Origin of the sequence: Leucobacter weissii (assembly GCF_017565745.1) — a bacterium.
GTDB classification, from domain to species: Bacteria; Actinomycetota; Actinomycetes; order Actinomycetales; family Microbacteriaceae; genus Leucobacter; species Leucobacter weissii.
The window spans coordinates 57,672-112,404 of the sequence record NZ_JAGDYM010000005.1 but is presented as its reverse complement, the minus strand read 5'-3'; the positions used below and the strand labels follow the sequence as shown (position 1 = coordinate 112,404).

The following is a 54,733-nucleotide window of genomic DNA, read 5'->3' as shown; positions in this document are numbered from 1 at the left end:
GGGTCCTCGCGAGATCGAGCGCTTCGAGCGCCCGATCGAAGGGGAGACGGTCGCTGATGATGACCGCGTACTTCTCCCAGTTCTCGACGATGTCGTCGGTCACCTCGAAGATCTCGGTGGGGTAGCCCATCGACCATACGAGCGTCAGCTCGGAGGTGAGAATGCTGCCGAAATCGAGTTCGACCGGACGCTTGTGGACCGCGACGATGCCCAGCGTCGCCCCCTGCTTGGCGATCGCGGCGGCGGCGGCGGACGGGATGCTGGGGGCACCGGCGGCATCGAGGAAGATGTCGGTGCCGGCCCGCGTGCCGCGGTTGAAGACGGTCGCGCCGTCGCCGTGCAGTTCGACCAGACGCGCGGCGAGGTCCTCCTCGGCCGAGTTGATCACCGCGTCGGCGCCGACCTGAAGCGCCTTCCCCAGGCGCGCCGCGAGGATGTCGACGACGACGATATGCGCGACGCCCCGGCGACGATAGCCGAGACCGATCGGCCCGGCGCCGAAGACCACCACGCGGTCGCCGGGCTTCGGATCGGTGCGGTTGACCGCGTGGAGGGCGACGGCCATCGGCTCGTTCAACGCGACGACATCCCACGGCACGTCCTTGGGGACGACCCTGAGCTGACGGCCGACCTCCGCCTCGTAGATCACGACGTACTCCGAGAGCGCGCCCTGGGCGCCGCCCGAGCCGAGCAGGCCGTCGGTGAGCGCCATCGTGTCGACGACCACGTGATCGCCGACTTCGAGGCCGGAGACCTCGGCACCGACCTCGACCACCTCGGCCGCGGGCTCGTGCCCGAGCGGCGTGGCGCCCACCCGGGGCGGGATCCCGCCGTTGGTGCTGTAGAACGCATCGGACCCGCAGATGCCGCAGGCCTTGATCTTGAGCAGCACGTCGGCGGGACCGGCGGTGGGCGTGTCGATGTCGACCCACTCGTTGGTGTCGGGGGCGGTCACACGGACGGACTTCATAGTTGACTCCTCGGTCTCGGGTCGTGGTCGGGCGCTGGGACGGACGAGGACGTCTGCGGCGGGCCGGTCCGGCCGCCGAGGCGGAGGAGGCCGGCGAGCGAGCGGTCTCGCGCGTCGAGGATTCGGTCGGCGACCGCATCGGCGACCGTGACCACGGGGCAACCCAGACCGTCGGGCGTACGAGCGGACGCGACTTGTGCGAGGAGACGGTCGTCCGTACGATATGGGATATTCGAGACATACGTCTCGTAAATCAGTTTGATGCAAAGGAGCATCATGGCGCAAGCCCCCATCGCCACGCGAATCGAGTCCTACTCGGCCGCCGACCGCTCTGGAACCCTGTTGGTCGCGTTCGGCGACAGCATCACCCACGGGCAGATCAGCGCGCCCTGGGTCGGTCATCTCGCCGACCGCCTCGCCGCGAGCGGCGTCCACGTGGTCAATGCCGGTCTGAACGGGAACCTGGCGTGGAACCTGGTGCAACGTCTCGACGCGGTGACCGCCGCCGACCCCGATTTCGTGCCGATCCTCATCGGCACGAATGACGTGTCGGGCACGCTGAGCCCCCGCCACGAGGCGCTGTATCGGAAGCAGCAGGGGATCCCCCGCACCCCCGCCATCGACTGGTTCACCGAGCAGTACGAGCTGCTGCTCACGCGCCTGCGGCAGGAGACCGCCGCGAACATCGCCGTGATCCACATCCCGCCGATCGGCGAGCAGTTGGACACGGAGGTGAACGAGCGGGTGCGCGCCCACAACGTCCGCATCGACCTGCTCGCCGAGCGCCACGGCGTGCCGGTGCTGCCCCTCTACGACCGACTGGCCGCTCGGCTGACCCCGGAGCGCGAGAAGCCTCCGTACCGGCTCGACACGGCGGCGATGATCCGCGGCATGCTCGCGCATCGCCTCCTCGGTCACAGCTGGGATCGGATCTCCACCCGACGCGGCATGGAGCTCCTCGTCGACGGCGTCCACCTGAACGATCGCGCCGGGGGCGTCGTTCTGGACCTCGTGGCCGAGTGGGTGGAGGCGGCGCGATGAGCAGCGCGGCCTTCGAGATCGACCCGGCCATCCGTCCGGCTCTGGAGAAGCTGCCGCGCAGCAATCCTCGCAATCCGCTGGTGCGCGGGATCTCCGCGCTCGCACTGCGGCTCCTGCCCGCGAGGCCCGCGCCGGGCGTGACCATCACGACTCTGCGCAGCGGCTCGGTGCGCGGGCGGATCCACACCCCCGATCACCGGGGCGAGCAGCCTGGCGCGGCCCTGCTCTGGATCCACGGCGGCGGCTACGTGATCGGGAACTCGAAGATCGACGATGCCCTCTGCGGGGAGACCGCGAGCGAACTGGGCATCGTGGTGGTCTCGGCGGACTACCGCCTGGCGCCGCGACACCCGTTCCCCGCGCCGCTGGACGACGTCTCGGCCGTTTGGGACTGGCTGCTCGAGCACGCGTCGGAGCTCGGAGTGGACCCGGCCCGGGTGGCCGTCGGCGGTCAGAGCGCCGGCGGCGGACTCGCCGCGGCGCTCGCGCAGCGCCTCCACGACCGCGGCGGCATCCGGCCGGCCGCGCAGTGGCTCTTCTGCCCGATGCTCGACGATCGGACCGCCGCGAAGCGAGAACTCGACGAACCCGAGCATCCGGTCTGGACGAACGTCGAGAACCGTTTCGGCTGGCACGCCTACCTCGGTCGCGCGTCGGCCGACCCGGAACCGCCGCCGTACGCCGTTCCCGCTCGGCGCCGGGATCTCGCGGGACTGCCTCCGGCCTGGCTCGACGCGGGGTCCATCGAGTTGTTCCGCGCGGAGATCGAGGACTACGCCGCCAGGCTGGAAGCCGCGGGCGTCCCAGCGCGGCTCGACGTGGTCCCGAATGCGCCGCACGGGTTCGAGACCTGGGCGCTCGCCTCCGCGCCCGCTCAGGAGGTGCGGGCACGGGCGCGCCAGTGGCTCTCCGCACAGCTCGCATGAGTCCCGCCACCGCGCCCCGAGGCCGGCCCAGAAGCGCCGAGCGCCGCGTCGCCGTACTCCGAGCGGCGAGCTCTCTCTTCCAGGAGGTCGGTGCCGCCCAAACGAGCATCGACGCGATCGCGGCGCGCGCCCGCGTCGCGAAGCAGACCGTCTATCGCTGGTGGCCGTCGAAGGCGGCGGTGCTCGCCGAGTGCGCGGTCGAGGGCTACCTCACGCTGCCGAGCTTTCACGCGCCGGCCACCGGTGATCCACGCGCGGACCTCACCGCTTGGCTCGAGGAATCGTACGACGCTCTGGAGACACCGCGGTTCCTCGAGTTGTTCCGGGCCTTGAACGAGGCGAGCGGAAGCGATCCCGTGATCGCAGCACAACTCGACCGGGTCTTCGCACGTCAATTGCGCCAGGCCATCCGGGGCATGCTCGACGCGGCTTTCGACGCCGGCGCCCTCCGACCCGGCATCGATCTCGACGTCGTCACGCAGCTGCTGATCGCCCACGTCTCCGCCGCGGTGACCCAGCGCGCCGACCGCGGCGACATCCCCGCCCTCGTCGCCGTGCTGCTGCACGGCATCGGCGCAGGACCCCGCAGCCGCGGGGCTCCCATGGACACGGAGGAGCCGCGCTGACCGGACCCGCGGACGCCGCCTGACCGCCGCTCGCCGCCCGGGGAACGGCGGCATTCGGGCAGCATCGTCAGAACGCCGCGATCCCCTTGCCGATCACCGAGACCCCCATGACGAGCAGCAGGATCGTCATGATGGTCGTGTTGTTCCTGACGAGCCAGGCCCGGAGCGATTCGAGCACTCCCGTCATCCGGCTCGACGCCGCGAGATAGGCGACGACGGGAGCCGCGACGGTGGAGGCTGCGATGACGACGAAGACGGCGATCGCCGCGACGGCGGCCCCGGCGCTCGCCGCCTGCCCGAGCAGGATCCCGGCGGAGGCGGCGAGCAGCAGATTCTTCGGGTTGATCGCCGCGAGGGCGAACGCCAGCAGGGCCGCCCTGCCGGCGGTCATGGTGTCGATCGCCGACATCCACTTCGGCAGCTTCGGCTCCGCGCCGCCGCGCGGACGGCCCCGCCACTGCCTCACCGCGAGGAGCAGGAGCAGCGCGCCGAGCACGAGCTTCACGAGAGCGTTGGCGATCCTGGTCGCGTCGGACTGCTCGGCGGGCAGGATCGAGCTGAGCAGCGTGAAGACGACGACCGCGACGATGATGCCCGCGGTCCATCCGAGCAGGAAGCCGATGCTCGTGCGCCTCGCCTCGGGGGAGAGCAGCATGAGGATCGTCGCGATGACGGGGATCGGACTGATCGCGATGCCCAGCGCCAGCGGGAGGGCATCGCCGATGAGCTGGTTCACGGCTCAGCCCTCGCGGCGCGCGGCTCGAGGCGACCATCGACGACGACATTCAGTCGCGACGAGCAGCATTCCATGCGACGAACCCCAACCTTCTTCTCCGCCGGGTGACGAGACACACCCTAACAGGCGGATCGGGGGCGCCGCCGTTCGCCTCGCGCCCCCGAGAGTCGGCATGGCGGCCGATCGAGCACCCGCTCCCGGCTCAGGGAGCCACTCCGGCGGCGACCGGTTTGAACCCCGCCCGCACGTTCTCGCAGCAGCCGGGCCGGCACACGTCGAACCAGGGTCCGAGCGCGGTGCCCGCCGGGCGTTCGGAGGGCGTCACCGCCGCGATGCGCTCCTCGATCAGATCGACGATGCCAGCGACGAACACCGGATCCGCCCCTGGGGTGTCCGTCCTCACGGCTCGGATGCCCGCAGCGTCCGCGGCCTCGATCGCCTCGGTGTCGAGATCCCACATCACCTCCATGTGATCGCTCACGAATCCGATCGGGGAGATGGCGATCGCCGACACGTGCTCCGCGGGCAGCTGCTCGATCCGGTCGCAGATGTCGGGTTCGAGCCACGGCTGGGACGGCGGGCCGGATCGCGACTGGTAGACCAGCTCCCAGGCGATGTCCGCCAAGCGTGGGTCGAAGGATCCGACCTTCTCCATGATCGCGGCGGCGACCGCGAGATGCTGCGCCGCATAGGCGCCACCGGAGCCGAAGTCCCGATCCCTGGGCCCCGACCTCCGAGCGTCCTCGGTCGGGATCGAGTGCGTGGCGAAGAGCACCCGGGTCGCGCCGGGGCCCACGCCCTCGTCGAGGAAGCGGCCGAGGGCATGGGCGATGCTCGGCACGAACGAGTCGATGAACGCGGGATGATCGAAGAACTGACGGATCTTGTCTATCGAGACGGTGCCGTCGAGCCCGGTCTCGTCGAGCACCCTCGCGAAGTCCTCGCGATACTGGCGGCAGCTCGAGAAGGAGCTGTAGGCGCTCGTCGCGAAGGCGAGCAGGAGCGTATCGCCGGCGTCGGCCGCCTGCTGCACCGCTTCCGACAGGTAGGGCGCCCAGTTGCGGTTCCCCCAGTACACCGGCAGGTCGATGCCGCGCGCCGCGAGCTCCGCTTCGATCGCGCGCTTGAGTTCCCGGTTCTGGGCGTTGATCGGGCTGATGCCGCCGAAGTGCCGGTAGTGATGGGCCACCTCCTCGAGCCGCTCATCGGGGATGCCGCGCCCGCGCGTGACGTTCCGCAGGAACGGGATGACGTCATCCTGCCCTTCTGGCCCCCCGAATCCCGCGAGCAGGATCCCGTCGTACTCCTGAGGCGCCGTCGCATACGGTTCGCCCGTTGCAGAGGCCGGGGAGGCGTGGGCAACGGGAGTTGAGGAATCTGCGTCTGTCATGGTCACGTCCCTGAGAAAAGTTATTTACTTTGGTTTATTATATCCATAAGTATATCAATTTTCAGCTGCGCGGTTCCATCCGACCCGTCGCGCCGGGCGACGACCATCGGTTCTCGTCTCCGTGCGCACGGATCTCGTCGGTGTCGGACCGGGCCGCCGCGACTCAGTCTGTGACGAGAATCATCGTCCCCGGGTTCGCGGCCTCGGGGACCACCGTGAAGCCCATCCGCTCGTACAGGCGGCATGCCGGGTTGCCGTCTTCGACGCTCAGCGCGATGGCCGCAAGCCGTCGGCGGCGTGCGCCGTCGAGGATGCGGCTCAGTAGACGACTCCCGTGGCCTCGGCCCCGGCGAGACGGCTTGGTGCAGATGCTCAGTTCGGGGACGCCGTCGCGGATGTACCCGTAGCCGGGATCGCGCCGGTCGAGAAAGAGCACCCAGGCCACGGCCACCCATCCCGCATCGTCTTCCAGAAGATACCCGAAGTCGCCCCGCGCCGGCACGAGTTCGGTGTAGTGCCGAAAGTGCGGGTTCACACGCACCTCGCCTGCTGAGAAGCGCGTCCCGCCCCAGTTCAAGTTCAGCGACGTCGCTTCGCTCAGAATCGAGGAGTCTGCTGCGGTAAGCGCGCGCAGCCTCATTCTCAGCCCCTCGGTACGGATGCGACACGTCCAGGCCGACGGCCGGGAGCTGGAGGTGCGCCACGAGAAGAGAGGAGCCGGAACCCCCCTGAAAGAGGCCCGGCCGCCCGGTTCGAATCGTATCCCTGTGCGCGAGGGGGGACTTGAACCCCCACGCCCTTGCGGGCACTGGCACCTGAAGCCAGCGCGTCTGCCAATTCCGCCACTCGCGCGCACTGCTGCTCGGTGCTGAAACACCGCACAACCCGACCAGCTTAGCAACTCAACCGCTCGACTCCAAAAGCCCCGGCTTCGCGCGCCCGCGACGGTGCCGCACGTACGGTTGCCGTCCGGCCGTGCCGGAGACCGTTCTCACGACATCTCGCCGGGTGAGGACACGCGCGGAACCGGCATGCGCGGAGGCGGGGCGGGGGAGCCGCAGTCCGCTATTCCCCGGGCTCGACCGCGGAGATCACCGCCGCGGCGACCGCTTCGGCGACGCCGGGGGTGAAGGGGTTGGGCACGATCAGCTCCGCTTCGGGCTCGGGCACCAGGTCGGCGATGGCCCGCGCCGCCGCCAGCTTCATCTCCGTGGTGATCCGGCGCGCGCCCGCGTCGAGCGCCCCGCGGAACACCCCGGGGAACGCGAGCACGTTGTTGATCTGGTTCGGGAAGTCGCTGCGGCCGGTCGCCACGACCGCGGCGTGGCGCCGGGCCGCTTCGGGCGCGATCTCGGGGTCCGGGTTGGAGAGGGCGAACACGATCGCGCCCTCCGCCATCTCCGCCACGTGCGCCTCGGGCACCTGCGACGACGAGACGCCGATGAACACGTCGGCCCCCTGCAGCGCGGCCTCGGTCCCGCCGGAGACGCCCCTCGGGTTGCTGCGCTGCGCCATGTCGAACTTCATGTGCCGGATGTCGTCGCGCTCGGTGTGCAGCGCACCCTTCGAGTCGATGACGATCAGATCGTGCACCCCCGAGGCGAGCAGGATCTCCGCGACGGCGATGCCCGCGGAGCCGGCGCCAGAGATCACGACCCTCACGTCCTCGAGCTCCTTGCCCACCACCTTGAGCGCGTTCGTGAGGGCCGCGAGCACGACGATGGCCGTGCCGTGCTGGTCGTCGTGCATGACGGGAATGTCGAGCGCCTCGATGAGACGGCGCTCGACCTCGAAGCAGCGGGGCGCGGAGATGTCCTCGAGATTGACGGCCCCGAAGCTCGGCGCGATGCGGACGAGCGTCTCGACGATCTCGTCGGGGTCGGTCGTGTCGAGGACGATCGGGATCGAGTCGAGCCCGGCGAAGCGCTTGAACAGCGCGCTCTTGCCCTCCATCACGGGAAGCGAGGCGCTGGCGCCGATGTCGCCCAGGCCGAGCACGGCCGTGCCGTCCGAGACGACCGCGACGAGGCGCGCCGCCCAGGTGTGGGTCTTCGCCAGGGCGGGATCCTTCGCGATGGCGCGGCTCACCTGCGCGACGCCCGGCGTGTACGCGATCGACAGGTCCCGCCGGTCCTCGAGCGGGTCGGTGAGCTCGACGCGGAGCTTGCCGCCCTCGTGCGCCGCGAAGATCTGCTCCTCGGTCACCGTCTGCGCCTGAGCGAGTCCGTCGTGAGTCGTGTCGGTGGAAACGGTCATGGGAGTACCTCACTCATAGGGGTCGATGCGCTCGCAGACGGCGCGCATGATCGTAGACTGCCCGAAGGGTCATCGCGCATGGTTCGACCGCACGACCCCGCCCGCCGGGGCGCGGGATCCGCCGCAGCCCGGGAGTCGGAATCATCAGACTACCGAATGCGCACCGGCGATCCGGCCATATCGGAGAATATATTCGGCGGCCCGGGCTGGGCGGGCTCAGTCCAGCAGCAGCGCGGGCTCCTCGAGGACCGACGCGACGTCGGCGACGAACCTCGAGACGACGTCGCCGTCGACGATGCGGTGGTCGAAGGATCCGCCCACCGTCGTCACCATCCGGGGACGCACCTCGCCGTCGACCACCCACGGCTTCTCCCGGATGGTGCCCATCGCCATGATGGCGCACTCGCCCGGATTGAGGATCGGCGTGCCGAAATCCATCCCGAACACGCCGATGTTGGTGATCGTGATCGTGCCGTCCTGCATCTCGACGGGCTGCGTCCGCCCGTCGCGCGCGGTGATGGTCAGCTGCTCGATCGCCCGTGCGAGCTCGAGCAGGCTGAGGCTCTGCGCCTCCTTGATGTTCGGCACGACGAGGCCGCGCGGCGTGGCCGCCGCGATCCCGAGGTTGACGAAGTTGTGGCGGATGATCTCGCTCTCCGTGAAGGTCGAGTTGACCTCGGGGCTCCTCCTGATCGCCCAGAGCATCGCCTTCGCGAAGATCAGCAGCGGCGACACCTTGGTGCCGGCGAACTCGGTCGAGCCCTTCAGCCGTCTCACGAACTCCATGGTGCGGGTCGCATCGACCTCGGTGAACACGCTGACGTGCGGCGCCTCGAACGCGCTCGTCACCATCGCCTTCGCGATCTGCTTGCGCATGCCCTTCAGCGGGATCCGCTCCTCGCGGGCGCTCGGCGCCTCCGGCGTCTCGATATTGCGGAACAGGCTGGCCTGCGACGCCGCGCGCACCACGTCGTCGCGGAGGATCTCGCCCGCGATCCCCGAACCGGCCACCTGGGCGAGATCGACGCCCAGGTCCTTCGCGAGCTTGCGGATGGGCGGCTTCGCGATGACGGGCGCGGCGTCGGCCACCGGTATCACCGCGTGAGCGCGGGCTCCGCCGCCCGCGGATTCCGCTCCGTCGAGCAGCGGCTCGCCCCCGCGGCGTCGCCGCGAGCGCACCGCGCCTCCCGTGCCGTATCCGACGAGCACCGCCCCGTCGCGCTCCTCGGGGCGCTCCACGCTGTCGGCGGTGTCCTGCACCGCCTCCCGGGTCTCGTCCGACTCCGCGGCGCCCCCGGACGCGTCATCGCCAGGCGCGTCGGGCCCCGCACCGTCGCCCGCCACTTCGATGCGGAGGATCGGCGCGCCGACCGGCACCGTCTGCCCGGGCTCGACGAGCAGTTCGCGCACCCGCCCGGTGAACGGGGACGGCAGCTCGACCAGCGACTTGGCGGTCTCGATCTCGCAGATCACCTGGTTGAGTTCGACCGTGTCGCCGGGTCCGACGAACCAGGTCACGACCTCGGCTTCGGTGAGCCCCTCACCGACGTCGGGAAGGGGGAAGACCTGTTCGCTCATCGTGGCTCCTCGGATTGCTCGGATACTTCCGCGGCTCGGATACTCCGAGCCTATGTCACGGCGCGTGCCGCGCGTCGGCCATCTCGGCCGGCGTCGTCAATAGCGCATGCTGCGGTCGACGGCCTCGAGCACGCGGTCGGCGTCCGGCAGATACAGCCCCTCGAGCTTGGCCGGGGGGAACGGCACGTCGTAGCCGCTGACGCGCAGCACGGGGGCCTGCAGCGAGTAGAAGGCGTGCTCGGCCACGTGCGCGGCGATCTCGCTCCCGACGCTCGCGTTGCCCTGCGCCTCCTGCGCGACGACGAGGCGCCCGGTCTTGCGCACCGACGCCAGCACCGGCTCGTAGTCGACGGGGGAGAGGCTGCGCAGATCCACGACCTCGAGGCCGGTGCCCTCGCTCTCCGCGATCTCCGCGGCCTGGAGCAGCACGGTGACCATGGCCCCGTGCCCCACGAGGGTGCAGTCGGCGCCCTCCCTCGCGACACGGGTGCGGTGCAGCTCGGCGGCGGGGGCGCTCGGATCGACCTCGCCCTTCTGCCAGTACTTCGCCTTCGGCTCGAAGAAGAGCACCGGGTCGTCGGAGGCGATGGCCTGCTGGATCATCCAGTAGGCGTCGTGCGCGTTCGACGGAGCGACCACCCGGAGCCCGGGCGTGTGGGAGAAGTACGCCTCCGGACTCTCCTGGTGATGCTCCACCGCGCCGATGTGCCCGCCGTAGGGCACGCGGATCACGATCGGCATCGAGACGCGCCCGTCGTGGCGGCTCGTGATCTTGGCGAGCTGCGACACGATCTGGTTCATGGCGGGGAAGATGAAGCCCTCGAACTGGATCTCAAGGACGGGCCGGTAGCCGCGCATGGCGAGGCCGATGGCGCTCCCGACGATCCCGGCCTCGGCGAGCGGGGTGTCGAGCACGCGCGCGGATCCGAAATCGCGCTGCAGCCCGTCGGTCACCCGGAACACGCCGCCGAGGGGGCCGATGTCCTCGCCCATCAGCAGCACGCGCTCGTCGGCGGCCATGGCGGCGCGCAGACCCTCGTTGATGGCCTTGGCGATCGGCAGCGACGACCGCTCGCTCAGCGCGGCGACGCTGCTCGCCTCGGTCCCTCCGGTGCTCATTCCGCCCCCTCGAACGACGCCTCGTAGCGCTCGAGCCACTCCCGCTGCTCCTCGATGCGGGGATGCGGCTCGCTGTAGACGTTGGCGAACATGCTGTCGGCCTCCGGCTCGGGCAGGCTGAGGATCGCGTCGCGCACCTGCTTGGCCTCCGCGTCCGCCTCCCGCCGCGCCGTCTCGAAGAAGTCGTCGGGCACGCCGAGCGACCGCAGATGGGCCTCCAGGCGCAGGATCGGATCCTTGCGCTGCCACTCCTCGAGCTCGCCCTCCGCGCGGTACCGGGTGGGGTCGTCGCTGGTGGTGTGCGCGCCGATGCGGTAGGTGAGCGCCTCGATGTACCCGGGGCCGCCTCCGGCGCGGGCCTCGCGGAGGAAGCGACGGCCGACCGCGTAGGCGGCGAGCGGGTCGTTGCCGTCGATCTGCGCGCTGCGGATCCCGAAGCCGAGCCCGCGGCGGTACAGCGGCGTGCGGGACTGCCGGGCGACCGGCACGGAGATGGCCCAGCGGTTGTTCTGCACGACGAACACCTCGGGGGTCTGATAGCTCGCGGCGAAGACGAGCGCCTCGCTGGCCTCGCCCTGGCTGGTGGTGCCGTCGCCGAAGAACACCATGGTCGCCTCGCCGGTGGGCGTGCCCGCCTCGCCGGCGTCGAGCGCTCCGTCGCCCTCGCGTCGCTTGGCGTCGAGCAGTTGGCCGAGCGCGTATCCGGTGGCGTGCTGCGTCTGCGCTCCGAGCACGAGGGTGTAGAGGTGGAAGTTGCCGTTGGCGGGATCGGTCACGTCCCAGCCCCCGTGGGTGAGCCCGCGGAACTGGGCCGCCACCTGCAGGAACCCGACGCCGCGCGCTCTCGCGACCAGATGCTCGCGGTAGGCGGGGAAGACGTGGTCCCGGGGCTCGAGCGCGCCCGCGAGGCCGACCTGGCAGCCCTCCTGCCCGACGCTCGGCACCCAGAGCGCCAGCTGGCCCTGCCGCTGGAGATGGGTGCACTCCGTGTCGAAGGCGCGGGTCGCGACCATCTGCCGGTACCACTCGCGGAAGTCGGATTCGCCGACGGACTCGAGTTCGCTCGCGTACTCGGCCGCCGTCGCGGAGGGGGCGTACGCGCCCTCCGCGTCGATGAAGCGGATCGGCTCGGGGTCGATCATGTCGAACGCGAGCGGTGCAGTCTGACTCACCCGAACAAGTGTAACGAGCACCTATCGCGGACGCGGGATATACCCTGGCGCCCTCCCGGGCACACCTGGCAGACTGGAGGCATGCGATCGATCGTCCGCGTGCTCGTCAGCGCCTTCGCGCTGTGGCTGACGACGCTCCTCGTGGGCGGCAGCGGCGATCACGGCTTCTGGCTCGATCCGCTCGCCGACGACAACTACGGCCGGATCCTCACCCTCGTCATCGTCGCGCTCGTCTTCGGCCTCGTCAATGCGACCCTCGGCAAGATCGTCCGCTTCGTCTCGATCCCGCTCTACATCATCACCCTCGGGCTCTTCGGGCTGATCGTCAACGGCCTGCTCATCTGGGTGGTCGCCTGGCTCTCCGATCTCGCGGGCTTCGGCCTCCGGGTCGACGGCTTCTGGTGGGGCGTGCTCGGCGCGCTCGTCCTCTCCGTCCTCTCCGGGCTCATGAACGGCCTGCTCGGCACCGGCAAGAAGCGGGATCGCTGACGGCTCCGAGGATCCGCGGCCGTCGGTGCGCGCCGAGGCCCGGAGCGGACTCGATGGACCCGAGCCCGATGGGGGAGAATGGTGAGGGCGTCGCGCGCGCCCCCACCCGCACCAACGCACGGAGAACCGCACATGACGCACCTGCCCCCGCAGCCCATCAGCCCGCTCGACGGCCGCTACCGGTCGGCGGTGGAGGGCATCGGAGACCATCTCTCGGAGGCGGGGCTCAATCGTGCCCGTGTCCACGTCGAGGTCGAGTGGCTCGCCCATCTGACCGAGCGCTCGCTGCTCGGCGGCACCCCGCTCGCCGCCGAGGAGCTGGCGGGTCTGCGCGGGTGGGCCGCCGGCTTCGGGCAGCCGGAGATCGACCGGCTCGCGGAGATCGAGGCCACCACCCAGCACGACGTGAAGGCCGTCGAGTATCTGGTGCGCGAGCAGTTGTCGCGCCAGGGCCTCGATCGCATCGCCGAGCTGACCCACGTCTGCTGCACCAGCGAGGACATCAACAACCTCTCCTACGCGCTCACGGTGAAGGACGCGATCTCCGAGGTGTGGCGTCCGCGGCTGGACGCGGTGGTCGCCGAGCTCGCCGCCCAGGCCGAGCGCTACCGGGAGCTGCCGATGCTCAGCCGGACGCACGGGCAGCCGGCCACACCCACCACGCTGGGCAAGGAGCTCGCCGTCTTCGTCCATCGGCTGCGCCGGCAGACGGCCCAGCTCGAGCGGATCGAGTACCTGGGCAAGTTCTCGGGCGCGACGGGCACCTTCGCGGCGCATCTCGCGGCCGACCCCTCCGTCGACTGGCAGGCCGTGTCGCGCGACTTCGTCGAGGGCCTCGGCCTCGCCTGGAACCCGCTGACCACCCAGATCGAATCGCACGACTGGCAGGCGGAGCTCTACGCGAGAGTCGCGCACGTGAACCGCATCCTGCACAACCTCGCCACCGACATCTGGAGCTACATCTCGATCGGCTACTTCCGCCAGATCCCGGTCGCGGGCGCCACCGGCTCCTCGACGATGCCGCACAAGGTCAACCCGATCCGCTTCGAGAACGCGGAGGCGAACCTCGAGCTCTCGAACGCGATCCTCGACTCGCTGGCCGCGACCCTGGTGACGAGCCGCTGGCAGCGCGACCTCACCGACTCCTCCGCGCAGCGGAACATCGGCGTCGGCCTCGGGCACTCGGTGCTGGCGCTCGACAACATCCTCAAGGGGCTCGGGCGGATCGACGCGGCGCCCGAGGTGCTCGCCGAGGATCTCGACGAGAACTGGGAGGTGCTGGCCGAAGCGATCCAGACGGTGATCCGAGCGGAGGTCGCGGCGGGGCGCTCGTCGATCAGCGACCCCTACGCGGCGCTCAAGGAGCTCACCCGCGGCCGGAGGATCGGGCGGGGCGAGCTGGCGGCATTCGTCGCGGATCTCGACATCGGGGACGAGGCGAAGCAGCGCCTCCTGGCGCTCACCCCGCCCCGCTACATCGGGATCGCCCCGGAGCTCCTCGCCCATCTCGGCCGCTGACCCCGCGCGGGTTCGGGCGGCCCACGGCCCGTGCCGCTACCATGTTCCCGAGGGAAGGTGAAGGCATGGGCATACTCGACAGCGTCGAGCGCGGTCTCGAACGCGCCGTCAACGGCGCATTCGCGCGCACCTTCCGCTCGGGCGTGCAGCCGGTGGAGATCGCCGCGGGCCTGAAGCGCGAGCTCGAGATCGGCTCGGTGATCGTCGACCGGGACCGCGTGCTCGCCCCGAACCGCTTCATCGTGCGGGTGTCCTCGGCGGACGGGAAGCGCCTGGCCGGCCTGGGCGGCAACCTCGAACGGGAGCTCACCGAGGTCGTGCTCAAGCACGCCGGCCGCCAGGGCTACCAGCTGCTCGGGCAGCCCGACGTGGAGCTGCGCGTCGACGACTCGCTGACCACCGGCGTCCTCGAGATCGACGCCTCCCAGGTCGAGGGCGCGGTCGCCTGGAAGGCCGTGATCGAGGTGGGCGGCGTGCAGCACCCGCTGCGGACGGGGACGACGGTCATCGGTCGGGGCAGCGACGCGGATATCCGGATCGGCGACAACGCCGCCTCGCGCCAGCACCTGCAGATCCTCTGGGACGGCAGGGCCGGCGTCGCCCGGGATCTCGGCTCGACCAACGGCTCGAAGATCGAGGGGCAGCGCTTCCGCGAGGCCGCGCTGAGCCCGGGCACCGTGATCACCGTCGGGCAGACCGCGCTGCGCTTCCAGCTCGTGCCGGCTCGGGCGCCGGGCTCCCCGGCCCCCACGACGGTCATGGACCGGTCGGCCGGAGCGGATCAGAACCTCTGGAGGGGCCTGTGAGCGAAGCGAGCGAACTGACCCTCCTCATCCTGCGCATCGGCTTCCTGCTGCTGCTGTGGCTCTTCATCTTCGCCGTCCTCTACGCGCTCCGCAGCGACCTGTTCGGCTCGCCGGTGCGAAAGCTCCCCGCCGACCGGTCGGCGAGCGCAGCCCCCCAGGCGGCGGCCCCGGTGGTCGCCGGCGCCCCCGCCGCGCCGGCACCGTCCGCCCCGACCGCCCCCACCGCTCCCGCAGCGGCGAGCCCCGCCCCGCAGGGGGGACCCGCGCGACAACTGGTCATCACCTCGGGCGTCGCCTCCGGCACCGCGGTCCCGCTCGACGACGACACCCTCACCATCGGCCGCAGCAGCGGATCGAGCCTGGTCATCGTCGACGAATACACCTCGACCTACCACGCCAAGCTCACGCGCAGCGGCGACACCTGGCTGCTCACCGACCTCGACTCCACCAACGGCACCAAGCTGAACGGCAGCAGGGTCACCGGCACGGTGCTGGTGCCCCCCTTCACTCCGGTCACCATCGGCACGACGACCTTCGAGCTGAGGCCCTGACGGCATGGTCGGCTACGCGAGCGCCATCGGCTCCCATGTCGGGATGGTGCGGTCGAACAACCAGGACTCGGGCTACGCGGGGCGGCGCCTGTTCCTCGTGGCCGACGGCATGGGCGGCCACGCGGGCGGCGACGTGGCCTCGGCGCTGGCGGCGCAGGCGATCGCGGGGATCGAGTCGCCGTCGGCCGACCGCTCGGCCGCCGACGCGTCCGCAACCGCCAGGACCCTGCGCGACCAGCTGCTGCAGACCAACCGCATGCTGCGCGCCACGGTCGGGGACCGGCCCGAGCTGGCCGGCATGGGGACCACGTTCACCGGCTTCATCACCGTCGAGGACCGGCTGGCCCTCGCGCACATCGGCGATTCCCGCCTCTACCTGCTGAGGGACGACCGGCTGACGCAGATCACGAAGGATCACACCTTCGTGCAGCGCCTCGTCGACAGCGGCAGGATCACCGAGGAGGAGGCGAAGACGCATCCCCGCCGCTCGGTGCTCATGCGGGTGCTCGGCGATGTCGATTCCTCCCCCGAGATCGACACCGAGGTGCTCGAGACGAGGCCGGGCGATGTCTGGCTGCTCTGCTCGGACGGCCTGTGCGGCTACGTCGAAGAGGTCGACATCGAGAAGATCCTGCGCCGCCGCACGACGCTGCAATCCGCCGTCGACGCGCTGATCGACAAGAGCCTGGCCCACGGCGCGCCCGACAACGTCACCGTCGTGCTCGTCGAGACGCTGCCGGAGGCGCTCCCCGCGGAGGAGACGCCGGAGCCGCGGTTCGCCGGCTCGGCGGCGACGGAGGTGCCCGGCGGCGAGCGCATCAGCACGGGACGGACGCGCCTGCTGAACCGTCGGCGGATCGTGCGTCGGGGGCAACCCGTCGCGGAGAGCCACTTCGAGCCGCGGGTCGACGAGTACCTGAGCGAGCTCATCGCCGAGACCAAGCGCCGCAATCGCCGCCGCCGGGTGCTGGGGGTGCTCGGCCTGCTCGCGATCGTCGGCGCCATCGCCGGTGCGCTGGCCCTCGGCTATCAGTGGACGCAGACCCGCTACTACGTGGGCACCGACGGCGCCACGGTGATCATCTACCGGGGGATCCAGCAGAATCTCGGTTCGATCTCGCTGAGCTCGATCGCCGAGAACACCGAGATCCCGCTCGACACGCTCGACGGCAACGAGCAGCGCGCGGTCGAGCGCACGCTGAGCGCCGGATCCCTCGAAGAGGCCCGCGAGATCGTGCTGCGGCTGGGGGAGGACTGATGAGCGCCCCCCGCAGTTTCGAGCGCACCCGCACCAGCGAGACGGTGCTGCAGCGGATCACGGCGATCCGCGCCCCCCGTCTGCTGCGCGGGCTCGAGCTCGCCCTGACCCTCTTCGCCCTCGCCATCGGCGTCGGGGCGGTGCTCATCATCGACCTGACGGTTGAGGGACGCTTCACCGTCGAGCTGCTGCCCTACGGCGCGCTCTTCGTCGCCGCGGTGCTCGGCCTGCACGTCACCGTCCGCTTCGTCGCGCCCGACGCCGACCCGCTGATCCTCCCGCTCGCGACGCTGCTCAACTCGATCGGCATCGCGATGATCTACCGGATCGACCTCGCCAAGGCGAGGGTCGGCTGGGAGGCGTTCTCCGTCCGGCAGCTGGTGTGGTCGGCGATCGCCATCGCCATCGCGATCGCCGTGCTCGCGGTGATCCGCAACCACAACGTGCTCTACCGCTACACCTACCTCTTCGGGCTCGGCGCGCTGCTGCTCCTGCTGCTGCCGATGCTTCCGGGCATCGGGCACGCCGAGGGCGGAGCCCGGGTGTGGATCAGGATCCAGGGCTTCTCCTTCCAGCCGGGCGAGATCGCGAAGATCATGCTCGCCGTCTTCTTCGCGGGCTATCTGGTGCGCAACCGCGACGCGCTCTCGATGGTGGGCAAGAAGTTCGCGGGCATCCGCTTCCCCCGCGGCCGGGATCTCGGCCCGCTCATCACCTTCTGGCTGATCGCGATGGCCGTGCTCGTGTTCCAGCGCGATCTCGGCACCTCGCTGCTCTACTTCGGGCTCTTCCTCTCGATGCTCTACCTGGCCACCGGCCGCGTCGGCTGGATCGTGCTGGGGCTCGGGCTGTTCGTCGCGGGCGGCCTGCTCGCCAGCCAGCTCTTCGACTACGTCGGCCGACGCTTCCAGAACTGGCTCGACCCGTTCGCCGATCCCTACGGCAGCGGCAATCAGATGGTGCAGGGCCTCTTCGGCATGGCCAACGGCGGGATGACCGGCACGGGCCTGGGGCAGGGCTTCCCGCAGGACACCCCGGTTCCCGAGAGCGACTACATCATCCCGAGTCTCGGCGAGGAGATCGGGCTCATCGGCCTGTTCGTCGTGCTCGCGGCCTACCTCATCCTGGTCGGCCGAGCGCTGCGGATCGGCTTCGCCGGCCAGGACGACTTCGGCAAGCTGCTCGCCGCCGGCCTCGGCTTCGCCATCGCGCTGCAGGTCTTCATCGTCGTGGGGGGCGTGACCCGGGTGATCCCGCTGACCGGCCTGACCGCGCCGTTCCTCGCGGCGGGCGGATCCTCCCTCATCTCGAACTGGATCATCGTCGCCCTGCTGCTGCGGATCTCGAACTCGGTGCGCAACCGCCCGAAGCTGGTGATCCGCTCATGAACAAGCAGCTGCGCATCCTCTCCCGCACCGTGTTCGGCATGTTCCTCGTGCTGTTCGCGGCGATCACCATGATCCAGTTCGTCTACGCCGACGAGCTGCGGGCGAACGAATACAATCAGCGCACCGCGAAGAACGGCTACAAGGTCGAGCGCGGATCCATCCTCGTCGACGGCGACCCCGTCGCCTATTCGACGCCGACGGACGACGAGAATCGTTTCATGCGGCAGTACTCCGATGGCGAGCTCTACGCGCCCGTGACCGGCTACTACTCGCGGCGCCAGGGCATGACGGGCCTCGAGGCGGCGATGAACGACGACCTCTCCGGCCTCGGCAACGCGCAGTTCTTCACCCGCCTCATGCGCACCGTGACGGGCGTGGAGCCGCAGGGCAACTCGGTCGAGACGACCATCGACCCCGAGGTGCAGGAGGTCGCCGCGAAGGCGATGGACGAGTACACCGGCGCCCTCGTCGTGCTCGAGCCGAAGACCGGGCGCATCCTCGCGCTCGTCTCGACCCCGGGCTTCGACCCGAGCCTGCTCTCGTCGAACGACGACGCCGAGATCATCGCGAACTACGCCGAGCTGAACGCCGATCCCGATCAGCCGCTGGCCAACCGCGCCATCGCGGGCGACCTCTACCATCCCGGATCCACCTACAAGCTCCTCGTGGCCGCGGCCGCGCTCGAGAACGGCACCGCGACGCCGAGCAGCACCTTCTCGAACCCGGCGTCGCTCACGCTGCCCGGCTCGACCGCGGTCATGCAGAACGCCTCCCGCACGGCCTGCGGCGGCGGCTCGTCGGTCTCACTGCAGCAGGCGCTCGTGTACTCCTGCAACATCCCCTTCGCGGAGCTGGCGATGAGCATGGACGTCGACGCCGTCCCCGAGATGGCTCGCGCGTTCGGCTTCGAGCAGGAGCTCGACATTCCGCTGCCGGTGACGCCGAGCCAGTCCCCGACGCCCGCCGACGAGGCCCAGGCGGCGCTGTCGTCGATCGGCCAGTTGGACGTGCGCGCGACGCCGCTGCAGATGGCGATGGTCTCGGCCGGCATCGCGAACGACGGCGTGGTCATGAAGCCGCAGCTCGTGGACCGGGTGATCGCGCCGGACCTCCGGGTGGAGAGCCGCGCGGAGCCCGAGGAGTTCAGCACCCCGATCTCCGAGGAGACCGCCGAGGCGCTGAGCGGGATGATGGAGAAGGTCGTCTCCGACTCCGACGGCACGGGGCACCGGGCCGCGATCGACGGGGTGCGGGTCGCCGGCAAGACGGGCACGGCCGAGAACGGGGTGGACGAGAACGGCAACGATCTGCCGTTCACCCTCTGGTTCACCGGCTTCGCCCCGGTCGAGGATCCCGAGCTCGCGATCGCGGTCGTGATCGCCGACGGCGGCGGGTCGGCCCACAACAACGTGGGGAGTTCGTACGATCTCCCGACAGCAGTAGGAAAACGAGTGATGGAAGCGGTGTTGAACCAATGAGACCAGTGGCGGGAATCACGTTCGGCGGGCGCTACGAGCTGAGCTCGAGGATCGCGGTCGGCGGCATGGGCGAGGTCTGGCGCGCCTCGGACAGCATCATCGGGCGGACCGTGGCCATCAAGATCCTCAAGGACGAGTACATGGGCGACCCGGGCTTCCTGGAGCGCTTCCGCGCCGAGGCCCGCCACGCCGCGCTCGTCAACCACGAGGGCATCGCCAACGTGTTCGACTACGGCGAGGAGCAGGGGTCCGCCTACATCGTCATGGAGCTGGTGCCGGGCGAGCCCCTCTCGACCATCATCGAGCGGGAGGGCCGGCTGCCCGCCGACCGCGTGCTGGGCATCGTCGCCCAGACCGCGACGGCGCTGCAGGCCGCCCACGACGCCGGCCTCGTGCACCGGGATGTCAAGCCCGGCAACCTGCTGATCACGCCCGAGGGCCGCGTGAAGATCACCGACTTCGGGATCGCGCGCATCGCGGATCAGGTGCCGCTCACCGCGACCGGTCAGGTGATGGGCACGGTGCAGTACCTCGCGCCGGAGCAGGCGAGCGGTCACACCGCCACGCCGGCGACCGACGTCTACTCGCTCGGCGTCGTGGCCTACGAGTGCCTGGCGGGCAAGCGGCCCTTCACCGGCGAGTCGCAGGTCGCCATCGCGATGGCGCAGATCAACGACACCCCTCCCGCGCTGCCCGCAGACATCCCCGGTCCGGTGCAGCGCCTGGTGCTCGCCTGCCTGGAGAAGGATCCCCAGGATCGACCGGCGAGCGCGGCGAAGCTCGCGCAGGCCGCAGCCGCGCTGCACCGCGGCGACGTGCGGCTCGCCACGAGCTACGTCCCCCAGATCGGCGCCGGCGAAGACACCACGCGGGTCATGCCGGCCACGACCGCGGGCACCGCCGCGACCACGGCGCTGCCCCGCACGACCGCCCTGCCGGAGCCGGTCGTCGAACCCGAGGAGGAGGTCGAAGAGGAGGGGAAGAAGCGCAGCCGCTGGACCTGGCCGCTGGTCACCCTGATCGCGCTGCTGCTCGTGATCGGCGTCGGCACGGCCATCGCCCTGCTCGGCGGTGGCGGCGGCGACGAGACGCCGACGACGTCGCCCTCGAACACGAGGACCTCGACCACGCCGCCGACCACGTCGCAGCCCACGAGCGGGGCCGTGAACCTCTCCGATCTCGAGGGACTCGACTGGGAGGTCGCCCAGCAGAAGCTGCGGGACGACGGGTTCACCAACGTCGTGGGCCAGGAGGGTTCGCCCGCTGACGACGATCAGGTGGGCAAGGTGTACGAGGTCGACCCGACCGGCTCCAACGTCCCCTTCGACCGGATGATCACGCTCACCTACTACACGGCCTACGGTGAGGTGTCGCGACCGAACAAGCCGCGATCCACCTCCACGTCGGTCGAGTCCGGCGGGCAGCTCAACGTCAGCTGGGACGTGGCGAGCTGCCCCGCGCCGCTCACGGTCCAGGCGTACGACCTGATCTACGACAGCGGCGTCGCGGATGGGCCCGGCTCGACGCAGAGCACCAACGTGAACATCACCGCGGACACGATCGAGCCGGGCGGGTCGAACGGTCAGATCGCCGTGCGCTACACCGTGACCTGCGGCAACGGCACCATCACGCGCACCTCGGAACCGTCGTGGACGCTCAAGGTCAGGATCCTCGCCCCGGCCGCGGATCCCGACCCCGCGGACCCGGGCACCGAAGAGGAAGACTGATCGGCGACGACGCCCGCAACGCCCGCCACCCGGGTTTCCGGGCTCGCACACCGTAGAATTGTTCCCATCATCCGTCCCCGAGTGAGGTATCCATGACCGAGACCGTCGGCAGCGCACGCCTGCTCGCCGATCGATACTCGATCGGCGAATACATCGGCCAGGGCGGAATGAGCACGGTGTACCGCGGCGTCGACACCAAGCTCGGCCGGCAGGTGGCCGTCAAGGTGATGCGCGCCCATCTCGCCGGCGACGATCAGTTCCGCAGCCGGTTCCGCCAGGAGGCGCAGTCGGCCTCGCGCCTCGCGCATCCGAGCATCGTGCGCGTCTTCGACGCGGGCGACGATCTGATCCAGACGGGAGAGGGGCCGCAGCAGCTGCCCTTCATCGTGATGGAGTACGTCGACGGGCAGAATCTGCGGGAGATCATCGAGCAGGACCGGCTCTCCACCGCGGAGGCGTGCCGCGTGGTCGAGGCGGTGCTGACCGCGCTCGAGTACTCGCACCGGGCCGGGATCGTCCATCGAGACATCAAGCCCGCCAACATCATGATCACCACGTCCGGCCAGGTGAAGGTGATGGACTTCGGCATCGCGCGAGCGGTCTCCGAGACCTCCTCGACGGTGCAGCAGACGACGGCGATCCTGGGCACCGCGGCGTACTTCTCGCCCGAGCAGGCCAAGGGCGAGGCCATCGACGCGCGGACCGATCTGTATTCGACCGGCGTGCTCCTCTACGAGCTGCTCACCGGCGACGTGCCCTTCCGCGGCGATACGGCTGTCGCGGTCGCCTACCAGCACGTGAGCGAGCGGCCCGAGCCCCCCAGCCAGCGGGATCCGGCGGTCTCGGCTCCGCTCGAGCGGGTGGTGCTGCACGCTCTCGCGAAGGATCGCGCCCGCCGGTTCCAGAGCGCCCGGGAATACCGCGAGGCGCTCCGGCTCGCGGCATCGGGCACGATGCCGAAGCTCAGCGGAGACGGCGAGCAGGCCGGGGTGCTCTTCTCCTCCGGCGAGGAGGTCTCGGAGTCGGATCTCGCCCTGCGCCGTCTCTCCGAGTCCGGGGGAGGAGCGCGATCCCACAGCCGTCCCCCGGTGATGTGGGTCTGGGCGGCGATCCTGACCGTCGTCGCCGTCGTCGCCGCGGTGCTGTTCTGGCTCCTCATGCTCTCCCCCTCCTCGCTCGCCCCGACGAGTTCTCGCGAGATCCCGCCGCTCACCGGCGTGTCGGCCGAGGAGGCGATGCGAACGCTCGAGCAACTGGATCTGCTGGGAGTCTCCGAGGAGGAGGCGAACGACGAGGTCGCCGCGGGTCATGTCATCCGCACCGATCCCGAACCCGGCGCGAGCGTGAACATCGAGACCACCGTGCGGGTGTACGTGTCGACCGGTCCGGACTCGGCAGAGGTGCCCGACTTCGACCGCATGACGCTCGAGGACTACACCGCCGAGCTCGAGGATCTGGGGCTGGGGGTGGGCGCGGTCTCGCGGGAGGACGACTCCGCGGAGTCCAAGGACACGGTGCTCGAGGTCGATCCGAGGGTCGGGACGCGCCTGGAGCGAGGCGAGACCGTCGAGCTGACCGTGTCGAGCGGCAAGGTCAGGGTGCCCGACGTCAAGGGGCAGTCCGTGGCGGCGGCGAAGGACATCCTCGAGTCGCTGCGCCTCGCTCTGACGATCACCCCGGATCCGAACTGCAGCGCCGAGGGCGCCGCGATCATCACCCGGCAGTCCGTCGAGGGCAAGCAGGATCAGGGCAGCCCGGTCGAGATCTTCTACTGCTCGGGCTGAGCCGCCGAGAGCAGCGGGGAGAGGGCGCTCGCGATCCGGGCCGCGTTGGGGGATCCGACGATGGCGAGCCAGTTGCCGAGCTGCTGGTAGCCGCCCTCGGTCAGCACCGACTCGGGATGATACTGCACGCCGTAGATCGGATGCTCGCGGTGGCGCAGCGCCATCACGACGCCCTCCGCGGTCTCCGCGGTGATGGAGAGCTCCTCGGGAACGGAGTCGCGCACCACGGCGAGGGAGTGGTAGCGGGTCGCCGAGAATTCGGGCGCCACGCCGTCGAAGAACGGGTCGCCCGCGTGACGCACCCGCGAGACCTTGCCGTGCATGAGCTCCTCGGCGTGGGTCACGGTCGCTCCGAAGGCCTCTGCGATCGCCTGGTGCCCGAGGCACACGCCCAGCAGCGGCACCCCCGTCCGCACCGCGATCCCCACCATGGGGATGGAGACGCCCGCGTCGCCGGGGGTGCCGGGACCGGGCGAGATCAGCACCCCGTCGAACTCGCCGACCAGCTGCTCGAGTTCGCCGACGCTCACCACGTCGTTCCGGATGACCCTCGTCTCGGCCCCCAGCTGCTGCAGATAGCCGCCCAGCGTATAGACGAAGCTGTCGTAGTTATCGATCACGAGGATGCGGCTCATGTGTTCACCGTCGATTCTTCAACCATCAATTGGACTGCCACATAGGGATAGACGTAGGCGATGAGCACCCAGACGAGCGCGACGGCGACCGCCAGCAGGACGATGACCCGCAGCCAGGCGGGGCCGGGGAAGAAGCGCCAGAGCAGGGAGAACATCAGATCGACGGCCTCCGCAGATCCGGATCCGCCTCGGTGAGCGCCTCCGGCGGCCCCTCGCCCTGCGGCTGGAAGTCCTCGAACACGGCGTAGGCGATGGCGCGCTCGTCGCTCCCCGCCTCCTTCGGATGGCAGGTCGTGAGCGTCATGATCTGATCCTTCGCGGGATCGCCCTCGAGACGCGGGAACGGGTTGAGCACGTCGACCTCCGTGGGCAGCACGTATTCGATGGACCGGAAGCGGTAGGTGTACCAGCCGTCCTTCGTCTCGACGAACATCGGATCGCCGACCCGCAGGTTCATCACCTCGCGGAAGGAGTTGATGAGGGGGCCCGAGCGGTGACCGGCGATCGCGAAGTTGCCCGGCTCGCCCGGCATCTGCGAGTTCTCGTAGTGCCCGATGCCCTTCTCGTCCAGGTTGAGCACCGTCCACCAGTCGGTGGTCTCGGCCATACGGTTGGCGTACCCCTCGCCGAAGGCCGGCACGTACAGCACCCCGAACACCTCGGCGGGGTCCACCGGATCCGTGACCGGCACCTCGCCGTCCCACTTCGCGTCGACGGCTTCGCGGGCCCAGCGCTCGGAGTCGAGCGCGCTCAGCTCCGCCTGCTTCTCGGTCACGAAGACCTCGGTGTGCAGGTACTGCCACCCGAGATAGCCGACCACCGCCAGTCCGCCGACGATCAGGAGCTCGCCGACGACCGTGAGCGGGCTCAGGCGCGCACGCCGTCCGCCTCGCTCGCGGGCCGCCGGGGGCGGCGCGGTGTGATCCACTGCCATGCGCTCATTGTAGAGAACCTCGCTGATAGCCCGGACCGCCGGTCCGCTCCCCGAGCCCGTCGCGCCCCGGGCCCGCCGACGGGCGCGCCGACGCGCCCCACCCGCTCAGGAACCGGGGTGTTCGCACCTCCGACGATCCGGGTAGAATCGTTGCCATGGCTGAAGCGGGAAACGAACTGAGCAAGCGCGAGGCGAAAGCCCTCGAGAAGCAGCAGCGCCTCGAGGCGTCCGAGCTGCGCAAGGAGGCGCCGAATCCGGTGTGGTTCAAGCCGGTCATGTTCGGCTTCATGCTGCTCGGCCTTCTCTGGATCATCCTCTACTACGTCACCAGCGCGATGCCGACCCCGCTTCCGGTTCCCGCGCTGGGGCAGGCCAACATCTTCGTCGGTTTCGGCCTCGTGCTGGTCGGCTTCCTGATGACCCCCTGGTGGAAGTGACCGTCGTCACCGGAAATCACAACCGTGTAATTTTCCCCAGCTGTGCAGAACACTGTGGATAATCAGCCCCCGGGGAACGGGGGCAGCGCGACGAAGTAGAGCCACCCCAGCGCGATCAGCAGCACGCCGAGGCCGATCATCCCCAGCGCGCGCGTGCCCCGGTGCCGCGGCCCTCTCGTCGCGAGCAGGATCCCCATGGAGGCGGCTCCCACGATCATGCCGCCGAGATGCGCCTGCCACGAGATCGCGGCTCCGGGCAGGAACCCGATGCCGAAGTTGATCGCGATGAGCACCGCGAGCGAGGTCACGTTCACGTTCGAGGCGCGATAGGCGACGAGGGTGGCGGCGAGCACCCCGAAGATCGCTCCCGACGCCCCGACCGTGGGGACGAGCAGGGACATCGGCTCGAAGTACACCCAGATCATCACCATGAGCGACCCGCCGAGACCGGCGAAGACGTAGAGGACCAGGAACCACACCCGGCCGAGCAGCTGCTCGAGATTGCGGCCGAACAGCCAGAGCGCGTAGAGGTTGAACAGGATGTGCAGCACGAAGCCGGTCGAGTGCGTGAACATCACGGTGAGCATGCGCCACGGTTCGAACGACACATCCGAGAAGATCGAGCTCGCCACCGCGTCGGGGAGCGAGTACGCCGGCGCGTACCAGAGCCCCTCCGTCACCGAGTTGTCTCCGAACGTCGCGCTCAGCCACTGGGCCGCGAAGACCAGCACGCAGGCGATCATCAGCCCGTAGGTGACGACCGGGGCATCGGACAGACGGCGGGAGGCCACCCGAGCCGACCGGCCCATCCGCTGCGCCGCCCCCTGCTGCGCCTCGCGCATGCAGTCGGGGCACAGGACGCCGACCGACGAGACCACCTGGCAGTCGGGGCAGACCGTGCGGCCGCAGCGCTGGCAGAGAGTGAAGCTGTTGCGCCCCGGGTGGCGGTAGCAGACGTCATCCGGACCGTACTGGGCCCGTTCGCCGAACTGCGGAGTCGATCCCCCCGCGGACACCTCGGTTAGACCTCGGTGACGTCGACGCCGGAGATCACGACGTCCTCGACCGGACGATCAGCCGCACCGACGGCGACGGCGGCGATCGCGTCGACCACCGACTTCGAGCCCTCGTCGGCGACCTCGCCGAAGATCGTGTGCTTGCCGTTCAGCCACGCGGGATCCGTCGTGGTGATGAAGAACTGCGATCCGTTCGTGCCGGCGAGCCGACCGGTCAGGTCGGGTCGCTTGCCCGCGTTCGCCATCGCCAGCAGATAGGGGCGGTCGAAGACGAGCTCGGGATGGATCTCGTCGTCGAAGGTGTAGCCGGGGCCGCCGGTCCCGGTTCCGGTGGGGTCGCCGCCCTGGATCATGAAGTCCTGGATGATGCGGTGGAAGATGACCCCGTCGTAGAAGCCCTTCCCCGCGAGATCGATGAAGTTCTTCACCGTCTTCGGCGCGTGGTCGCCGAAGAGGTTCAGCACGACATCGCCGTGATTCGTGTGGATGGTCGCAACGGCCGTATGAAGAGTCATGACGACAGTCTATGAGGTCGCGCTGTGAATAGCGTCGCTCGCTTACGCACGACGCGGGTCATCGGTGTAGCGTGGAGGTAAGCGAGTCAGCACCGACAACGGAGGTTGCCATGTCACTCTCACGCAAGCGTCGCCGCCAACTGAAGCGGCTTCGTGGCCAGGCCGAGGATCTGCTGGAGCAGCAGCGCGTCGTGCTGAGCCACGCCGGCGGGGTGGCGCAGGAGGCCGGGCGCCAGGCGAAGGAGTTGAACGCCGAGTTCGTCGCGCCCCGCGTCAACAGCGCGATCGAGAGCGCACGACCCGTGATCGACCGCGGCATCTCCAAGGCGCGGCGCACGGCCGATCAGGTCCGGCTCGTCACCGCTCCCCTCGTCGCGAGCGCGCTCGTGGGCGCCGTGAACAGTCTCGATCGCCTCGAGAATCGCGAGGCGGCCCGCCACCTGCAGAGCTTCGGCGAGAAGAGCGGCATCCTGAAGCCCGCCAAGAAGCGGCGCGCCGGCAGCATCGTCGCCATCGGGCTGGGCGTCGCCGCGGCCGCGGCGGTCGGCTACACGCTCTGGCAGGCGTTCCGCAGCGACGACGAGCTGTGGGTCGCCCCCGAAGACGACGCCTGACCCGCCGGAGCCCCCGGCCCGGACCGGGCCCGCTCGGAACCCGGGTCGGCGTGTCAGCGCTTGGCGCCGCGGGAGCGCGAGCGCTGATCGATGCCCGCCATGCGGATCCCGGTCTGCACGAGGGAGAGCGTGCGCAGCGAGCGCAACTCGCGGAAGGGCACCCAGCGCGCCTCATCCGACGAGCCGTCCACCTCGTTCCGGAGCGGCCCGTCCTTCACCGACACGCGGTAGACGATCCGGATCGTGTGCAGTTCCGGCTCCCGTCCCTCGGGCACCTCCTCCCGCACCATCACCCGCGAGTCGACGCCCAGCAGGCGACCGACCCTGGCTTCGAGGCCGGTCTCCTCGAGCACTTCGCGCACGACCGCGTCCCGAGGATCCTCGCCGTCCTCCAGACCGCCGCCGGGAAGCGTCCAACCGTGCAGATGACCCCGTCTCCAGTGGGTGAGCAAGAGCTTGCCGCGGCGCTCCACTACTCCGTATGCGGCAACCCTTAGATCCATGGTGCACGCCCGGCCTTCCACGCGCTCCCCGCGTCCAGAGACGGCCGAACCACCCGCCGCCGTGCGCGGCGATGACGCGGCCACGCAGAAACGCGATGCGGTTCCGCCGGTGCCCACCCATACGGCGCACCAGGGCCCACCGGGCCTTCGCCCCCAGCGCCTCGGCGCATACGCGCCACTCTCAGATCCATAGTTCAGGTCCGGCCTTCCAAACGCTCCCCGCGACGGCGAGCCGTCGCGGCACGCACGGCGCGCGAGGGCCCACCGGGCCTTCGCCCCAAGCGCCGTGGTGCATGCCTAGAGCCTACCGGCATCCTCCGGCGGTCCGCCCCGTCCGCCTCAGCCCAGCGTCGCCAGCCAGCCGCGCGTCCAGCGCTCCAGCCGCGCATAGGCATCGTCACGCGCCGACGAGGCGGAGAGGAAGACGTCGTGCAGCGCGCCGTCGATGCGCTCGATCGTCACGGTGGATCCGAGCCGCAGCGCCGTTCTCGCCGTCTCGTCGACGTCGAGCACGCTGTCGGCGCTCGTCAGCTCCCCGCTCCAGCGCAGCGGCAGGGCGGAGCGCGACGAGAGGAGGACTCCGATCGGCGCGTCGATGTCGAGCCCCGCGCTCACGCGCGCATGCCCCGCGAGCACGGCCCGCAGCCAGCCCGCCAGCACCGCGTGCGCCCGGTCGGGCCGCCACCCCGGGTCGATGCCCGCGAGATCCTCCGACGGGCCGACCTCCCGCTGGGCCCGGGAGTAGAAGCCGTAATCGAGTTGGGGAGGAACATCCCTGGGATACAGCTTCGCCCCCAGATTGACGAGCGGCGTGATCAATTGCCGCCCCGCGGCCGCGAGCTGGAATTCCAACCACGGACTGTTGAGGACGAGCGCCTCCGCGACGCCGGGATGCCGATCGGCCCACAGGCTGAGCACCAGGCCCCCGGTCGAGTGCCCCAGCAGCAGGAGGCGCCGGGGGCGGTCCCGCTCCCCCCTCATCGTGGCGAGCGCGAGGTCGATCTCGGCGTCGTACTCCGCGAGATCCTCGATGTAGCCGGGGGTCTGCCCCGGGCGCAGGCTCCTCCCGTACTTGCGCAGGTCGAGCGCGTAGAACCGCGCTCCCCGCTCCGTCCAGAAGCGCGCCAGCCCGCGCTGGAAGAAGTAGTCCGACCAGCCGTGCACGTAGAGCACCTCGACGTCCGCGAAGAGGCGCTCGCGGCCGAGAAGCCGCTCCCAGAAGACGGGCCGGTCGGGCAGGGAGCGCACGAGCGTCGCCCCGAGGGGGCCCTCGACGTCCGCGCCGAGCGGCAGGTCGAGGCGCTCGAACCCCGCCCCGAGCACGTCCCGACCCCACCCGCTCATGCCGCAAGTCTACGAGGTCGCCGGCGGCCGCATCCGTGCAGACCCGGGCGGGTAGGCTCCGGATCAGCCCTGCCGACGCAGCAGACCGGCGGAGGTCACCGCCGCGTTGCTCAGCACGATCAGCCCGATGCCGAGCCATTCCCGAGGCGTCAGCACCTGCTGCAGGATGACGAGCCCGGCGACGGCGGCCCAGACCGGGTGCATACTCTGCAGGGTGCTGAAGAGGCCGGTGGGCAGGCTGCGGAGCGCGATCATGTCGACGGCGAAGGGGAGGGCCGAGGCGAGCAGCCCGCACGCCGCCGCGAGCGCGAGCGCCCACAGGGGCGGGGGGTGGGCGATGAACCACGCCGCGCCGAACGGGATCCAGATGACCGCGCTGACCACGCTGGCCCCCGCCGCGCCGCGCACGCCGGGCAGTCTCCGGCCGAGACTTCGGTTGAGCAGCACGTACGAGGCCCAGGAGGCGGCGGCGACGAGGCCGAGGGCGATGCCGAGAAGGTCGGTGCTGGGCCCGGGGGCGACGAGCACCACCACGCCGACGGCGGCCAGCAGGCCGCAAAGCAGGTCGAGGAGCCGACGGGACGCGACGACCGCGAGGACGAGCGGGCCGAGGAACTCCAGGGTGATCGCCAGGCCGAGACCGATGCGCTCGATCGCGAGATAGAGGGTGGCGTTCATCACGCTGAAGATCAGCCCGAGCGCGAGGATGAGCCTGCGGTCGGCCCAGGAGATCCCGCGGAGACGGGGCCTCCCCAGCGGGGTCAGCACGGCCACCGCGACGAGCTGCCTGACGGCGACCACGCCGAGCGGCCCGATCGCTGGGAAGGCGAGGGCGCCGAGACCGGCGCCGATCTGATTGCTCGCGGACGCGCCGAGCGCGAGCGCGGTCCCGCGCGCGAGCCCCGTCCGGCGCACGGCCGAGCGCCGGACGGGGGCCGGGCCGTGGTGCTCCGGGGTCGCGGCGGTCTCCGCCGATGGAGGTGCGGTCACAGCCTCACTCTAGGCCGATCCGTCTATTCGTATTGTGCATCTTTCGACACATCCATACGCTGATCGTATGGACTGGTCGCTGCGCGAACTGCGCTGCTTCGTCACCGCCGCGGAGGCTGGCTCGCTCACCGCCGCGGCCGCGGAGCTGCACGTCTCGCAAGCGGCCGTGTCGCGCAGGATCGCCGCGCTCGAGGGCTCTCTGGGGCGCCAGCTGCTGCGCCGCGGCCGGCACGGCTGCGAGGCCACGGCCGCCGGCGAGCAGCTCCTGCCGCAGGCGCGTCGCGTGCTGGCGGAGGCGTCGCGCCTCGAGACGCTGGCGCGCGAACAGCAGAGCCAGATCCGCGTCGGCTACGCCTGGGCCGCGCTGGGCGGGCACACGACCGAGCTCATCAGGGGCTGGCCGGAGAGCCACCCCGACGTCGAGTTGCGTCTCCTCCGCCACAACTCGCCCACCTCCGGCCTGGCGGAGGGCCGCTGCGACGCGGCGATCCTGCGCGTCGCTCCCGACGCGAGCCGTTTCGACAGCGTCGTGGTCGGGCTCGAACGGCGGCTCGCCGCCTTCCCCGCGGACGACCCCGATTGGGGACGGCGACGCACGCTGCGCCTGCGGGAGTTCGCGGGGCGCACCGTGCTCACCGACCCGCGCACGGGCACCACGTCCCAGATCCTCTGGCACGGCGAGCACGCCCCGGCGCGCTTCGTCGACAGTTCGGACGTCGAGGAATGGCTCACCGCGATCGCCGCCGGGCTCGGGGTCGGAACGACCTCGGAGGCCACCGCCGTGCATCACCCGCGTCCGGGCGTCGTGTTCCGGCCCATCGTCGATGCTCCGAGGATCCCGGTGCGGATCGCCTGGTGGCGCGACGATCCTCCGGGCGCCGTCGGCGAGCTCATCGCCTTCGTCGCCCGGCTCTACGGCGCGCGATGAGCACGCGCCGGCGCCCGGCGTCGGAGCGCCCGGCTCGGCTCCTCGTCCCGCGCCCGACCGGAGCGTAGTGTGGGAGGCATGAACGGAACGCCGCGGCCTCCCGCTCTCGACGAGTTCGACCCCGCCGGGCTGAGCCGGATCCTGGTGGTGGTGGCGCATCCCGACGACGCCGAGTACGGCACGTCGGCCGCCGTCGCGCACTGGACGGATCTCGGGGTCCGCGTGGGCTACCTGCTGCTGACCGCCGGCGAGGCCGGCATGCGGCGGCCGCCCGAGGAGGCCGGTCCGCTGCGGCGCCGCGAGCAGCGCCTGGCCTGCGACGCCGTGGGGGCCGAGGAGCTGACGATCCTCGGTCTGCCCGACGGCGCCGTCGAGTACGGCCTGGAGCTGCGGCGCGCGATCGCGCGCGAGATCCGGCGGTTCCGCCCCGACGCGGTCGTGAGCGGATCGGGCGAGCTGCGCACCCCGTGGGGGCTCGACCACGCCGATCACCGCGCGGCGGGGCTCGCCACGATCGACGCGGTGCGCGACGCCGACAACCGCTGGGTGTTCCCGGAGCTGCTGGAGGAGGGCCTCGAACCCTGGGGGACGAGCCGGTTGCTCCTGACCGGCACGGCGCCGACCCATTACGTGGCGGTCGACGAGGCGGCGGAGCGTCGCGCCGTGGCCTCGCTCTCCGCCCACGAGGCCTACCTCGCGGACCTGCCGTGGCACCCCGCTCCGGAGGCGTTCATCCCGGGTCTGCTGGCCGATCAGGGCCGCTCAGCCGGGGTGGCGCGGGCCGTCGCCTTCGCCGAGCACCGGTTGCGCGGCGGGGCCTGAGCCCGGCCGGCTCCTACGTGAGCCGGCTACGGGGCGAGCCGGCGGCACGAGACCGTTCGCGGCTCGTGATCCTCGGCTACGAGTCAGGGCTCGTCACCCCCGGCGAGAGCGGAATCGAGCCTCGCGAGCGGCGCCGGTGAGCCGGCCCGGAAGTCATTCGGATCGGGAGACCCGGGCTGCGAGTGCGCTCGGATGCGGTTCGGACGTCTGCGTCGCTTGACCTTGCCGCTGCGTCAACCCCTACCGTTGAGCGTGTCGGGTCGAAGCGCCGCGACGTCCGGACCGCGAGAGGAGGGCACGATGGAGTACTCGATCCAGGAGGTGGCCAGGGCCGCGGGAACGACCTCGCGCACGCTGAGGCACTACGACAGCATCGGGCTGCTCCGGCCGAGTCGCGTGGGTCCGAACGGGTACCGCTACTACGACAACGCCTCGATCCTGCGGTTGCAGCGCGTGCTGCTGCTGCGGCAGCTCGGACCGGACTGGACCGCCGCCGCGCAGCGAGGCGAGGATCCCGCCTCACCGGCCGCACGGGAACTGGCCGGGCGCCAGGTCGACTGGCTGCGCGCGATGCCGGGCACCCCGGCGCACGACACGGACGGGGATCTCGTCGGCTACCTGCTCGGGCTCGGAGAGCTGTACGTCTCGGACGGGCGCTTCGCCGCGAACTACGGCGGGCCGGAGGGCGCGACCTTCGTGCGCGATGCCCTGCGACACTACGTCGAGAGCGAGCTGAGTTGACGGATCCCCGATCGGCCGACCCGCGTCGGTCCGGCTGGGGCTCGAGCCCGGTCGGAACGGGTCAGGCCCGGCCGGGGCGCGCGGGCCGGTATCGCAGGACGACGGCCCCCGAGCGGAGCTCCCGGCGATCCAGGAGCTCGAGCCGGATGCGCTCGCGCAGGCCGGAGAGCAGCGTCGGCCCGCGTCCTGCGAGGACGGGCTGCACGAGGAACTCGTACTCGTCGATCAACCCCAGATCGGCCAGCGCCAGGGGAAGCGTCACCCCGCCCACCCAGAGACGTCGGCCCGATTCCTGTTTGAGCCGCCGAACAGCCTGCTCCAGGTCTCCGCGCACCAACTCGGCATTCCAGTCGACCGAGGTCAGCGTGCTCGACACGACGTGCTTCTTCGCACGATCGATGGCCTCGGCGAACGGGACCTCCCACTCCTCCATCCAGTCGGGCCAGTTGCCGTCGGCCGGCTTCCGCCACGCCGACTCCATCATCTCGTAGGTCGTCCTCCCGAACAGCAGGGCATCGGCTTGCGCCATCTCCTCGGTCCAGTGGCGCATCGACTCATCGTCCGGCGGGAGACCGGCCTCATGGTGGCAGCAGCCGTCGAGCGTGACGTTGATCGAGTATCGAAGCCGACTCATCTCGCTGCTCTCCTCTGACGCGCACGGCGGGCACCGGACTCCCTCAGGCTACCGCCGCACCGGGATCGACGACAGACCCAGCCGGTCGGCGACTGCTCAGGCGATCCCGCCGGCGTCACCGCCCCAGTCGAGATCTCCGAGGATGTAGCGGTCGATGCTCGGCCCGATGGTCCGCGCGACCTGCTCGATCGACAGCCCGGCGAGCGGCGGGATCCTGAGCACGTAACGGGCGACCACGAGACCCAGCAGCTGCGACCCGGCGAGCGCCACGCGCTCCTCCGCACGATCGGAGTCGAGCTGCGGCGCCACCCGCCCGAGGAGTTCTTCGCCGACGAAGCGGAGGAAGATGCGCCGGGACTCCTCGTGGGTGCCCAGTCCGCGGACGAGCCCGATGAAGCCGGGTCCGATCCCGGGATCCTCCAGCGCCGCGAGGATCGCGAGGAGGTAGCGCGTGCCGGGAGACCCCTCCTCGTCGGGGGCGCGCGGCACCAGGAGGTCCGGGAAGCCGCGGCGCACGCCTCGCTGACGGTCACGACCGAGCAGTGGCAGGAGGCCTTTGCGCTGCTCCGCGACGCGGGAATCCCCGCGCTGCTCGACGGCCGCACCCTGCGGGTCCCGGGCGCGGACCGCGGCGAGCTGAGCTCCGCGCTCGCACCGCTGACACGCGCTCCGGCGATCACCGAGGACGTCGCGACGCTCGAGGAGACGATGCTGCTCGCGGCCCGGGCCCGGTCCGCGAGGTGAGCACCGCCCCGGCGACGGCAGGGATGCGAAGCCTCGGTCCGGCCTGGGTCGTCGATCGTGGAGTCCCTCGACCGCTACGGGAGCAGGCCCGAAATACCGTGCCGCGTCGTCGTTTCGTCCCTCGTCTTCGGTGTCGACGGTCGCACAGCAGTTCCTCGGTCAACGGTCGGGTCATTGCGTTGCCTGCTCGGTGCTGCGGCAGGTCAACGGCGCACCTGCCCGACCGCCCCATCGGAACCGGACGGAGGACGTTCCTCGTCGCGTCGGGCGATGCGGTCCGCTGAGTCCGCACCAGACCCCGCCAACCTCCTCGACTTCGACGCACCGGATACTCTGGTCCAAGGGCCCCCCTCAGCACCGCCGGCACATCGGCCTTCCGTGAACCATGGAGAAGGATGACCATGACGAGAAGCTCTCTCGACGAGGTGCGGGATCTCACGCGCGACGATCTCATCCGTCGGCTCGGCCGCGGCGCCGTGCGCCCCGGCGCCGCGGAGGTTGACCTCGCCGTCGCAGAGTCGCTTCTCGGCGTGACACTCCCCGCGGGCCTCGTGCGGCTGCTGCGGCTGTCGAACGGGCTGCGCGTCGGCGTGACGGAGGTGCACGATGTCGACCGCATCATCGCGCGGTCCCAGGAGCCCGACGTCCAGTTCCGGCTCCCGAGCCATCTCGTGATCGGCGTCGCAGGTGCCGGGCGATCGGTCGTCATGCATACGAACCGCGATGCGGTGTCCGAGGTTCCTGACGATCCCTGGGACGGCGGCGACATGCACCAGTCAGCAGCCGAACCGCTCGACCTCTTCCTGCGCTACGGCGGCGTGCCGCTGGGGGAACGCGAGCCGTATGCGTCGATTCCCGGGGCGGTCGCGGCGCGGGATCGGGCGTTGTCTGCCGGGCGCGAAGCCGCCACCGACCTCGCTCGAATCGACGTGACGCGTAACGCCGGAACGCTTGCCGGCGACGCGATCGTCAGCGGCGTGGCCGTGACCGGACTTGCCGACCGAGATGAGGCGCGGGCTCGGTACGAGCGATCCGAAGGTCTCTTCCTCAATCTCAGCCCTCGGTGTCCCATCCCCGGCGGCGACGACGACTACGGCACGCTGCGCAACGAGATCGCCGCCCGGCTGCGACCCGCCTTCGTGGACGTGGCCACCGGTACGAGTCTTCCCGGTTTCATCGATACCGACGGTCGGAGCATCGCCGTCGACACGGTGACGGCAGTGCTCTTCGGATACGCCGCGGAAGTGTTCGCCGCCTGCCTCGCCCCCGGCGTTCCCACACCGGCGGCGGCGATGCTCGCCGTGCTCGGCGCAGGCCATATCCCTCTCGGCCTCGACGATGCCGGCCATGTAGTCGTCCACTGACGCCTGAAGGGCCGAGCGGCTCGCCGCCCCCATGCCCGAAGCCGCATGCGCCGATGTCAGCGGTTCCAGTACGCCCGAAACTGTGGATCCTGGGAGAATCGAACTCCCGACATCCTGCTTGCAAAGCAGGCGCTCTACCAACTGAGCTAAGGACCCGCGGAACCCGCAGGGGTGCCGGAGCTGCGCGAGAACCGGGAGCGGAAGCGGGCTTCCACTCCCCTCGACTCTCTTCGCAGTGGGGCTACCAGGACTTGAACCTGGGACCTCTTCATTATCAGTGAAGCGCTCTAACCGCCTGAGCTATAGCCCCGTGACCGAAAATCGAGCCTACCCGATGTACGGCCTGTTTGTGAAATCGTCTCGCCCGGAGCGGCGACGATCCGCCCTCGGGCGCTTCAGCTGCTGGTGAAGCCCAACTGGAACCCGCCGAGCACGCGCACCAGCAGATTGTAGATCAACGCGCTGATCGCGCCCAGCGCGGTCCCCACGATGATCGTGAGGATCCCGATCACGATCGAGAATCCGAGTACCTGGGGGAAGCCGATCAGCGCCATCAGGCTCTGCTCCGCGCTGACGATGTCCATGAAGAGCTCGTCGAGCTGGGCCAGCACCTGGGTCGAGAGCAGGACGACGTAGAGCAGGACCGTGGCGACCACGCCGACGATGGCCAGGCACAGCGAGACGAAGAAGGAGAACTTCACGGCAGACCAGAAGTCGACGAACACCAGCTTCAGGCGCACCTGCTTCGCCGGCGCCTTCTTTCTCGACTTCTTGGCCAGCCTATCGGCGACAGTGTTACTCATTCAGGTCTTCCTCGTTGTCGGCGGGCCTCGGGCCCTCGGTGGGCTCGACCTCGGTCGAAGGCGCTTCGGACTCGTCGTCATCGAGGCCGCGCTCCGAATTGCGTGCGATCCCAATGATACGGTCACCCTCTGGGAAACGCGCAAACACGACCCCCATGGTGTTGCGTCCCTTGGCCGGCACCTCGTCGACGCTCGAACGCACCACCTTGCCGCTGGCGAGCACCACGAGGACCTCGTCGCCGTCTCCGACGATGAACCCGCCGACGAGATCGCCGCGCGTCTCGTCGAGCTTCGCCACCTTGATGCCGTAGCCGCCGCGCTGCTGCACGCGGTACTCCCCCACGGCGGTCCGCTTGGCGTAGCCGCCCTCCGTCACCACGAAGACGTAGCCGTCCTCGCTGTTGCCGATGGTCGACGCCGCGAGCAGCGCGTCGCCCTCGCGGAAGTTCATGCCCCGCACACCGCTCGTGGACCGGCCCATCGGCCGGAGCGCCTGATCGGAGGCGGTGAACCGGACCGACATGCCCTGCCGCGAGATCAGCAGCACGTCGTCGTCGGCCTCGGCGATGAGCGCCTGCACGAGCTCGTCGCCCTCCCGCAGCTTGATCGCGATGATGCCGCCGGTGCGGTTGCTGTCGTACTCGGCGAGCAGCGTCTTCTTCACCAGGCCGTCCCGTGTGGCGAGGAGCAGATAGCCCTCGCCCGAGTAGTCCCGCAGATCGAGCACCTGCGTGACCGACTCGTCCGGCGCGAGCGCCAGCAGGTTGGCGAGGTGCTGCCCCTTGGAGTCGCGGCCGCCCTCGGGCACCTCGTAGGTCTTGGCCCGGTAGACCCGCCCCGTGTTGGTGAAGAACAGCAGCCAGTGGTGCGTCGTGGTGACGAAGAAATGCTCGACGATGTCGTCCGCGCGCAGCTGCGCGCCCTTCACGCCCTTGCCCCCGCGATGCTGCGAGCGGTAGTTGTCGATCCGGGTCCGCTTGACGTAGCCGCCGCGGGTGATGGTGACGACCATCTCCTCCTCGGGGATCAGATCCTCGACCGACATGTCGCCGTCGAAGCCGTGCAGGATCTCGCTGCGCCGCTCGTCGCCGAACTTGTCGACGATGCCGCGGAGCTCCTCCACCACGATCGACCGCTGCTGCTCCGGAGCCGCGAGCACGCCCTCGTACTCGGCGATCAGCGCCTCGAGCTTCGCCGCGTACTCGAGGATCTTCTGACGCTCGAGCGCGGCGAGGCGGCGCAGCTGCAGTCCGAGGATCGCATCGGCCTGGATCTGATCGATGCTGAGCAGCTCCATCAGGCCCTCGCGGGCCTCCTCCACCGTGGGCGAGCGACGGATCAGCGCGATGACCGCGTCCAGCGCGTCGAGCGCCTTGAGGTACCCGCGCTGGATGTGGGCCTCCGCCTCGGCCTTCCGCAGCCGGAACGCGGTGCGGCGCACGATGACCTCGACCTGGTGCCTGGCCCAGGCGGTGATGAAGCCGTCGAGCGCGAGCGTGCGCGGCACGCCGTCGACGATGGCGAGCATGTTCGCGCCGAAGTTCTCCTGCAGCTGCGTGTGCTTGTAGAGGTTGTTGAGCACCACCTTCGGGATGGCGTCGCGCTTCAGCACGATGACGAGTCGCTGACCGGTCCGGCCGCTGGTCTCGTCGCGGATGTCCGCGATGCCCTGCAGGCGTCCCTCCTTGACGAGCTCGGCGACCTTCATCGCCAGGTTGTCGGGGTTGACCTGATAGGGCAGCTCGGTGACGACGAGGCAGGTCCGGCCCTGGATCTCCTCGATCGTCACCACGGCGCGCATCGTGATGGAGCCGCGCCCGGTGCGGTAGGCGTCGCGGATGCCCTTGGTGCCGAGGATCTGCGCCCCCGTGGGGAAATCGGGGCCCTTCACCCGCTCCATCAGCGCTTCGAGCAGCTCCTCGCGGCCCGCCTCCGGATGCTCGAGATGCCAGATGGCCGCGTCGGCGACCTCTCGGAGGTTGTGAGGCGGGATGTTGGTCGCCATGCCGACCGCGATGCCCACCGACCCGTTCACCAGCAGATTGGGATACCGCGAGGTGAGGACGGTCGGCTCCTGGGTGCGGCCGTCGTAGTTGTCCTGGAAGTCGACGGTGTCCTCGTCGATGTCGCGGACCATCTCCATGGCCAGGGGCGCCATCTTGGTCTCCGTGTACCGGTGCGCGGCCGCGCCGTCATTGCCGGGCGAGCCGAAGTTGCCCTGACCCAGAGCGAGCGGATAGCGCATCGCCCAGGGCTGCACCAGGCGCACGAGCGAGTCGTAGACGGCGCTGTCGCCGTGCGGATGGAACTGCCCCATGACGTCGCCGATGATGCGCGTGCACTTCGAGAACGCCTTGTCCGGCCGGTAGCCGCCGTCGTACATCGTGTAGATCACCCGGCGGTGCACGGGTTTCAGTCCATCGCGCACGTCGGGGAGGGCCCGGCCGACGATGACGCTCATCGCGTAGTCGAGGTAGGAGCGCTGCATCTCGAGCTGCAGGTCCACCTGATCGATCCGTCCGTGCACGGGCTCCCCCTGGGGCTGCTCCCCCGTCGCGTCCGGCTCGGTGCGTTCTTGTTCGGTCATCTCGTATCTTTCGGGTTCATGCGCGGCTGGCCTCTTCCCTCGCGTTCCGGCTCGGACGCTCGTCCGGTCGCCGTACGCGGGTTCGATCAGATGTCGAGGAAGCGCACATCCTTCGCGTTCTGCTGGATGAAGCCGCGGCGCGCATCGACGTCCTCGCCCATGAGCGTGGAGAAGATCTCGTCGGCGGCGGCCGCGTCATCCATGGTGACCTGCAGCAGGGTGCGGGTCACCGGATTCATCGTGGTATCCCAGAGCTCCTCGTAGTTCATCTCGCCCAGACCCTTGTAGCGCTGCACCCCGTTCTCCTTCTGCAGTCGCCTCCCCCCCTGGGCGCCGGCCTCGAGGCGCTCGTCGCGCTCGGCGTCGCTGAACACGTACTCGTCGTCGGCGTTGGTCCACTTGATGCGGTAGAGCGGCGGCTGAGCCAGATAGACGTAGCCGAGATCGATGAGGGGGCGCATGTAGCGGAACAGGAGCGTGAGGAGCAGCGTGGTGATGTGCTGTCCGTCGACGTCGGCATCGGCCATGAGCACGATCTTGTGGTATCGGGTCTTCCCGGGATCGAAGTCCTCCCCGATCCCCGCTCCGAAGGCGGTGATCATCGCCTGCACCTCGGCGTTGCCGAGCGCCCGGTCGAGACGGGCCTTTTCCACGTTCAGGATCTTGCCCCGCAGCGGGAGGATCGCCTGCGTCTCCGGGTTGCGCCCGGTCTTCGCGGAACCGCCGGCCGAGTCTCCCTCGACGATGAAGATCTCGGAGACGCTCGGATCCTTGCTCGTGCAGTCCGAGAGCTTGCCGGGCATCCCGCCGGACTCGAGCAGCCCCTTGCGGCGCGCCGTCTCCCGTGCCTTGCGGGCCGCGAGGCGGGCGGTGGCGGCCTGGATCGCCTTGCGGATGATGTCCTTCGCCGCGGAGGGATTGCGCTCGAACCAGTCGCCGAGCCGATCTCCCACGACCTTCTGCACGAAGGCCTTCGCCTCGGTGTTGCCGAGCTTGGTCTTGGTCTGCCCCTCGAACTGCGGCTCGCCCAGCTTCACCGACACGACCGCGGTGAGACCCTCGCGCACGTCGTCTCCCGAGAGGTTGTCGTCCTTCTCGCGCAGCAGGTTCTTCTCCCGCGCGTACCGATTGATCAACGTGGTCAGCGCGGCGCGGAAGCCCTCCTCATGGGTTCCGCCCTCGTGCGTGTTGATCGTGTTCGCATAGGTATGGACGCTCTCGGTGTACGCGGTGGTCCACTGCATCGAGATCTCGGCCGCGATCTTGCGCTCGGCGTCCTCCGCCTCGAAGGAGATGATCTCCTCGTGCACGATCTCGGCGCGCTTGGCGGTGTTCAGGTAGCGGACGTAGTCCTCGATCCCCTTCTCGTAGTGGAATTCGTCGCGGGGCGCGGGGGGCGCCACCAGTTCGCCGTCCGGCGTCTCGACCGCCTCCTGCGGACGGAGATCGGTGAGCGAGATCCGCAGCCCGCGGTTGAGGAACGCCATCTGCTGGAACCGGGTGCGCAGTGTGCCGTAGTCGAAGTCGATCGTCTCGAAGATGTCGGCGCTGGGCCAGAAGGTGATCGTCGTGCCGGTCGCCTCGCTGGGCCCGCCCTTGGCGAGCGGCGCGTCCGGAACGCTCCCGGTGAACGACATGTTCCACGTGAAACCCTGTCGGTGGACTTCGACCTCGAACCGACTCGAGAGCGCGTTCACCACGGAGGATCCGACTCCGTGCAGGCCTCCCGAGACCGCATAGCCGCCGCCGCCGAACTTGCCGCCGGCATGGAGCACGGTCAGCACGACCTCGACGGTGGATCGACCCTCGGTGGGGTGCGGATCCACCGGGATCCCGCGCCCGTTGTCGACGACGCGGATGCCTCCGTCCTCGAGAATCGTGATGGCGATCGTGTCGCAGTAGCCGGCGAGCGCCTCGTCCACCGAGTTGTCCACGATCTCGTAGACGAGATGGTGGAGGCCCCGGGGACCCGTCGAGCCGATGTACATGCCGGGCCGCTTGCGGACCGCCTCGAGCCCCTCGAGCACCTGGATGTCGTCGGCACCGTACTCCACGGTCTCTGCTGCTTCTGAACTCGGGTTCGCGCTGCTCGATTCGTCTGCGGCCGAAGCCTGTTCTGAAGTCATTGATGAATGAGTTCCCTCTGCCGCTCCCCGTATTCCGCGTCGGGGGTCCGCTCCGCATATCCGGGCATCCTGCGGATCTCTCGCTGCGTCGTCGTCGGAGCCCTCACCATCGGTGAGGTCCCCTCCGTCTTCGGAGACACCCGCAGAGCACCGGTCCCTGCACAGTAACCCCCGGCACGGGACACGAGAGCGTCGTTTTCCCAACCGGATGATTCTGCACCCTAGCCTACCAATTTTCGCGCACGGACGCGCCTGTTCCGCGCCGTTGCGAGGCGTTTGCGGTGGAGGATCGCCCCCCTCCCCTCGCACGGCCCGGCGCGAACCGGCCTCTCGGAGGAGCGGCGCACCGGGTCTTCAAGGGTCGATCCTCCCCTCCCCCGATCACCCGTAGGTATCGCGCGGTCCCCGTCCCGGCACCGAGCGCGGACCGTGCTTCCAACTGGGCGCGCCCGGCGCGAGGAATCGCAGTTCTCGCAGCTCCACCTCGGGGTAGGCGTCCAGAATGCGCGTCAGGATCTCTCCACGGAGGCGCCGGAGTTCCGTAGCCCAGGTCGTCGAATCGCACTGGACCACCAGAGCGCCGTCCCGGATCTCGATCACCTCGGTGTGGGCGGCCATGGCATCGCCGACGAAGCGATGCCAGTCCGAGATGAGTCTCGCCTGGTCGAGCTCCACGGTCCATCCCATGTCGCGCGCGGCCAGGTCGAGCAGCTCTCCGAGACTCCGCGGATCCCTCCCCTTGCCGAAGGGCACGCTCCGCTCGGTGCCGGCGACGACCCGGCGAGTCCTGCTCGGCGGGATCCGTCCCTTCCACAGGGCCTTGGCCCTCTGATAGGCCTCGGACGCGAAGACGACCTCCTCAGTGCGCATCGAGCACCTCGCCGCCCGCGATCCTGATGCGGTGCCAGGAATGATCGCTCGGCACATCCTCTTCGACCGCGGCCGTGACGATCACCTGCTCGTAGCCGCTCACCGCGCTCATGAGCCTGGATCGTCGGTCGGCGTCGAGCTCGGCGAACACATCGTCGAGGATGATCACCGGATCCCCGGCGATCGATTCGACTCGAAGCGTCTCCGCGATCGCCAGACGCAACGACAGGATGAACGACCAGGATTCCCCGTGGCTGGCGTATCCCTTCACCGGAAGCCCGTTGAGCTCGAAGAGCGCATCGTCCCGGTGCGGTCCAGCGAGCGTCACCGCTCGATCGTACTCCTGATGGCGCAGACGGGAGAGGGTGTCGCGCAACCGCAGGGCCAACGTTTCACGTGAAACACCATCGTCCGCACCTCTGCCGTCGCTCCGGAGTCCCGAATCGTCTCCAGCAGGATCCGCCCGCTCTGTTTCACGTGAAACATCAGCGCCCGACGGCGAAGGAGTCGACCGCGCCGCGCTCGGCTCCGGCTCGCCGGACTCGAGCAACCGCAGCTTCGGGGCGTGATCCGCGCCGACCAGCGCGGCATAGGCCTCCTGAACCGGCCTCGTCAGCAGCGAGACGAGCGAGCGCCGCTCGAACTGGATCCGACTCCCGAGTTCCACGAGCTGATCGTCCCAGACGCCGAGCGTGGCGTCCGCCGCGGTGCGCACCCCGCTCGCCCGCGCGGACTTGAGCAGAGAGTTCCGTTGGCGAACCACCCGGTCGTAGTCCGCGAGGATTCCGGCCAGCGAGGGATTGCGCATCACCAGCACCTCGTCGAGCAGCCGACGTCGCAGCGCCGGCTCCCCCCGGACGATCGTGAGATCCTCGGGCGCGAAGGCGACCGAGGAGAACCAGCGTGTGAGCTCTCTGGGCTTGACCGCGTTGCGATTGACCTGGGCGCGGTTGCCGGCGCCCCGATTGATCTGAGACTCGAGGAGCCCCGTTCGACCGTTCGCCACGACGCGCATCCGCAGGACCGCGGACTCCTGGCCCATGCGGATCAGCGCGGACTCCTGGCTCACGCGATGAGAACGCAGTGAGGAGAAATACGCGATCGCCTCGACGAGGTTCGTCTTGCCCTGCCCGTTGCGGCCGATGATCAGATTGTGTCCTGCGACCAGCTCGACATCCGCCCGGCCGTAGTTACGGAAGTCGGTGAGGGAGAGGTGCTCGACCCGCATGGGCGGGCTCCGCTACCGCAGGAGCAGATTCGGCTGCAGCAGGTAGCGGAAGCTCTCCTCGCCGGCATCGTCCTTGCTCCGCTGACTCGTGATGAGCACCGGTCCCGGCTTGCTCGCATTCTCGGTGCGGGTGAAGCCGATCCGCGCGAACTCCGCGTGCGTCGACCGCAGTCCGTCCAGCAGGAACTGGGGCTTCAGCGACACGACCATCTCATCGCCGACGAGATGCGCATCGAGCGTCTCGACGGCCTGCGCCGCCTCGGTGCCCGCGGCCTCCAGCGTCACCCGTCCCTCCACGAAGGAGAATCGCAGCGCCGCCTCGCGCTCCAGCACCAGACCCACGCGTCCGACCGCCTCGACGAGATCAGCGGTGCTCACCACCGCGTAGTTCTCGATGCCCTCGGGGAAGAGCCGGCCGACCGGAGGGTAGTTGCCCTTGATCAGCAGGGATGTGACGGTCTTGTTTCCCGCGCTGAACGCGATCAGCTCGCGCTCTCCGTCCTTGACGATGGAGACGCTCACCGTACCGGACCCGGAGAAGGACTTCCCCACCTCCACGATGACCTTGGAGGGCACCAGTGCGGAGAGGTGCGCATCGGCGCCCTGCTGCTCCCAGTCGATGCGCCGGGTCGCGACCCGGTACCGATCGGTGGCGGTGAGCGTCAGGGAGTTCTCGGAGATCTCCAGCTGGACCCCGGTGATGACCGGAGTGACATCGTCCTTCGACGCGGCGAGGGAGACCTGTGCGACCGCGTCGGCGAACAGTTCGGCGGGAACCGCGCCCGAGACCGTGTCGATCCTCGGCACCTGAGGATACTCCTCCACGGGCATCGCCGGCAGTCCGAAGGAGGCGGATCCGCAGCGCAACTGCACGCGCGCATCGTCGAGGGAGACCTCCACATCGGAGTGCGGCAGACGCTGGGCGATCTCGCCGAGGAGCCGACCGGAGACCAGCGAACGGCCGCCTTCCAGCACTTCCGCAGCGACGGAGGTGCGAGCCGAGGTCTCATAGTCGAACGACGAGAGGGTCAACTCGCCGTCGGCCGCTTCGATGAGCACACCGCTGAGGAGCGGTTGCGTCGGCCGCTGCGGAAGGAGCTTCGCGGCGAACGACACCGCCTCACTGAAGATGTCGCGGTTGACGATGAAACGCATGGAGGCTCCTCGAGCAAACGGGTGCGCGACCCGGGCCGGCGCAGGGTGGTGATGCCCCACAATCTTTGCACACTCCCGGATCGAGAGCATCTGATCCTGCCGCGGAGGATCGTTCGTCCGGATCGTCCGCTCGGAGGAGTTCGCCGATCCTGTGATCGAATATCGATTCGTTGTGATGGGTAACTGTAATAGTAATAACCCCTGTGGAAAATGTGGATAACTCACGGCTTCCCAGAAAGCACGGGGAAACTACACCCGTGTGAGTTGTGATGAGGTGACGAATAATCCTGGATCCGCAGGATGATGCGGAAGTTTGGGAAACAGCAGGTATCCACAAGGTTACGGGCCTTGTGCACAACTACCGGCGACTTGCTCCGAGTTATACACAGAAGAGACGTATCCTGTGGACAACGGCGTCGACGGCTACCGCGTGCTCTGCTTGATCTTCGTGGTCAGCTCGGTCACCTGATTGAAGATCGAGCGCCGCTCCGCGATGAGCTGGGCGATCTTCTTGTGGGCGTACATCACGGTCGTGTGATCGCGGCCGCCGAAGAGGTTGCCGATCTTCGGAAGGGAGAGCGGCGTGAGCTCGCGGCAGAGGTACATCGCGATCTGCCGGGCCGTGGCGATCTGCTGCGCCCGGGAGGGCCCGTACAGGTCGTCGAGGGCGATGTTGAAGTACTCGGCGGTGTGGCTGGCGATGTCGTTCGGCTGGATCTCGTTGTCCTCGTCGAAGGTGATCAGGTCCTTCAGCACCGTGTGGACGAGGGGCATCTCGATCTGCTGGCCGTTCAGGCTGGCGAAAGCGGTGATCCGGATGAGCGTGCCCTCGAGTTCCCGGATGTTCGACGTGAACTTGGAGGCGATGAACTCCAGGATGTCGTGACCGATATCGATGCCTTCGCTCTGGGCCTTCTTCCGCAGGATCGCGATCCGGGTCTCGAGGTCGGGCGCCTGGATGTCGGTGAGCAGACCCCACTCGAATCTCGACAGCATGCGGTCCTCGAAGCCGCGCAACTGCTTCGGCTGGACATCGCTGGTGATGACCACCTGCTTGTTGTGATCGTGAAGCGTGTTGAAGGTGTGGAAGAAGGCCTCCTGCGTCTCCGCCTTGCCCTCCAGGAACTGGATGTCGTCCACGAGCAGCAGGTCCACGCTGCGGTAGCGGGTGTGGAAGGCCGCTCCCTCGTTGTTCGCGATCGAGTTGATGAAATCGTTGGTGAAGTCCTCCGAGCTCACATAGCGGACGCGGATCCCGTCGTAGAGCTCGCGGGCGTAGTGACCGATCGCATGCAGGAGATGGGTCTTCCCGAGTCCGGAGTCGCCGTAGATGAACAGCGGGTTGTAGGCGCGCCCCGGGGCCTCGGCGACGGCGACCGCCGCCGCGTGCGCGAGCCGGTTGGACTGTCCGATCACGAAGGTGTCGAAACGGTACTTGTCGTTGAGATGGCTCTCGCCCGGATCGCCCGTCCCGCTGCGGCTCATGAACTCCTCGACCGGGCGGACCGGCGCGCTGCTCGGGACCGAGTCCTCCCTCCGCTCGAGTTCCGGATCCTGGTCGAGATCCGGCTCGACCTCTGCATCGACGAGCACGATGTAGTTCTTGATCTCGGCCGCCTCGGGGAGGCCGGCCACGGCGCTCATGATCGCCGGCCGCAGCCGGTTCTCGAGCAGCTTCAGAGTGAACTCGTGCTGCACCGCCAGGTAGAGCGTGCCCGCGCCGACCCCGCGCGGCACCGCAAGAGCCAACTGGGCGCCGACCGTCGGACCGACCTCGGGATCAGCCATCACTGAGCGGGTGACCTGCGCCCATACGCGCTGCACATCGTCTTCAGTCACTCATCCACCACGGTCGCTTCGGCTATTGCTGATCTCGGCTACCGACGACGTGCGACGACCCCGGTAGCTGTGCTCCGGGCATTCGACGGAGCGAACAGTTTCGGGGCGATACGGTCGCTTCCAGGGAGTGATATCGCCGAGCCAGGAACAATAGCGACAACGGTACTCACAGAATTCTCCACAGGCAAGTCGGATTTGGGCGACACGCCGACCGGACAAGGGTGCGGCAGACCTCGATGGTGTCTACTGAGTATTTTGCTCTCCGTTCCGCTTTGACTCAGCGGGACGAGGCACGTAGAATAATCCTCTTGTAGTGGGCCTCATGCAGATGAGTCGTCCGCATGACCTCTGCTCCGGGATCCCTGTTCCGATCGCGGCAGCGCCCAACAGTCCGAGTTCTGCAGTCACGGAGTCTCAACGATCATGAGCAAGCGTACGTTCCAGCCCAACAACCGACGTCGTGCCAAGGTGCACGGATTCCGTGCGCGCATGCGCACCCGCGCCGGACGCGCCATCGTCTCGGCCCGGCGCGGCAAGGGTCGCAGCAAGCTCACCGCCTGATCGCGTCCCAGTGCCCGCGCGGCAGCATCGGATCACCCGGGGCGACGACTACCGTCGGGTCGTTCGCGGGGGGGCCCGCTCGGGCGGAGCCTACTGCGTGATGCATGTGAACGCCCGTGAGGATCCCTCGGCCCCCGCCCGCTTCGGATTCATCGTCTCGAAGGCGGTCGGCAACGCGGTCACGCGCAACCTCGTCAGACGCAGGATGAAGGCGGTGGCCGATCACGCGCTCCAACAGGGCTGCGCGGGAGCGGACGTGGTGATCCGTGCGCTCCCGGCCAGCGCCGCCGCCGACTTCGGCGAGCTCCAGCACGAGATCCTCAGGCTCCTCGCCAAACTGCACCGGCAACAGGATCGCCGAGTGCGATCGTGAGGATCCTGTACGAGCTGTGGCTGCTGCCGCGCAACGCGGCGATTGCCGTGATGCTCGTCTACCGAGCGGTGATCTCCCCCCTCTACGGGCAGGTCTGCAGGTATTATCCCAGTTGTTCCCGCTACGCTTGTGACGCGTTTCAACGTCAGGGTTTCGTTGCCGGAGTCGTACTCACCGTCTGGCGCCTCATCCGCTGCAATCCTCTGACGCGCGGAGGCGTCGACGACGCGCCCGAGCGCAAACATCCCAAGTTCTCTGTCAATTCACGCGGATTCGTTCGCCCGGCTCAGCGAAAGGCCTGATCACAGGTGGATTTCATCGAGACGTTACTCTGGCCGCTGCGCTGGCTGGTCGAGTTGGTGCTGATGCTCTGGCACCAGCTCTTCACCTGGATCGGGATGGACCCCGCCTCCGGGCTCACCTGGGTGCTCTCGATCCTCGGCCTGGTGATCGTGGTGCGCTCGGCGCTGATCCCCGTGACCGTGCGCCAGATCAAGGCGCAGCGCCGCATGATGGATCTCGCCCCGGAGATGAAGAAGATCCAGGAGAAGTACAAGGGCAAGAGCGACCAGTTCTCGCGCGAGGCCATGAGTCGCGAGACGATGGCCCTCTACAAGAAGCACGGCACGAACCCGTTCTCCTCCTGCCTGCCGATCCTCGTGCAGATGCCCATCTTCTTCTCCCTGTTCTACGTGCTGCGCGGCGCCTCGGAGGGCAAGCAGGGCGTCGCGTTCATGGATCAGCAGCTCACCGAGAGCTTCAACGCCGCCACGGTCTTCGGCGCGCCGCTCAAGATGACCTTCACCCAGGGCTGGGAGCAGGGGCAGTGGACGGTGGTCATCCTGCTCGGCGTCATCGTGGTCCTGATGATCGCGTCGCAGTTCTTCACGCAGCTGCAGATCATGTCGAAGAACGTCTCCGACGAGACCAAGAACTCGCCGATGTACCGGCAGCAGAAGATCCTGCTCTACATCATCCCCTTCGCCTTCCTGTTCTCCGGCGTCGCCTTCCCCCTGGCGCTCAACATCTACTGGTTCACCTCGAACCTCTGGACGATGGGACAGCAGTACATCGTGATCCAGAGCATGCCGACTCCCGGCAGCGAGGCGTGGCGGGCGCGCCAGGCCAGGCTCAAGGCGAAGGGCAAGCTGCCGGAGGAGGACGCCGGCCGCGAGCAGAAGCCTGCGGCGCAGCAGGGCCAGCGGCAGCAGCCGAAGAGCGCGAAGCGCGCCAAGAAGAAAAAATGAGTACCGCGAGGGAATAGGCACCGCGGAGAGGCGCGCAGGGCGAGAACATGAGCACGGCGAAGAAGTAGGCTGGAACGATGAGCGAACAAGCTGGTGCGGCGCAGCCGCAGGACGAGGTCGGGGTTGAACAACCCGGCGAGCAGACGGTCGAGCAACTCGAGGCCGAGGGCGATTTCGCGGCGGACTACATCGAGGGCCTGCTCGACATCGCGGATCTCGACGGGGATCTCGACCTCTCGGTCGGCAACGGACGGGCGTATCTCTCGGTCGCCGGCGGGGGCGAGGATCTCGATCTGCTCTCGACCCCCGACGCCGTCCAGGCGCTGCAGGAGCTCACGAGGCTCGCGGTGCAGAGCGAGACCGGTCGGTTCTCGCGACTGATCCTCGACATCGGCGGATCGCGCGAGGCGCGGGCCGGAGAGCTCCGTGGTCTGGTCGATGCCGCGATCGCGCAGCTCGCGGCGGGCCGGAGCGAAGTGGAGCTCGAGCCGATGTCGTCCTACGAGCGCAAGCTCGTGCACGATCTCGTCGCCGAGCGCGGGTATCACTCGGAGTCCCGCGGCGAAGGGCGTGCGCGGCGTCTCGTCGTCAGCGAGCGGTAGCGCGGGTTGTCGGAGACCGCGCTCGTGTTTCACGTGAAACCATGATCGAGGCAGAGCCCGCGGCGGCGGCGGCGATCGCCGGCCCGCGTATCGATGTCCTGCGCGCCTTCGCCGCCGAGCTGGGCGCGCGCGGAGAGCCCCTGGGCCTGATCGGACCGAAGGAGCCGGAACGACTCTGGACCAGGCATCTGCTCAACAGCGCCGTGCTCGCGCCGTTGATCGAACCGGACGCCACGGTCGCCGACATCGGCACCGGCGGAGGCATGCCCGGCCTGGTGCTCGCCATCGTCCGCCCCGATGCCCGCTTCCGGCTGATCGAGCCCATGGAGCGCCGCTGCGCCTGGCTCGGCGAGCAGGCCGACCGGCTGGGACTGGCGAACGTCACGGTTCAGCGCGGTCGTGCGGAGGAGTTCCACGGAGCGTTCGAGGCCGACCAGGTCACCGCGCGTGCGGTGACCGCCCTGCGCAAGCTGGTGCCCATCTCCGCACCGCTGCTCCGGGACGGCGGGGAGCTGCTGCTGCTCAAAGGAGCGGCGGTCGACGCGGAGATCGAGGCCGCGCAGAAGCAGCTGCGTCGTTTCGGCGTCGATGAGGCGCGGGTCGAGGAGCTGGGGGCCGGGGTGCTCGCCGAGACCACGAGGGTGTTCCGGGCCCGCGTGCGCCGATGATCCGCGGACCAAGGCGCTCGGAGCAGAGCATCGCTTTGCGCGCCGTACTGGCGCAGTGGCGCCACCACGATTCGAGAGAGAACACGCCGTGTTCTCTTCCGAGCGAATCGTGCGATCCCGGTCACGGGATCGGTTGACGAGTTACAGAATCCCTTCGGGGTGGATCCTGCGATTCGCTTCGCACACGCAGGATGACGACTTCGAAAGACCCCGGGCGGGAGCGCGATCCCACCGGCGCCTGGGTAGACTTGGCTCGTCCATTCCCGAAACCCCGAAACCCCGACTCCCCACGAGGAACGATGAGCAAAGCCGATGATGCGCCGGTAGGCGACCAGCTCGCCGACCGGGTGCGGCGCCGGCGTCTGCTGGACGAGGCCCCGTCGCCGTTGCCCGAGCTCACGCGCGTGATCACGGTGTCGAACCAGAAGGGCGGCGTCGGCAAGACCACGACGACGGTCAACCTCGCATCGGCGCTCGCGCGGCGCGGCGCGAACGTGCTCGTGATCGACCTCGATCCCCAGGGCAACGCATCGACCGCGCTCGGAGTGCCCCACCGGCCCGAGGTCACGAGCGTCTACGACGTGCTGCTCGGCGAGAGCGGCATCTCCGACGCGCTCCAGCGCAGCACCGATCACCAGCGCCTGTTCTGCGTGCCGAGCACGATCAACCTGGCCGGCGCGGAGATCGAGCTGGTCTCGCTCGTCGCGCGGGAGCAGCGGCTCCGCACCGCGCTGCAGAGCTTCCTCTCGAGCAGCGACCGGTTCTTCCACTACGTCTTCATCGACTGCCCCCCCTCGCTCGGCCTGCTCACCGTCAACGCGTTCGTCGCGGCGGACGAGGTGCTCATCCCCATCCAGTGCGAGTACTACGCCCTCGAGGGGTTGAGCCAGCTGCTCGGCAACATCGAGCTCATCCAGAAGCACCTCAATCCGCGGTTGCGGGTCTCGACGATCCTGCTGACCATGTACGATGCCCGCACGAATCTGGCGCAGGAGGTGGCGCAGGAGGTGCGCGAGCACTTCGCCGACGAGGTGCTCGACGCCGTCATCCCGCGCTCGGTGCGCGTCTCGGAGGCGCCGAGCTACGGACAGACCGTTCACGCGTACGACTCGCGCTCGATCGGCGCGCTCGCCTATCTCGAAGCCGCGGCCGAGATCGCCGGCCGCGGCGCGCCCACCCCGAAGGAGCACGACGATGGCCGGTAAGAAGCGCGGGGGGCTGGGTCGCGGCATCGGCGCCCTGATCCCGCAGACCGCGGGCGACCGGCCGGTGGATGTGTTCTTCTCGTCGGAGGAGAGCGCCGCGGCGCCGGGGTCGCGGCAGGGGGAGACGCCGCCGGATGAAGCGCTCGCCGAGGTCCCGGGTGCGGCGCTGACGAGGCTCCCCCTCTCTGAGATCGTGCCGAATCGCGCGCAGCCGAGAACCGAGTTCGACGAGGAGGCGCTCGAAGAGCTCACGCACTCGGTGCGCGAGTTCGGCGTCTTCCAGCCGATCGTCGTCCGTGCGATCGAGCCGACGCCCGGACCGGGCGAGCCCCGCTACGAGCTCATCATGGGCGAGCGGCGCCTGCGGGCCGCGGGCCGCGCAGGGTTGAGCGACATCCCGGCGATCATCCGGTCGACGGCCGACGAGCACATGCTGCGGGACGCGCTGCTCGAGAACCTGCACCGCGCGCAGTTGAACCCGCTCGAGGAGGCCTCGGCGTATCAGCAGCTGCTCGGCGACTTCGGCATCACCCAGGAGCAGCTCGCGGAGCGGATCGGCCGTTCGCGCCCGCAGATCTCCAACACGATCCGGCTGCTCAAGCTGCCGGAGCCAGTGCAGGCGAGGGTCGCCGCCGGGGTGCTCTCGGCCGGGCACGCGCGCGCGATCCTCGCCCTCGACGGCGACGCGGACGGCATGCGGCGCCTGGCCGACAAGATCGTCAACGAGGGTCTCTCGGTGCGCGCCGCCGAGGCCGCGGCCGGCGAACTGCCGCAGGCGAAGCCGCGCAAGCGCCCGCGGGCCGGCGGGATCCAGGGTCAGCTCGACGAGATCGCCGAGCGCCTCGGCGATCGCTTCGACACCCGTGTCAGCGTGAAGCTCGGCGCCAAGAAGGGCCAGGTGGTCATCGACTTCGCCACCATCGCCGACCTCAAGCGGATCCTCGGCGAGCTCGGCGATCCGGGGTTCTCCTGAGCATCCGACAGGCATCGGTATCCGGCGCGGTGCTCCGGTGTGATTCACTGGATCCCATGAGCCCGGAATCACGAATCGTCACCGTTGAGCGCCTGGTGCGGGCGGACCCCGCGACCGTCTTCGAGCTGATCGCCGATCCGGCACGGCAACCCGAGTGGGATGGCAACGACAACCTGCGCGAAGCGGCCCCCGGTCAGCGCGTGCGCGCCGTGGGCGACGTCTTCGAGATGCGGATCCACACCGGTGATCGCCGGGAGAACCGGGTCGTGGAGTTCGAGGAGTCCCGTCGCATCGCCTGGCTTCCGGCCCCTCCGGGGCACGAAGCACCCGGCCACCTCTGGCGCTGGGAGATCGAACCGGCTGCGGAGGGCGGAAGCCTGGTACGGCACAGCTACGACTGGTCGGAGCTCACCGACCCGACCCGGTTCGAGCGCGCTCGCGCGAACACCCCCGAGTCGCTGCAGGCCTCCGTCGACCGCCTTGCCGCCCTCGCGGAGGCGTCGGGCGGGGCGACCCCGACGGCGCCGTAGCCCCGTCGGAGACCCGGCTCCCGACGCGGGTGGTCTCCGCGGGGGTCAGATGATACCGGCGAGGTGCTCCTCGATGACCGGCTTGGGCACGGCGCCGATGATCTCCCGCACCTCCTCCCCGCCCGAGAAGACCTTCATCGCCGGGATGGAGGTGATCCGGTAGCGGGCCGCGAGGTTCGGGTTCTCGTCGACGTTCACCTTGGCGATGCGGATCTCTCCGTCCCGCTCCGCGGCGATCTGGTCGAGCACCGGCGCGACCATGCGGCACGGGCCGCACCAGGCGGCCCAGAAGTCGACCAGGACGGGGATCTCGCTCTGCAGGACGACCTTGTCGAAGGTCTGCTCGTCGACGGTGATGGGTTCTGACATGTTGGGTGCTCCTTCGTGTGGGAATCAGCCGCCGACCGGTGCGCCGACGCCCACGGGCTCGGACGCCAGTGCGGCGAGATGGTGTTCGGCGTCGAGCGCGGCGACGGTGCCGGAGGCCGCGGCGGTCACCGCCTGCCGGTAGCTCGGATCGACCACGTCGCCGGCCGCGAACACCCCGGCCGCGCTGGTGCGGGAGCTGCGCCCGTCGACAGCGATCGTGCCGTCGGCCGTCAGCTCGAGCTGACCGTGGATCAGATGCGTGCGAGGATCGTTGCCGATGGCGACGAACAGGCCCTCGATCGCGAGTTCGCGTTCGCTGCCGTCGGAGGTGTCCCGCAGGGTCACGCCCGTGACGCTGTCGTCGCCCCGGATACCGGCCACCTCGGCGTTCCAGATGAACTCGATCTTCTCGTTGTCGAAGGCCCGCTGCTGCATGATCTTCGACGCCTTCAGCTCGTCCCGCCGGTGGATGACGTAGACCTTGTCGGCGAAACGGGTCAGGAAGGTCGCCTCCTCCATCGCCGAGTCGCCGCCGCCGACGACGGCGATCGTCTTCTCACGGAAGAAGAATCCGTCGCAGGTGGCGCACCACGATACGCCGTGCCCGCTCAGCCGATCCTCGTCGGCGAGGCCGAGCTTGCGGTAGGCCGAGCCCGTGGCGAAGACGACGGTGCGGGCCTCGTACACGGTCCCGTCGCTCGTGGTGACCCGCTTCACCTCTCCGTCGAGCTCGAGCCCGGTGACGTCCTCGTAGCGGACCTCCGTGCCGAAGCGCTCCGCCTGGGCCTGGATCTTCTCCATCAGCTCTGGGCCCTGGATGCCCTCCGGGAAGCCCGGGAAGTTCTCCACATCGGTGGTGTTCATCAGCTCGCCCCCCGGCTCCACGGAGCTGGCGAACAGCACCGGCTCGAGCCCGGCTCGGGCGGCGTAGATGCCTGCGGTCAGGCCGGCGGGACCGGAACCGATGATGATGATCTGATGCATGACGCTCCTCGCGCGCGGACTTTACCAGTGAAGCGGTGTCTCCAAGGGGTACAACTCATCCTAGGCTTCGGGCATTCCAGGCGCCTGGACGGAGGTCGCCCCGCGCTACCCTGGAGGGATGCGTCCTCTTGCCGAATCCTTGTCCGCGCTGCGCGGCATCGCCGAGAGCAGCCCGGTGCGGGAGCTCGCCGCAGCCTTCCGCGACGCCGGTCACGAGTTCGCACTGGTCGGCGGTCCGGTGCGCGACGCGCTGCTCGGACGGCCCGTGACCGACCTCGACTTCACCACCTCGGCCCGCCCCGACGAGACGCGCGCGATCCTCGCCGGGATGACCAGGCAGGTCTGGGACGTCGGGCGCGATTTCGGCACGATCGCCGCGAAGGTGCACGGCGAGAGCGTCGAGATCACGACCTACCGCGCCGACACCTACCGCGACGACTCGCGCAAGCCGCAGGTCGCGTACGGCGATTCGATCGAGGACGACCTCGTGCGGCGGGACTTCACGATCAACGCGCTGGCCCTCATGCTCCCCGAGTTGAGGCTGGTGGACGTGGCCGCCGCCGGCGGCGCCGGCGGGATGGAGGATCTGCTCGCGGGCCGGATCGCCACGCCCGGCGCGCCCGAGGCCTCGTTCACCGACGATCCGCTCCGCATGCTGCGCGCCGCGCGCTTCGCCTCGCAGCTCGGCTTCGAGGTGCAACCCGAGGTGCGGGAGGCGATGCGCGAGCTCGCGCATCGCCTCGAGATCGTCTCGGTCGAGCGGATCCGCGACGAACTCGTCAAACTCCTCTCCACCGCGGATCCCGTCCCCGGTATCCGACTGCTCGTCGACGAGGGCCTCGCCGAGCTCTTCCTGCCGGAGCTGACGGATCTCATCGCCACGCAGGACGATCACGGACGGCACAAGGACGTCTACGAGCACAGCCTCACGGTGCTGCGCCAGGCCATCGAGCTGGAGCTCGAACGCGGAGAGGACGGGAAGGGTCCCGACGTGGTCCTGAGGCTCGCCGCGCTTCTCCACGACATCGGCAAGCCCCCGACCCGCCGCTTCGAGCGCGGCGGGGTGACGTTCCACCATCACGACGTGGTCGGCGCGAAGATGGCGCGCAGGCGGTTGCGCGCTCTGCGCTTCGACAACGACACCATCAAGCGCGTCTCGCGACTGATCGAGCTGCACCTGCGATTCTTCGGATACAGCGATCAGCAGTGGACCGACTCGGCGGTGCGGCGCTACGTGCGCGACGCCGGGGAGGAGCTCGGGCGGCTGCACATCCTCACGCGCGCCGACGTGACCACGCGCAACCGGCGCAAAGCGGAACGACTCGAGCACGCCTACGACGACATCGAACGGCGCATCGCCGAGCTCGCCGAGGCGGAGGAGCTCGCCGCGGTGCGGCCGGAGCTCGACGGCGAGCGGATCATGGCGATCCTGGACCTGCCGCCCGGGCCGCCGGTCGGCAAGGCCTACCGCTTCCTGCTCGAACTGCGCCTCGACGAGGGGCCGATCGGCGAGGAGGCCGCCGAGGCGCGCCTGCGGGAGTGGTATCGGGCCGGAGGCGGGGAGAGATGAGCGGCCCCG

The 54,733-nt window shown here is 69.4% G+C and carries 55 protein-coding genes and 3 tRNA genes (1 of these 58 running past the window's edge); 28 read left to right on the top strand and 30 right to left on the bottom strand.

The features are described from left to right. On the bottom strand, positions 1–970 hold the 5' portion of the coding sequence (locus J4H92_RS05045; protein WP_208096782.1) for a zinc-dependent alcohol dehydrogenase. 38 nt of this gene lie to the left of the window's left edge; only the first 970 of its 1,008 coding nucleotides appear in the window; it begins with the start codon at positions 968–970; its stop codon lies beyond the left edge, outside the window. A gap of 276 nt (positions 971–1,246) precedes the next feature. Between J4H92_RS05045 and J4H92_RS05040 the strand changes: the two genes are divergently transcribed. Genes J4H92_RS05040 through J4H92_RS05030 form a run of 3 tightly spaced genes read left to right on the top strand, consistent with a single transcriptional unit; the run spans position 1,247 to position 3,563 of the window. Further along, positions 1,247–2,011 (top strand): SGNH/GDSL hydrolase family protein, encoded by a 765-nt coding sequence (locus J4H92_RS05040; protein WP_208096780.1) that lies wholly within the window; start codon positions 1,247–1,249, stop codon positions 2,009–2,011. Further along, complete coding sequence (locus J4H92_RS05035) at positions 2,008–2,937, top strand: alpha/beta hydrolase (protein ID WP_208096778.1); 930 nt, start codon at positions 2,008–2,010, stop codon at positions 2,935–2,937. Before J4H92_RS05040 ends, J4H92_RS05035 begins: the two co-directional genes overlap by 4 nt. Then, complete coding sequence (locus tag J4H92_RS05030) at positions 2,934–3,563, top strand: TetR/AcrR family transcriptional regulator (protein WP_208096776.1); 630 nt, start codon at positions 2,934–2,936, stop codon at positions 3,561–3,563. Before J4H92_RS05035 ends, J4H92_RS05030 begins: the two co-directional genes overlap by 4 nt. Before the next feature lie 67 nt (positions 3,564–3,630). Here J4H92_RS05030 and J4H92_RS05025 read toward each other — a convergent pair whose 3' ends face one another. The 8 genes from J4H92_RS05025 to J4H92_RS04990 form a co-directional block, all read right to left on the bottom strand. Then, a complete protein-coding gene (locus tag J4H92_RS05025) occupies positions 3,631–4,299 on the bottom strand; it encodes a GAP family protein (RefSeq protein WP_208096774.1) in 669 nt (222 codons plus the stop codon). 202 nt (positions 4,300–4,501) lie between these two features. Beyond that, the gene (locus J4H92_RS05020; RefSeq protein ID WP_208096772.1) at positions 4,502–5,689 is read right to left on the bottom strand and encodes a ferrochelatase; all 1,188 of its coding nucleotides are present in this window, start codon (positions 5,687–5,689) and stop codon (positions 4,502–4,504) included. Positions 5,690–5,852: 163 nt separating this feature from the next. Beyond that, positions 5,853–6,329: a GNAT family N-acetyltransferase gene (locus J4H92_RS05015; protein WP_208096770.1), complete on the bottom strand. Its 477-nt coding sequence runs from the start codon at positions 6,327–6,329 to the stop codon at positions 5,853–5,855. 128 nt (positions 6,330–6,457) lie between these two features. Further along, a tRNA-Leu gene (locus J4H92_RS05010) sits at positions 6,458–6,541 on the bottom strand. A 213-nt stretch (positions 6,542–6,754) separates the two neighbouring features. Continuing rightward, positions 6,755–7,945 (bottom strand): NAD(P)-dependent malic enzyme, encoded by a 1,191-nt coding sequence (locus J4H92_RS05005; protein WP_208096768.1) that lies wholly within the window; start codon positions 7,943–7,945, stop codon positions 6,755–6,757. Positions 7,946–8,161: 216 nt separating this feature from the next. Further along, entirely contained in the window at positions 8,162–9,523 is a 1,362-nt protein-coding gene (locus J4H92_RS05000; RefSeq protein ID WP_208096767.1) for a dihydrolipoamide acetyltransferase family protein, read from the bottom strand. Positions 9,524–9,619: 96 nt separating this feature from the next. Next, positions 9,620–10,642 (bottom strand): alpha-ketoacid dehydrogenase subunit beta, encoded by a 1,023-nt coding sequence (locus J4H92_RS04995; RefSeq protein WP_208096765.1) that lies wholly within the window; start codon positions 10,640–10,642, stop codon positions 9,620–9,622. After that, complete coding sequence (locus J4H92_RS04990) at positions 10,639–11,784, bottom strand: thiamine pyrophosphate-dependent enzyme (RefSeq protein WP_208097193.1); 1,146 nt, start codon at positions 11,782–11,784, stop codon at positions 10,639–10,641. The genes J4H92_RS04995 and J4H92_RS04990 overlap by 4 nt, the downstream gene beginning before the upstream one ends. Before the next feature lie 111 nt (positions 11,785–11,895). On the opposite strand from J4H92_RS04990, the gene J4H92_RS04985 reads away from it, so the two are divergent. The 9 genes from J4H92_RS04985 (at position 11,896) to pknB (ending at position 22,813) form a co-directional block, all read left to right on the top strand. Continuing rightward, the gene (locus J4H92_RS04985; protein WP_208096748.1) at positions 11,896–12,303 is read left to right on the top strand and encodes a phage holin family protein; all 408 of its coding nucleotides are present in this window, start codon (positions 11,896–11,898) and stop codon (positions 12,301–12,303) included. Positions 12,304–12,435: 132 nt separating this feature from the next. Next, positions 12,436–13,821 (top strand): adenylosuccinate lyase, encoded by a 1,386-nt coding sequence (gene purB, locus J4H92_RS04980; RefSeq protein ID WP_208096746.1) that lies wholly within the window; start codon positions 12,436–12,438, stop codon positions 13,819–13,821. 65 nt (positions 13,822–13,886) lie between these two features. Beyond that, positions 13,887–14,627 (top strand): FhaA domain-containing protein, encoded by a 741-nt coding sequence (locus J4H92_RS04975; RefSeq protein WP_208096744.1) that lies wholly within the window; start codon positions 13,887–13,889, stop codon positions 14,625–14,627. Continuing rightward, on the top strand, positions 14,624–15,178 hold the full coding sequence (locus tag J4H92_RS04970) for an FHA domain-containing protein FhaB/FipA (protein ID WP_208096742.1): 555 nt from the start codon (positions 14,624–14,626) through the stop codon (positions 15,176–15,178). The genes J4H92_RS04975 and J4H92_RS04970 overlap by 4 nt, the downstream gene beginning before the upstream one ends. A 4-nt stretch (positions 15,179–15,182) precedes the next feature. Beyond that, entirely contained in the window at positions 15,183–16,436 is a 1,254-nt protein-coding gene (locus tag J4H92_RS04965; RefSeq protein ID WP_208096740.1) for a PP2C family protein-serine/threonine phosphatase, read from the top strand. Then, positions 16,436–17,824 carry an FtsW/RodA/SpoVE family cell cycle protein gene (locus J4H92_RS04960; RefSeq protein WP_208096738.1) on the top strand — a complete coding sequence of 463 codons (1,389 nt, stop codon included), beginning with the start codon at positions 16,436–16,438 and terminating at the stop codon, positions 17,822–17,824. Before J4H92_RS04965 ends, J4H92_RS04960 begins: the two co-directional genes overlap by 1 nt. Then, positions 17,821–19,302 carry a peptidoglycan D,D-transpeptidase FtsI family protein gene (locus J4H92_RS04955; RefSeq protein ID WP_208096736.1) on the top strand — a complete coding sequence of 494 codons (1,482 nt, stop codon included), beginning with the start codon at positions 17,821–17,823 and terminating at the stop codon, positions 19,300–19,302. The genes J4H92_RS04960 and J4H92_RS04955 overlap by 4 nt, the downstream gene beginning before the upstream one ends. After that, positions 19,299–21,029 (top strand): protein kinase domain-containing protein, encoded by a 1,731-nt coding sequence (locus J4H92_RS04950; RefSeq protein WP_208096734.1) that lies wholly within the window; start codon positions 19,299–19,301, stop codon positions 21,027–21,029. Before J4H92_RS04955 ends, J4H92_RS04950 begins: the two co-directional genes overlap by 4 nt. Before the next feature lie 92 nt (positions 21,030–21,121). After that, the gene (gene pknB / locus J4H92_RS04945) at positions 21,122–22,813 is read left to right on the top strand and encodes a Stk1 family PASTA domain-containing Ser/Thr kinase (protein ID WP_208096732.1); all 1,692 of its coding nucleotides are present in this window, start codon (positions 21,122–21,124) and stop codon (positions 22,811–22,813) included. Here the strand turns inward: pknB and J4H92_RS04940 are convergent. The 3 genes from J4H92_RS04940 to J4H92_RS04930 are packed head-to-tail and all read right to left on the bottom strand — an operon-like array spanning position 22,798 to position 24,382. After that, positions 22,798–23,448, bottom strand: coding sequence for an anthranilate synthase component II (locus J4H92_RS04940; RefSeq protein ID WP_208096730.1), 651 nt, complete (start codon positions 23,446–23,448; stop codon positions 22,798–22,800). The two genes, pknB and J4H92_RS04940, sit on opposite strands and share 16 nt — an antisense overlap. After that, the gene (locus J4H92_RS04935; RefSeq protein WP_208096728.1) at positions 23,445–23,603 is read right to left on the bottom strand and encodes a hypothetical protein; all 159 of its coding nucleotides are present in this window, start codon (positions 23,601–23,603) and stop codon (positions 23,445–23,447) included. The genes J4H92_RS04940 and J4H92_RS04935 overlap by 4 nt, the downstream gene beginning before the upstream one ends. Further along, positions 23,603–24,382: a class E sortase gene (locus J4H92_RS04930; RefSeq protein ID WP_208096726.1), complete on the bottom strand. Its 780-nt coding sequence runs from the start codon at positions 24,380–24,382 to the stop codon at positions 23,603–23,605. The genes J4H92_RS04935 and J4H92_RS04930 overlap by 1 nt, the downstream gene beginning before the upstream one ends. A 155-nt stretch (positions 24,383–24,537) precedes the next feature. Between J4H92_RS04930 and J4H92_RS04925 the strand changes: the two genes are divergently transcribed. Continuing rightward, entirely contained in the window at positions 24,538–24,819 is a 282-nt protein-coding gene (locus J4H92_RS04925) for a cell division protein CrgA (RefSeq protein ID WP_208096724.1), read from the top strand. A gap of 62 nt (positions 24,820–24,881) precedes the next feature. Here the strand turns inward: J4H92_RS04925 and J4H92_RS04920 are convergent, their stop codons facing one another. Together J4H92_RS04920 and J4H92_RS04915 are read right to left on the bottom strand one after the other, a co-directional pair. Beyond that, positions 24,882–25,835: a rhomboid family intramembrane serine protease gene (locus tag J4H92_RS04920; RefSeq protein ID WP_208096722.1), complete on the bottom strand. Its 954-nt coding sequence runs from the start codon at positions 25,833–25,835 to the stop codon at positions 24,882–24,884. A 5-nt stretch (positions 25,836–25,840) separates the two neighbouring features. Further along, positions 25,841–26,350 (bottom strand): peptidylprolyl isomerase, encoded by a 510-nt coding sequence (locus J4H92_RS04915; RefSeq protein ID WP_208096720.1) that lies wholly within the window; start codon positions 26,348–26,350, stop codon positions 25,841–25,843. 110 nt (positions 26,351–26,460) lie between these two features. Here J4H92_RS04915 and J4H92_RS04910 point away from each other — a divergent pair, with 110 nt between their 5' ends. Beyond that, entirely contained in the window at positions 26,461–26,964 is a 504-nt protein-coding gene (locus J4H92_RS04910; protein ID WP_208096718.1) for a DNA/RNA helicase, read from the top strand. Between the two features lie 53 nt (positions 26,965–27,017). Here the strand turns inward: J4H92_RS04910 and J4H92_RS04905 are convergent, their stop codons facing one another. The 3 genes from J4H92_RS04905 to J4H92_RS04895 form a co-directional block, all read right to left on the bottom strand. Then, on the bottom strand, positions 27,018–27,467 hold the full coding sequence (locus tag J4H92_RS04905) for an NUDIX hydrolase (RefSeq protein WP_208096716.1): 450 nt from the start codon (positions 27,465–27,467) through the stop codon (positions 27,018–27,020). Between the two features lie 339 nt (positions 27,468–27,806). Beyond that, positions 27,807–28,811, bottom strand: a complete 1,005-nt coding sequence (locus J4H92_RS04900; RefSeq protein WP_208096714.1) for an alpha/beta hydrolase — start codon at positions 28,809–28,811, stop codon at positions 27,807–27,809. A gap of 63 nt (positions 28,812–28,874) precedes the next feature. Next, the gene (locus J4H92_RS04895) at positions 28,875–29,801 is read right to left on the bottom strand and encodes an EamA family transporter (RefSeq protein WP_341783003.1); all 927 of its coding nucleotides are present in this window, start codon (positions 29,799–29,801) and stop codon (positions 28,875–28,877) included. A gap of 67 nt (positions 29,802–29,868) precedes the next feature. Here J4H92_RS04895 and J4H92_RS04890 point away from each other — a divergent pair, with 67 nt between their 5' ends. The 3 genes from J4H92_RS04890 to J4H92_RS04880 all read left to right on the top strand — a co-directional run bounded on the left by J4H92_RS04890 (position 29,869) and on the right by J4H92_RS04880 (position 32,292). Next, a complete protein-coding gene (locus J4H92_RS04890) occupies positions 29,869–30,729 on the top strand; it encodes a LysR family transcriptional regulator (protein ID WP_208096712.1) in 861 nt (286 codons plus the stop codon). 78 nt (positions 30,730–30,807) lie between these two features. Further along, positions 30,808–31,551 carry a PIG-L deacetylase family protein gene (locus J4H92_RS04885; protein WP_208096710.1) on the top strand — a complete coding sequence of 248 codons (744 nt, stop codon included), beginning with the start codon at positions 30,808–30,810 and terminating at the stop codon, positions 31,549–31,551. A 300-nt stretch (positions 31,552–31,851) separates the two neighbouring features. Next, positions 31,852–32,292, top strand: coding sequence for a MerR family transcriptional regulator (locus J4H92_RS04880; RefSeq protein ID WP_208096708.1), 441 nt, complete (start codon positions 31,852–31,854; stop codon positions 32,290–32,292). Positions 32,293–32,353: 61 nt separating this feature from the next. Here J4H92_RS04880 and J4H92_RS04875 read toward each other — a convergent pair whose 3' ends face one another. Together J4H92_RS04875 and J4H92_RS04870 are read right to left on the bottom strand one after the other, a co-directional pair. Further along, entirely contained in the window at positions 32,354–32,926 is a 573-nt protein-coding gene (locus J4H92_RS04875) for a dihydrofolate reductase family protein (RefSeq protein ID WP_208096706.1), read from the bottom strand. A 96-nt stretch (positions 32,927–33,022) separates the two neighbouring features. Continuing rightward, a complete protein-coding gene (locus tag J4H92_RS04870; RefSeq protein ID WP_208096704.1) occupies positions 33,023–33,442 on the bottom strand; it encodes a TetR/AcrR family transcriptional regulator in 420 nt (139 codons plus the stop codon). Positions 33,443–34,071: 629 nt separating this feature from the next. On the opposite strand from J4H92_RS04870, the gene J4H92_RS04865 reads away from it, so the two are divergent. Beyond that, positions 34,072–35,034, top strand: coding sequence for an SMI1/KNR4 family protein (locus J4H92_RS04865; protein ID WP_208096702.1), 963 nt, complete (start codon positions 34,072–34,074; stop codon positions 35,032–35,034). Positions 35,035–35,117: 83 nt separating this feature from the next. Here J4H92_RS04865 and J4H92_RS04860 read toward each other — a convergent pair. The 9 genes from J4H92_RS04860 to dnaA form a co-directional block, all read right to left on the bottom strand. Next, positions 35,118–35,190: transfer RNA gene (locus tag J4H92_RS04860), tRNA-Ala, on the bottom strand. Positions 35,191–35,270: 80 nt separating this feature from the next. After that, positions 35,271–35,344, bottom strand: a tRNA-Ile gene (locus J4H92_RS04855). Positions 35,345–35,429: 85 nt separating this feature from the next. Beyond that, on the bottom strand, positions 35,430–35,837 hold the full coding sequence (locus J4H92_RS04850; RefSeq protein WP_208096700.1) for a DUF3566 domain-containing protein: 408 nt from the start codon (positions 35,835–35,837) through the stop codon (positions 35,430–35,432). After that, positions 35,830–38,424 carry a DNA gyrase subunit A gene (gene gyrA, locus J4H92_RS04845; RefSeq protein WP_208096698.1) on the bottom strand — a complete coding sequence of 865 codons (2,595 nt, stop codon included), beginning with the start codon at positions 38,422–38,424 and terminating at the stop codon, positions 35,830–35,832. The genes J4H92_RS04850 and gyrA overlap by 8 nt, the downstream gene beginning before the upstream one ends. An 86-nt stretch (positions 38,425–38,510) precedes the next feature. Next, the gene (gyrB, locus tag J4H92_RS04840; RefSeq protein WP_208096696.1) at positions 38,511–40,550 is read right to left on the bottom strand and encodes a DNA topoisomerase (ATP-hydrolyzing) subunit B; all 2,040 of its coding nucleotides are present in this window, start codon (positions 40,548–40,550) and stop codon (positions 38,511–38,513) included. Between the two features lie 381 nt (positions 40,551–40,931). Then, positions 40,932–41,420 carry a DciA family protein gene (locus J4H92_RS04835; protein ID WP_208096694.1) on the bottom strand — a complete coding sequence of 163 codons (489 nt, stop codon included), beginning with the start codon at positions 41,418–41,420 and terminating at the stop codon, positions 40,932–40,934. Further along, on the bottom strand, positions 41,410–42,648 hold the full coding sequence (gene recF, locus J4H92_RS04830; protein WP_208096692.1) for a DNA replication/repair protein RecF: 1,239 nt from the start codon (positions 42,646–42,648) through the stop codon (positions 41,410–41,412). Before recF ends, J4H92_RS04835 begins: the two co-directional genes overlap by 11 nt. 12 nt (positions 42,649–42,660) lie before the next feature. Continuing rightward, a complete protein-coding gene (gene dnaN / locus J4H92_RS04825) occupies positions 42,661–43,803 on the bottom strand; it encodes a DNA polymerase III subunit beta (protein ID WP_208096690.1) in 1,143 nt (380 codons plus the stop codon). Between the two features lie 423 nt (positions 43,804–44,226). Continuing rightward, entirely contained in the window at positions 44,227–45,642 is a 1,416-nt protein-coding gene (gene dnaA, locus J4H92_RS04820; RefSeq protein ID WP_208096688.1) for a chromosomal replication initiator protein DnaA, read from the bottom strand. Positions 45,643–46,065: 423 nt separating this feature from the next. On the opposite strand from dnaA, the gene rpmH reads away from it, so the two are divergent. The 9 genes from rpmH (at position 46,066) to J4H92_RS04775 (ending at position 51,801) form a co-directional block, all read left to right on the top strand. Beyond that, the gene (gene rpmH, locus J4H92_RS04815; protein WP_208046400.1) at positions 46,066–46,203 is read left to right on the top strand and encodes a 50S ribosomal protein L34; all 138 of its coding nucleotides are present in this window, start codon (positions 46,066–46,068) and stop codon (positions 46,201–46,203) included. Positions 46,204–46,213: 10 nt separating this feature from the next. After that, positions 46,214–46,576, top strand: a complete 363-nt coding sequence (rnpA, locus tag J4H92_RS04810; RefSeq protein WP_208096686.1) for a ribonuclease P protein component — start codon at positions 46,214–46,216, stop codon at positions 46,574–46,576. Beyond that, positions 46,573–46,878 carry a membrane protein insertion efficiency factor YidD gene (yidD, locus tag J4H92_RS04805; RefSeq protein ID WP_208096684.1) on the top strand — a complete coding sequence of 102 codons (306 nt, stop codon included), beginning with the start codon at positions 46,573–46,575 and terminating at the stop codon, positions 46,876–46,878. The genes rnpA and yidD overlap by 4 nt, the downstream gene beginning before the upstream one ends. Before the next feature lie 6 nt (positions 46,879–46,884). Further along, positions 46,885–47,823 (top strand): membrane protein insertase YidC, encoded by a 939-nt coding sequence (yidC, locus tag J4H92_RS04800; protein ID WP_208096682.1) that lies wholly within the window; start codon positions 46,885–46,887, stop codon positions 47,821–47,823. A gap of 77 nt (positions 47,824–47,900) precedes the next feature. Then, the gene (locus J4H92_RS04795) at positions 47,901–48,425 is read left to right on the top strand and encodes a Jag family protein (RefSeq protein WP_208096679.1); all 525 of its coding nucleotides are present in this window, start codon (positions 47,901–47,903) and stop codon (positions 48,423–48,425) included. Positions 48,426–48,466: 41 nt separating this feature from the next. Further along, positions 48,467–49,093, top strand: coding sequence for a 16S rRNA (guanine(527)-N(7))-methyltransferase RsmG (gene rsmG, locus J4H92_RS04790; protein ID WP_208096677.1), 627 nt, complete (start codon positions 48,467–48,469; stop codon positions 49,091–49,093). 299 nt (positions 49,094–49,392) lie between these two features. Further along, positions 49,393–50,298: a ParA family protein gene (locus J4H92_RS04785; RefSeq protein ID WP_208096675.1), complete on the top strand. Its 906-nt coding sequence runs from the start codon at positions 49,393–49,395 to the stop codon at positions 50,296–50,298. Further along, positions 50,288–51,271 carry a ParB/RepB/Spo0J family partition protein gene (locus J4H92_RS04780; protein WP_208096673.1) on the top strand — a complete coding sequence of 328 codons (984 nt, stop codon included), beginning with the start codon at positions 50,288–50,290 and terminating at the stop codon, positions 51,269–51,271. The genes J4H92_RS04785 and J4H92_RS04780 overlap by 11 nt, the downstream gene beginning before the upstream one ends. Before the next feature lie 56 nt (positions 51,272–51,327). Continuing rightward, positions 51,328–51,801, top strand: a complete 474-nt coding sequence (locus tag J4H92_RS04775) for an SRPBCC family protein (RefSeq protein WP_208096671.1) — start codon at positions 51,328–51,330, stop codon at positions 51,799–51,801. A gap of 45 nt (positions 51,802–51,846) precedes the next feature. On the opposite strand, the gene trxA is transcribed toward J4H92_RS04775, so the two are convergent. Both trxA and trxB read right to left on the bottom strand, forming a co-directional pair. Next, positions 51,847–52,170 carry a thioredoxin gene (gene trxA, locus J4H92_RS04770; RefSeq protein ID WP_208096670.1) on the bottom strand — a complete coding sequence of 108 codons (324 nt, stop codon included), beginning with the start codon at positions 52,168–52,170 and terminating at the stop codon, positions 51,847–51,849. A 24-nt stretch (positions 52,171–52,194) separates the two neighbouring features. After that, on the bottom strand, positions 52,195–53,154 hold the full coding sequence (gene trxB / locus J4H92_RS04765) for a thioredoxin-disulfide reductase (RefSeq protein WP_208096669.1): 960 nt from the start codon (positions 53,152–53,154) through the stop codon (positions 52,195–52,197). Positions 53,155–53,272: 118 nt separating this feature from the next. Here trxB and J4H92_RS04760 point away from each other — a divergent pair, with 118 nt between their 5' ends. Beyond that, on the top strand, positions 53,273–54,724 hold the full coding sequence (locus J4H92_RS04760) for a CCA tRNA nucleotidyltransferase (protein ID WP_208096668.1): 1,452 nt from the start codon (positions 53,273–53,275) through the stop codon (positions 54,722–54,724). Positions 54,725–54,733: the final 9 nt, after the last annotated feature.

Excerpts from the sequence above, each read along its gene's own strand:
- J4H92_RS05040 (WP_208096780.1), top strand. The coding sequence starts at position 1,247 with ATGGCGCAAGCCCCCATCGCCACGCGAATCGAGTCCTACTCGGCCGCC.
- J4H92_RS05035 (WP_208096778.1), top strand. The coding sequence starts at position 2,008 with ATGAGCAGCGCGGCCTTCGAGATCGACCCGGCCATCCGTCCGGCTCTG.
- J4H92_RS05030 (WP_208096776.1), top strand. The coding sequence starts at position 2,934 with ATGAGTCCCGCCACCGCGCCCCGAGGCCGGCCCAGAAGCGCCGAGCGC.
- J4H92_RS05020 (WP_208096772.1), bottom strand. The coding sequence starts at position 5,689 with ATGACAGACGCAGATTCCTCAACTCCCGTTGCCCACGCCTCCCCGGCC.
- J4H92_RS05015 (WP_208096770.1), bottom strand. The coding sequence starts at position 6,329 with ATGAGGCTGCGCGCGCTTACCGCAGCAGACTCCTCGATTCTGAGCGAA.
- J4H92_RS05005 (WP_208096768.1), bottom strand. The coding sequence starts at position 7,945 with ATGACCGTTTCCACCGACACGACTCACGACGGACTCGCTCAGGCGCAG.
- J4H92_RS05000 (WP_208096767.1), bottom strand. The coding sequence starts at position 9,523 with ATGAGCGAACAGGTCTTCCCCCTTCCCGACGTCGGTGAGGGGCTCACC.
- J4H92_RS04995 (WP_208096765.1), bottom strand. The coding sequence starts at position 10,642 with ATGAGCACCGGAGGGACCGAGGCGAGCAGCGTCGCCGCGCTGAGCGAG.
- J4H92_RS04990 (WP_208097193.1), bottom strand. The coding sequence starts at position 11,784 with ATGATCGACCCCGAGCCGATCCGCTTCATCGACGCGGAGGGCGCGTAC.
- J4H92_RS04985 (WP_208096748.1), top strand. The coding sequence starts at position 11,896 with ATGCGATCGATCGTCCGCGTGCTCGTCAGCGCCTTCGCGCTGTGGCTG.
- purB (WP_208096746.1), top strand. The coding sequence starts at position 12,436 with ATGACGCACCTGCCCCCGCAGCCCATCAGCCCGCTCGACGGCCGCTAC.
- J4H92_RS04975 (WP_208096744.1), top strand. The coding sequence starts at position 13,887 with ATGGGCATACTCGACAGCGTCGAGCGCGGTCTCGAACGCGCCGTCAAC.
- J4H92_RS04965 (WP_208096740.1), top strand. The coding sequence starts at position 15,183 with ATGGTCGGCTACGCGAGCGCCATCGGCTCCCATGTCGGGATGGTGCGG.
- J4H92_RS04960 (WP_208096738.1), top strand. The coding sequence starts at position 16,436 with ATGAGCGCCCCCCGCAGTTTCGAGCGCACCCGCACCAGCGAGACGGTG.
- J4H92_RS04955 (WP_208096736.1), top strand. The coding sequence starts at position 17,821 with ATGAACAAGCAGCTGCGCATCCTCTCCCGCACCGTGTTCGGCATGTTC.
- J4H92_RS04950 (WP_208096734.1), top strand. The coding sequence starts at position 19,299 with ATGAGACCAGTGGCGGGAATCACGTTCGGCGGGCGCTACGAGCTGAGC.
- pknB (WP_208096732.1), top strand. The coding sequence starts at position 21,122 with ATGACCGAGACCGTCGGCAGCGCACGCCTGCTCGCCGATCGATACTCG.
- J4H92_RS04940 (WP_208096730.1), bottom strand. The coding sequence starts at position 23,448 with ATGAGCCGCATCCTCGTGATCGATAACTACGACAGCTTCGTCTATACG.
- J4H92_RS04935 (WP_208096728.1), bottom strand. The coding sequence starts at position 23,603 with ATGTTCTCCCTGCTCTGGCGCTTCTTCCCCGGCCCCGCCTGGCTGCGG.
- J4H92_RS04930 (WP_208096726.1), bottom strand. The coding sequence starts at position 24,382 with ATGGCAGTGGATCACACCGCGCCGCCCCCGGCGGCCCGCGAGCGAGGC.
- J4H92_RS04925 (WP_208096724.1), top strand. The coding sequence starts at position 24,538 with ATGGCTGAAGCGGGAAACGAACTGAGCAAGCGCGAGGCGAAAGCCCTC.
- J4H92_RS04915 (WP_208096720.1), bottom strand. The coding sequence starts at position 26,350 with ATGACTCTTCATACGGCCGTTGCGACCATCCACACGAATCACGGCGAT.
- J4H92_RS04910 (WP_208096718.1), top strand. The coding sequence starts at position 26,461 with ATGTCACTCTCACGCAAGCGTCGCCGCCAACTGAAGCGGCTTCGTGGC.
- J4H92_RS04905 (WP_208096716.1), bottom strand. The coding sequence starts at position 27,467 with ATGGATCTAAGGGTTGCCGCATACGGAGTAGTGGAGCGCCGCGGCAAG.
- J4H92_RS04900 (WP_208096714.1), bottom strand. The coding sequence starts at position 28,811 with ATGAGCGGGTGGGGTCGGGACGTGCTCGGGGCGGGGTTCGAGCGCCTC.
- J4H92_RS04890 (WP_208096712.1), top strand. The coding sequence starts at position 29,869 with ATGGACTGGTCGCTGCGCGAACTGCGCTGCTTCGTCACCGCCGCGGAG.
- J4H92_RS04885 (WP_208096710.1), top strand. The coding sequence starts at position 30,808 with ATGAACGGAACGCCGCGGCCTCCCGCTCTCGACGAGTTCGACCCCGCC.
- J4H92_RS04880 (WP_208096708.1), top strand. The coding sequence starts at position 31,852 with ATGGAGTACTCGATCCAGGAGGTGGCCAGGGCCGCGGGAACGACCTCG.
- J4H92_RS04875 (WP_208096706.1), bottom strand. The coding sequence starts at position 32,926 with ATGAGTCGGCTTCGATACTCGATCAACGTCACGCTCGACGGCTGCTGC.
- J4H92_RS04865 (WP_208096702.1), top strand. The coding sequence starts at position 34,072 with ATGACGAGAAGCTCTCTCGACGAGGTGCGGGATCTCACGCGCGACGAT.
- J4H92_RS04850 (WP_208096700.1), bottom strand. The coding sequence starts at position 35,837 with ATGAGTAACACTGTCGCCGATAGGCTGGCCAAGAAGTCGAGAAAGAAG.
- gyrA (WP_208096698.1), bottom strand. The coding sequence starts at position 38,424 with ATGACCGAACAAGAACGCACCGAGCCGGACGCGACGGGGGAGCAGCCC.
- gyrB (WP_208096696.1), bottom strand. The coding sequence starts at position 40,550 with ATGACTTCAGAACAGGCTTCGGCCGCAGACGAATCGAGCAGCGCGAAC.
- J4H92_RS04835 (WP_208096694.1), bottom strand. The coding sequence starts at position 41,420 with ATGCGCACTGAGGAGGTCGTCTTCGCGTCCGAGGCCTATCAGAGGGCC.
- recF (WP_208096692.1), bottom strand. The coding sequence starts at position 42,648 with ATGCGGGTCGAGCACCTCTCCCTCACCGACTTCCGTAACTACGGCCGG.
- dnaN (WP_208096690.1), bottom strand. The coding sequence starts at position 43,803 with ATGCGTTTCATCGTCAACCGCGACATCTTCAGTGAGGCGGTGTCGTTC.
- rpmH (WP_208046400.1), top strand. The coding sequence starts at position 46,066 with ATGAGCAAGCGTACGTTCCAGCCCAACAACCGACGTCGTGCCAAGGTG.
- J4H92_RS04795 (WP_208096679.1), top strand. The coding sequence starts at position 47,901 with ATGAGCGAACAAGCTGGTGCGGCGCAGCCGCAGGACGAGGTCGGGGTT.
- rsmG (WP_208096677.1), top strand. The coding sequence starts at position 48,467 with ATGATCGAGGCAGAGCCCGCGGCGGCGGCGGCGATCGCCGGCCCGCGT.
- J4H92_RS04785 (WP_208096675.1), top strand. The coding sequence starts at position 49,393 with ATGAGCAAAGCCGATGATGCGCCGGTAGGCGACCAGCTCGCCGACCGG.
- J4H92_RS04780 (WP_208096673.1), top strand. The coding sequence starts at position 50,288 with ATGGCCGGTAAGAAGCGCGGGGGGCTGGGTCGCGGCATCGGCGCCCTG.
- J4H92_RS04775 (WP_208096671.1), top strand. The coding sequence starts at position 51,328 with ATGAGCCCGGAATCACGAATCGTCACCGTTGAGCGCCTGGTGCGGGCG.
- trxA (WP_208096670.1), bottom strand. The coding sequence starts at position 52,170 with ATGTCAGAACCCATCACCGTCGACGAGCAGACCTTCGACAAGGTCGTC.
- trxB (WP_208096669.1), bottom strand. The coding sequence starts at position 53,154 with ATGCATCAGATCATCATCATCGGTTCCGGTCCCGCCGGCCTGACCGCA.
- J4H92_RS04760 (WP_208096668.1), top strand. The coding sequence starts at position 53,273 with ATGCGTCCTCTTGCCGAATCCTTGTCCGCGCTGCGCGGCATCGCCGAG.